The sequence below is a fragment of the Streptomyces sp. NPDC028331 genome (assembly GCF_055565775.1).
The window spans coordinates 53975-109822 of sequence record NZ_JBVHTR010000002.1 but is presented as its reverse complement, the minus strand read 5'-3'; the positions used below and the strand labels follow the sequence as shown (position 1 = coordinate 109822).

General features: G+C 73.0%; 52 protein-coding genes (1 of these 52 running past the window's edge). 25 read left to right on the top strand and 27 right to left on the bottom strand.

Going from position 1 to position 55848, the window contains the following annotated elements:
* From ACZ4SW_RS02645 to ACZ4SW_RS02635, 3 genes are all read right to left on the bottom strand, one after another.
* Positions 1–427 carry the 5' portion of an SDR family NAD(P)-dependent oxidoreductase gene (locus ACZ4SW_RS02645; RefSeq protein WP_468236946.1) on the bottom strand. 350 nt of this gene lie to the left of the window's left edge, so 427 of the gene's 777 nt are visible here — the first part of the coding sequence; its start codon is at positions 425–427; its stop codon lies beyond the left edge, outside the window.
* Positions 428–439: 12 nt separating this feature from the next.
* Positions 440–1345 (bottom strand): TIGR03619 family F420-dependent LLM class oxidoreductase, encoded by a 906-nt coding sequence (locus ACZ4SW_RS02640; protein ID WP_468236944.1) that lies wholly within the window; start codon positions 1343–1345, stop codon positions 440–442.
* A gap of 125 nt (positions 1346–1470) precedes the next feature.
* Positions 1471–2715 (bottom strand): amidohydrolase family protein, encoded by a 1245-nt coding sequence (locus ACZ4SW_RS02635; RefSeq protein WP_468236941.1) that lies wholly within the window; start codon positions 2713–2715, stop codon positions 1471–1473.
* A 213-nt stretch (positions 2716–2928) separates the two neighbouring features.
* On the opposite strand from ACZ4SW_RS02635, the gene afsR reads away from it, so the two are divergent.
* Positions 2929–5871, top strand: coding sequence for an SARP-family global regulator AfsR (gene afsR / locus ACZ4SW_RS02630; RefSeq protein WP_468236939.1), 2943 nt, complete (start codon positions 2929–2931; stop codon positions 5869–5871).
* Positions 5872–6064: 193 nt separating this feature from the next.
* Complete coding sequence (locus ACZ4SW_RS02625) at positions 6065–6244, top strand: hypothetical protein (RefSeq protein ID WP_468236937.1); 180 nt, start codon at positions 6065–6067, stop codon at positions 6242–6244.
* Between the two features lie 110 nt (positions 6245–6354).
* On the opposite strand, the gene ACZ4SW_RS02620 is transcribed toward ACZ4SW_RS02625, so the two are convergent.
* On the bottom strand, positions 6355–7398 hold the full coding sequence (locus ACZ4SW_RS02620) for a questin oxidase family protein (RefSeq protein WP_468236934.1): 1044 nt from the start codon (positions 7396–7398) through the stop codon (positions 6355–6357).
* 100 nt (positions 7399–7498) lie between these two features.
* Complete coding sequence (locus ACZ4SW_RS02615) at positions 7499–9103, bottom strand: FadD3 family acyl-CoA ligase (protein ID WP_468236932.1); 1605 nt, start codon at positions 9101–9103, stop codon at positions 7499–7501.
* A gap of 106 nt (positions 9104–9209) precedes the next feature.
* On the opposite strand from ACZ4SW_RS02615, the gene ACZ4SW_RS02610 reads away from it, so the two are divergent.
* Genes ACZ4SW_RS02610 through ACZ4SW_RS02600 form a run of 3 tightly spaced genes read left to right on the top strand, consistent with a single transcriptional unit; the run spans position 9210 to position 11586 of the window.
* Positions 9210–10358, top strand: a complete 1149-nt coding sequence (locus ACZ4SW_RS02610; RefSeq protein WP_468236930.1) for a lipid-transfer protein — start codon at positions 9210–9212, stop codon at positions 10356–10358.
* An 11-nt stretch (positions 10359–10369) separates the two neighbouring features.
* On the top strand, positions 10370–10810 hold the full coding sequence (locus ACZ4SW_RS02605) for a Zn-ribbon domain-containing OB-fold protein (RefSeq protein WP_468236927.1): 441 nt from the start codon (positions 10370–10372) through the stop codon (positions 10808–10810).
* On the top strand, positions 10807–11586 hold the full coding sequence (locus ACZ4SW_RS02600) for an enoyl-CoA hydratase/isomerase family protein (protein WP_468236925.1): 780 nt from the start codon (positions 10807–10809) through the stop codon (positions 11584–11586). Before ACZ4SW_RS02605 ends, ACZ4SW_RS02600 begins: the two co-directional genes overlap by 4 nt.
* Before the next feature lie 169 nt (positions 11587–11755).
* On the opposite strand, the gene afsK is transcribed toward ACZ4SW_RS02600, so the two are convergent.
* Entirely contained in the window at positions 11756–14119 is a 2364-nt protein-coding gene (afsK, locus tag ACZ4SW_RS02595) for a protein serine/threonine kinase AfsK (protein ID WP_468236923.1), read from the bottom strand.
* Between the two features lie 225 nt (positions 14120–14344).
* Positions 14345–15082 carry an AfsK-binding protein KbpA gene (gene kbpA, locus ACZ4SW_RS02590; RefSeq protein ID WP_468236921.1) on the bottom strand — a complete coding sequence of 246 codons (738 nt, stop codon included), beginning with the start codon at positions 15080–15082 and terminating at the stop codon, positions 14345–14347.
* A 156-nt stretch (positions 15083–15238) separates the two neighbouring features.
* Here kbpA and ACZ4SW_RS02585 point away from each other — a divergent pair, with 156 nt between their 5' ends.
* The gene (locus tag ACZ4SW_RS02585) at positions 15239–15874 is read left to right on the top strand and encodes a TetR family transcriptional regulator (RefSeq protein ID WP_468237587.1); all 636 of its coding nucleotides are present in this window, start codon (positions 15239–15241) and stop codon (positions 15872–15874) included.
* Between the two features lie 129 nt (positions 15875–16003).
* Here ACZ4SW_RS02585 and ACZ4SW_RS02580 read toward each other — a convergent pair whose 3' ends face one another.
* Both ACZ4SW_RS02580 and ACZ4SW_RS02575 read right to left on the bottom strand, forming a co-directional pair.
* Entirely contained in the window at positions 16004–16477 is a 474-nt protein-coding gene (locus tag ACZ4SW_RS02580) for a nitroreductase/quinone reductase family protein (RefSeq protein ID WP_468236919.1), read from the bottom strand.
* The gene (locus ACZ4SW_RS02575; RefSeq protein WP_468236917.1) at positions 16474–17733 is read right to left on the bottom strand and encodes an acyl-CoA dehydrogenase family protein; all 1260 of its coding nucleotides are present in this window, start codon (positions 17731–17733) and stop codon (positions 16474–16476) included. The genes ACZ4SW_RS02580 and ACZ4SW_RS02575 overlap by 4 nt, the downstream gene beginning before the upstream one ends.
* 101 nt (positions 17734–17834) lie before the next feature.
* Here ACZ4SW_RS02575 and ACZ4SW_RS02570 point away from each other — a divergent pair, with 101 nt between their 5' ends.
* Both ACZ4SW_RS02570 and ACZ4SW_RS02565 read left to right on the top strand, forming a co-directional pair.
* The gene (locus ACZ4SW_RS02570) at positions 17835–19010 is read left to right on the top strand and encodes a thiolase C-terminal domain-containing protein (RefSeq protein ID WP_468236915.1); all 1176 of its coding nucleotides are present in this window, start codon (positions 17835–17837) and stop codon (positions 19008–19010) included.
* Between the two features lie 31 nt (positions 19011–19041).
* Positions 19042–19707 carry a pyridoxine/pyridoxamine 5'-phosphate oxidase gene (locus ACZ4SW_RS02565; RefSeq protein WP_468236912.1) on the top strand — a complete coding sequence of 222 codons (666 nt, stop codon included), beginning with the start codon at positions 19042–19044 and terminating at the stop codon, positions 19705–19707.
* 7 nt (positions 19708–19714) lie between these two features.
* On the opposite strand, the gene ACZ4SW_RS02560 is transcribed toward ACZ4SW_RS02565, so the two are convergent.
* From ACZ4SW_RS02560 to ACZ4SW_RS02545, 4 genes are read right to left on the bottom strand one after another with little or no spacing between them, the layout of a single operon-like run.
* A complete protein-coding gene (locus tag ACZ4SW_RS02560) occupies positions 19715–20584 on the bottom strand; it encodes a GNAT family N-acetyltransferase (RefSeq protein ID WP_468236910.1) in 870 nt (289 codons plus the stop codon).
* 50 nt (positions 20585–20634) lie between these two features.
* Complete coding sequence (locus ACZ4SW_RS02555) at positions 20635–21234, bottom strand: GNAT family N-acetyltransferase (RefSeq protein ID WP_468236908.1); 600 nt, start codon at positions 21232–21234, stop codon at positions 20635–20637.
* A gap of 31 nt (positions 21235–21265) precedes the next feature.
* Positions 21266–21682, bottom strand: coding sequence for a Zn-ribbon domain-containing OB-fold protein (locus tag ACZ4SW_RS02550; protein WP_468236905.1), 417 nt, complete (start codon positions 21680–21682; stop codon positions 21266–21268).
* A complete protein-coding gene (locus tag ACZ4SW_RS02545; RefSeq protein WP_468236902.1) occupies positions 21679–22131 on the bottom strand; it encodes a DoxX family membrane protein in 453 nt (150 codons plus the stop codon). Before ACZ4SW_RS02545 ends, ACZ4SW_RS02550 begins: the two co-directional genes overlap by 4 nt.
* A 212-nt stretch (positions 22132–22343) precedes the next feature.
* On the opposite strand from ACZ4SW_RS02545, the gene ACZ4SW_RS02540 reads away from it, so the two are divergent.
* From ACZ4SW_RS02540 to ACZ4SW_RS02525, 4 genes are all read left to right on the top strand, one after another.
* Positions 22344–23543, top strand: coding sequence for a flavin-containing monooxygenase (locus tag ACZ4SW_RS02540; RefSeq protein ID WP_468236898.1), 1200 nt, complete (start codon positions 22344–22346; stop codon positions 23541–23543).
* Between the two features lie 271 nt (positions 23544–23814).
* A complete protein-coding gene (locus tag ACZ4SW_RS02535; protein ID WP_468236895.1) occupies positions 23815–26040 on the top strand; it encodes an acetate--CoA ligase family protein in 2226 nt (741 codons plus the stop codon).
* A 190-nt stretch (positions 26041–26230) separates the two neighbouring features.
* Complete coding sequence (locus ACZ4SW_RS02530) at positions 26231–27040, top strand: enoyl-CoA hydratase/isomerase family protein (RefSeq protein ID WP_468236892.1); 810 nt, start codon at positions 26231–26233, stop codon at positions 27038–27040.
* A gap of 62 nt (positions 27041–27102) precedes the next feature.
* The gene (locus ACZ4SW_RS02525) at positions 27103–27735 is read left to right on the top strand and encodes a flavin reductase family protein (protein WP_468237585.1); all 633 of its coding nucleotides are present in this window, start codon (positions 27103–27105) and stop codon (positions 27733–27735) included.
* Between the two features lie 126 nt (positions 27736–27861).
* On the opposite strand, the gene ACZ4SW_RS02520 is transcribed toward ACZ4SW_RS02525, so the two are convergent.
* On the bottom strand, positions 27862–29178 hold the full coding sequence (locus ACZ4SW_RS02520; RefSeq protein WP_468236888.1) for an MFS transporter: 1317 nt from the start codon (positions 29176–29178) through the stop codon (positions 27862–27864).
* 71 nt (positions 29179–29249) lie between these two features.
* On the opposite strand from ACZ4SW_RS02520, the gene ACZ4SW_RS02515 reads away from it, so the two are divergent.
* Positions 29250–30260, top strand: coding sequence for a GlxA family transcriptional regulator (locus tag ACZ4SW_RS02515; RefSeq protein WP_468236886.1), 1011 nt, complete (start codon positions 29250–29252; stop codon positions 30258–30260).
* Positions 30261–30310: 50 nt separating this feature from the next.
* Positions 30311–31183, top strand: coding sequence for a hypothetical protein (locus tag ACZ4SW_RS02510; RefSeq protein ID WP_468236883.1), 873 nt, complete (start codon positions 30311–30313; stop codon positions 31181–31183).
* Between the two features lie 58 nt (positions 31184–31241).
* Here ACZ4SW_RS02510 and ACZ4SW_RS02505 read toward each other — a convergent pair whose 3' ends face one another.
* Positions 31242–32540, bottom strand: a complete 1299-nt coding sequence (locus ACZ4SW_RS02505; protein ID WP_468236880.1) for a NucA/NucB deoxyribonuclease domain-containing protein — start codon at positions 32538–32540, stop codon at positions 31242–31244.
* Between the two features lie 334 nt (positions 32541–32874).
* On the bottom strand, positions 32875–33156 hold the full coding sequence (locus tag ACZ4SW_RS02500; protein WP_468236878.1) for a hypothetical protein: 282 nt from the start codon (positions 33154–33156) through the stop codon (positions 32875–32877).
* 337 nt (positions 33157–33493) lie between these two features.
* On the opposite strand from ACZ4SW_RS02500, the gene ACZ4SW_RS02495 reads away from it, so the two are divergent.
* The 6 genes from ACZ4SW_RS02495 (at position 33494) to ACZ4SW_RS02470 (ending at position 38588) form a co-directional block, all read left to right on the top strand.
* Positions 33494–34057, top strand: coding sequence for an RNA polymerase sigma factor (locus ACZ4SW_RS02495; protein ID WP_468236875.1), 564 nt, complete (start codon positions 33494–33496; stop codon positions 34055–34057).
* Between the two features lie 92 nt (positions 34058–34149).
* Positions 34150–35073: a zf-HC2 domain-containing protein gene (locus ACZ4SW_RS02490; protein WP_468236872.1), complete on the top strand. Its 924-nt coding sequence runs from the start codon at positions 34150–34152 to the stop codon at positions 35071–35073.
* The gene (locus tag ACZ4SW_RS02485; RefSeq protein ID WP_468236869.1) at positions 35074–35946 is read left to right on the top strand and encodes an ABC transporter ATP-binding protein; all 873 of its coding nucleotides are present in this window, start codon (positions 35074–35076) and stop codon (positions 35944–35946) included. It begins immediately after the preceding gene.
* Positions 35947–35957: 11 nt separating this feature from the next.
* Positions 35958–37661, top strand: a complete 1704-nt coding sequence (locus tag ACZ4SW_RS02480) for a hypothetical protein (protein WP_468236866.1) — start codon at positions 35958–35960, stop codon at positions 37659–37661.
* Positions 37646–38374 carry a hypothetical protein gene (locus ACZ4SW_RS02475; protein WP_468236863.1) on the top strand — a complete coding sequence of 243 codons (729 nt, stop codon included), beginning with the start codon at positions 37646–37648 and terminating at the stop codon, positions 38372–38374. The genes ACZ4SW_RS02480 and ACZ4SW_RS02475 overlap by 16 nt, the downstream gene beginning before the upstream one ends.
* Positions 38355–38588, top strand: a complete 234-nt coding sequence (locus ACZ4SW_RS02470) for a hypothetical protein (protein WP_468236860.1) — start codon at positions 38355–38357, stop codon at positions 38586–38588. Before ACZ4SW_RS02475 ends, ACZ4SW_RS02470 begins: the two co-directional genes overlap by 20 nt.
* 10 nt (positions 38589–38598) lie before the next feature.
* Here the strand turns inward: ACZ4SW_RS02470 and ACZ4SW_RS02465 are convergent, their stop codons facing one another.
* The 3 genes from ACZ4SW_RS02465 to ACZ4SW_RS02455 form a co-directional block, all read right to left on the bottom strand.
* Entirely contained in the window at positions 38599–39693 is a 1095-nt protein-coding gene (locus ACZ4SW_RS02465; RefSeq protein ID WP_468236858.1) for a Zn-dependent alcohol dehydrogenase, read from the bottom strand.
* Positions 39694–39703: 10 nt separating this feature from the next.
* Positions 39704–40858 carry an acyl-CoA dehydrogenase family protein gene (locus tag ACZ4SW_RS02460; RefSeq protein WP_468236855.1) on the bottom strand — a complete coding sequence of 385 codons (1155 nt, stop codon included), beginning with the start codon at positions 40856–40858 and terminating at the stop codon, positions 39704–39706.
* A 215-nt stretch (positions 40859–41073) separates the two neighbouring features.
* Positions 41074–41973 (bottom strand): SDR family NAD(P)-dependent oxidoreductase, encoded by a 900-nt coding sequence (locus ACZ4SW_RS02455; protein WP_468237582.1) that lies wholly within the window; start codon positions 41971–41973, stop codon positions 41074–41076.
* 109 nt (positions 41974–42082) lie between these two features.
* Here ACZ4SW_RS02455 and ACZ4SW_RS02450 point away from each other — a divergent pair, with 109 nt between their 5' ends.
* Positions 42083–43009: a cyclase family protein gene (locus ACZ4SW_RS02450; protein WP_468236853.1), complete on the top strand. Its 927-nt coding sequence runs from the start codon at positions 42083–42085 to the stop codon at positions 43007–43009.
* 488 nt (positions 43010–43497) lie between these two features.
* On the opposite strand, the gene ACZ4SW_RS02445 is transcribed toward ACZ4SW_RS02450, so the two are convergent.
* From ACZ4SW_RS02445 to ACZ4SW_RS02430, 4 genes are all read right to left on the bottom strand, one after another.
* Complete coding sequence (locus ACZ4SW_RS02445; protein ID WP_468236850.1) at positions 43498–44007, bottom strand: ATP-binding protein; 510 nt, start codon at positions 44005–44007, stop codon at positions 43498–43500.
* Between the two features lie 478 nt (positions 44008–44485).
* A complete protein-coding gene (locus ACZ4SW_RS02440; protein ID WP_468236847.1) occupies positions 44486–45397 on the bottom strand; it encodes an acyl-CoA dehydrogenase family protein in 912 nt (303 codons plus the stop codon).
* A gap of 7 nt (positions 45398–45404) precedes the next feature.
* Positions 45405–46538 (bottom strand): acyl-CoA dehydrogenase family protein, encoded by a 1134-nt coding sequence (locus ACZ4SW_RS02435; protein WP_468236845.1) that lies wholly within the window; start codon positions 46536–46538, stop codon positions 45405–45407.
* Positions 46538–47770: an amidohydrolase family protein gene (locus ACZ4SW_RS02430; RefSeq protein ID WP_468236842.1), complete on the bottom strand. Its 1233-nt coding sequence runs from the start codon at positions 47768–47770 to the stop codon at positions 46538–46540. The genes ACZ4SW_RS02435 and ACZ4SW_RS02430 overlap by 1 nt, the downstream gene beginning before the upstream one ends.
* Before the next feature lie 103 nt (positions 47771–47873).
* On the opposite strand from ACZ4SW_RS02430, the gene ACZ4SW_RS02425 reads away from it, so the two are divergent.
* Entirely contained in the window at positions 47874–49403 is a 1530-nt protein-coding gene (locus tag ACZ4SW_RS02425; protein WP_468236839.1) for a class I adenylate-forming enzyme family protein, read from the top strand.
* On the opposite strand, the gene ACZ4SW_RS02420 is transcribed toward ACZ4SW_RS02425, so the two are convergent.
* Together ACZ4SW_RS02420 and ACZ4SW_RS02415 are read right to left on the bottom strand one after the other, a co-directional pair.
* Positions 49387–49899 carry an EF-hand domain-containing protein gene (locus ACZ4SW_RS02420; RefSeq protein WP_468236837.1) on the bottom strand — a complete coding sequence of 171 codons (513 nt, stop codon included), beginning with the start codon at positions 49897–49899 and terminating at the stop codon, positions 49387–49389. The genes ACZ4SW_RS02425 and ACZ4SW_RS02420 overlap by 17 nt on opposite strands.
* Before the next feature lie 292 nt (positions 49900–50191).
* On the bottom strand, positions 50192–50566 hold the full coding sequence (locus ACZ4SW_RS02415) for an STAS domain-containing protein (RefSeq protein WP_468236834.1): 375 nt from the start codon (positions 50564–50566) through the stop codon (positions 50192–50194).
* Positions 50567–50933: 367 nt separating this feature from the next.
* On the opposite strand from ACZ4SW_RS02415, the gene ACZ4SW_RS02410 reads away from it, so the two are divergent.
* Together ACZ4SW_RS02410 and ACZ4SW_RS02405 are read left to right on the top strand one after the other, a co-directional pair.
* Entirely contained in the window at positions 50934–51515 is a 582-nt protein-coding gene (locus ACZ4SW_RS02410; protein ID WP_468236832.1) for a sigma-70 family RNA polymerase sigma factor, read from the top strand.
* Positions 51512–52789 (top strand): zf-HC2 domain-containing protein, encoded by a 1278-nt coding sequence (locus ACZ4SW_RS02405; protein WP_468236829.1) that lies wholly within the window; start codon positions 51512–51514, stop codon positions 52787–52789. The genes ACZ4SW_RS02410 and ACZ4SW_RS02405 overlap by 4 nt, the downstream gene beginning before the upstream one ends.
* Positions 52790–52804: 15 nt before the next feature.
* Here ACZ4SW_RS02405 and purU read toward each other — a convergent pair whose 3' ends face one another.
* Positions 52805–53686: a formyltetrahydrofolate deformylase gene (gene purU / locus ACZ4SW_RS02400; protein WP_468236826.1), complete on the bottom strand. Its 882-nt coding sequence runs from the start codon at positions 53684–53686 to the stop codon at positions 52805–52807.
* A 75-nt stretch (positions 53687–53761) separates the two neighbouring features.
* A complete protein-coding gene (locus tag ACZ4SW_RS02395) occupies positions 53762–54262 on the bottom strand; it encodes an SCO4402 family protein (protein WP_468236824.1) in 501 nt (166 codons plus the stop codon).
* A 117-nt stretch (positions 54263–54379) separates the two neighbouring features.
* Here ACZ4SW_RS02395 and ACZ4SW_RS02390 point away from each other — a divergent pair, with 117 nt between their 5' ends.
* Positions 54380–55714 carry an ABC transporter substrate-binding protein gene (locus tag ACZ4SW_RS02390; protein WP_468236821.1) on the top strand — a complete coding sequence of 445 codons (1335 nt, stop codon included), beginning with the start codon at positions 54380–54382 and terminating at the stop codon, positions 55712–55714.
* The last annotated feature ends 134 nt before the right edge of the window (positions 55715–55848 follow it).

Sequence of the window (55848 nt, the reverse complement as noted above, 5' to 3'; positions counted from 1 at the left end):
CGGTCAGCGCGGTGTACGAGGCCGTGTTGACGATGGTGCCGCCGCCGGCCGCCGCGATCTCGGGCGCGAGCGTCCTGATGCCGAGGAAGCAGCCGACCTGGTTGACCCGGACGACGCCCATGAACTCGTCCAGGGGCGTGTCGGCAAGCGCGTTGAACCGCAGGATGCCCGCGTTGTTGACCAGCCCGTCGACATGCCCGTACGCCTTCTTCGCGGCGGCCACGGCGGCGGACCAGTCCGCCTCACGGCCCACGTCGAGGTGCACGTACGACTGCCCCAGCTCCTTGGCGAGCGCCTCCCCCTGGTCGTCGAGCACGTCCGCGAGGACCACCCGGGCGCCCTCCGCCGCGAACAGCCGCGCCTCCTGCTCGCCCTGCCCGCGCGCCGCCCCGGTGACGATGACGACGCGGCCGTCCAGCTTGCCCATGGGGTCTGCTCCTCAGTCCAGGCGGGGCGCGACCTCGGCCCCGAACGCTGCGATCTGGTCGGTGAGTTCGGCGCGGCTCCGGCTGCGGAAGCGCACCTGGATCTGGTCCACGCCCATCGCGCGGTACGCCCGCAGGGACTCGGCGACCGCTTCCGGCGGGCCGGCGACCGTGCGCGGCCCGACGTCCCAGCGCGGCTCGCCGACGTAGAGGGGCTCGGTGATGGCGCCGACGGTGAAGGGGCCGTCGAGTCCCCGCTCCTCCCGGAGCCGGCGCAGGCGGGTGATCTGCGCGGGCAGCCGTTCGCGCGGATCGCCCTGCGGCAGCCAGCCGTCGCCCTTCAGCGCGGCCCGGCGCACGGCGGCGGGCGAGGAACCGCCCACCCAGAGGGGGACGCGCGGCTGGGCGGGCCGGGGCCGCTGCCCGAGCCCCTCGAAGTCGTACGCCTTCCCGTGGTGCACCGGGAACGCCTCGGGCCCGAGGGCGGCGCGCAGCGCGTCGACCGCCTCGTCGAGCAGGGGGCCGCGCCGCCCGAAGTCCACCCCCAGCGCCTCGAACTCCTCCCGCACATGCCCGGCCCCCACCCCGAGGACGAGCCGCCCGCCGCAGAGGTGGTCGAGGGTGGCGTACTGCTTGGCGGTGACGAGCGGATGCCGCAGCCCGACGATCGCGACATGGCTGAGCAGCCGTACGCGCTCGGTCACACCGGCCAGGTACCCGAGGGTGGCCACCGGGTCGTACCAGACCGTGCCCATGGCGGGGGCGAGCCGGCGCGGGATGGCGACGTGGTCGCAGCAGGCGAGGTAGTCGAACCCGGCGGCGTCGGCGGTCCGGGCGACGGCGACGAGGTCGCCCGGACCGGCCTCGGCCTCCCAGGGCTCGGCGTAGAGGGTGGACTGGGACTGGACGGGGAGCTGCATGCCGTAGCGGAGGCGCCCGGGTGGGAGGGGCCCGGACCGGAGCGACCGGGACGGGAGGGGTCCGGACCGGAGCGACCGGGACGGGAGGGGCTCGGACGGGGGCGACCCGGACCCGGGGGGCCCGCTCAACGTCCGCCGCCCGGCCACAGGCCGTCCTCCGTCAGCCCCAGCAGCTCGATGGCGTTGCGCCGGACGATCCGCTCGACGACGTCCGGCTCCAGGTGGCCCATCTGGGCCTCGCCGACCTCGCGCGACTTGGGCCAGGTGGAGTCGGAGTGCGGGTAGTCGGTCTCGTACAGGACGTTCCCGACCCCGATGGCGTCCAGGTTCCGCAGACCGAAGGCGTCGTCGAAGAAGCAGCCGTAGACGTGTTCGGCGAACAGCTCGGACGGCGGGCGGTGCACCTTGTCGGCGACGCCGCCCCAGCCGCGGTTCTCCTCCCAGACGACGTCGGCGCGCTCGAGGATGTACGGGATCCAGCCGATCTGCCCCTCGGCGTACATGATCCTGAGGTTGGGGAAGCGCTCCAGCTTCCCGCTCAGCAGCCAGTCGACCATCGAGAAGCAGCAGTTGGCGAAGGTGATCGTGGAACCCACGGCGGGCGGGGCGTCGGCGGACGTGGACGGCATCTGGCTGCTGGAGCCGATGTGCATCGCCACGACGGTGCCGGTCTCGTCGCAGGCGGCGAGGAACGGGTCCCAGTCGTCGGTGTGGACGGACGGCAGGCCGAGGCGGGGCGGGATCTCGGAGAACGCGACGGCGCGAACGCCGCGACCGGCGTTGCGGCGAACCTCGGCGGCGGCGAGTTCGGCGTCCCACAGGGGGATGAGGGTGAGGGGTATCAGGCGTCCGTGGGCCTGCGGCCCGCACCACTCCTCCACCATCCAGTCGTTGTAGGCCCGGACGCACAGCAGCCCGAGCTCGTGGTCCTTGGCCTCGGTGAAGGTCTGCCCGCAAAAGCGCGGGAAGGTGGGGAAGCAGAGGGCGGACTGCACGTGGTTGACGTCCATGTCGGCGAGGCGCTCGGGAACGTCGTACGAGCCCGGGCGCATCTGCTCGTAGGTGATGACCTCGAGCCTGACCTCGTCCCTGCTGTAGCCGACGGCGGTGTCGAGGCGGGTGAGGGGCCGGCGCAGGTCCTCGTACACCCACCAGTCGCCGAGCGGGCCGTCGTCGCCCGGGGCGCCCATGACCGGGCGGAACCTGCCGCCGAGGAACGTCATTTCCTTCAGGGGAGCGCGGACGATCCGCGGGCCGGTGTCCCGGTACTTCGCCGGGAGACGGTCCTGCCAGACGTGCGAGGGCTCCACGGTGTGGTCGTCGACGGAGATGATCTCCGGGAAGGCGCTGTCGGTCGCTGAGGTCTCCATGCCCGCCAACGTAGCGCTGATCTGACGGTCCGTCAGCTATCTGGTCGCTCACCGCGGGCGGGCGCTCCGGAGATGCGGAGAGCGTGTGGGGACCTTGTGACGCACCGCACCGCGGCCTGTGATCGCCGTCTCCCACGGCTGACGCATCCGCCATGAACAAGGCAAACTGGCCTCTTGGTTGTGGACGGTTCGGCAGGGGGCCAGGGGGCAGCGATGGACGGTGTGCCGCGAGTACCTGAGCAGCGGGGTCCCGAGGATTCGGCGACGCTGCGCTTCGGCGTGCTCGGCCCGGTGCGCGCCTGGCGGGGGAAGGAGCCGCTGGTCACGGGCTCGCCACAGCAGCGAGCCCTGTTGGCCGCGTTGCTGATGCGCGAGGGCCGTACGGCGACGGCCTCCGAACTGATCGACGCGCTGTGGGGCGACGACCCGCCCCCGCGCGCGCTGGCGGCGGTCCGCACGTACGCCTCCCGCCTGCGCAAGGTCCTCACACCGGGTGTCCTGGTCAGCGAGTCGGGCGGCTACGCGGTGCGGCTGGGCGAACCCCACTCCCTGGACCTGGCCGCGGCCCAGGAGCTGGCCGCGCAGGCCGAGAAGGCGAAGAACTCCGGGGACCTGTGCCACGCCCGGCACGTCCTGAACGAGGCGCTGGCGCTGTGGGACGGGGAGCCGCTGGCCGGGGTGCCCGGCCCGTACGCGGAGGCACAGCGGGCCCGCCTGGAGGAATGGCGCCTGCAACTCCTGGAGTCCCGCCTCGACATGGACCTGGAGCAGGGCTGCCACGCCGAGGCGGTCTCCGAGCTCACGGCCCTGACGGCCGCGCACCCCCTGCGCGAACGCCTGCGGGAGCTGCTGATGCTGGCGCTGTACCGCTCCGGCCGGCAGGCGGAGGCCCTGGCGGTCTACGCGGACACGCGCCGCCTGCTGGCCGACGAACTCGGGGTGGACCCCCGCCCGGGCCTGAAGGAACTCCAGCAGCGCATCCTCCAGGCGGACCCGACCCTGGCCGAACCCTCGGCACCGGCGCCCGAACCCACCGCCGCCCCGGTACGCCCGGCGCAGCTCCCGGCCACCGTCCCGGACTTCACGGGCCGGGCCGCCTTCGTCGCCGAACTGAGCGAGGTGCTGGCGTCGGCGGAGGGCCGGGTGATGGCGGTGTCGGCGCTGGCGGGCATCGGAGGCGTCGGCAAGACGACACTGGCGGTCCACGTGGCCCACCAGGCCCGGTCGTCCTTCCCGGACGGCCAGCTCTACGTCGACCTCCAGGGCGCGGGCCCGAGGGCTGCGGAACCGGAGACGGTCCTCGGCTCCTTCCTGCGCGCGCTCGGCACGGCGGACTCGGCGATCCCGGACTCGCTGGAGGAGCGGGCCGCGCTGTACCGCTCGGTGCTGGACGGCCGCCGGGTGCTGGTCCTGCTGGACAACGCGAAGGACGCGGCGCAGGTACGCCCGCTGCTGCCGGGCACGGAGGGCTGTGCCGCCCTGGTCACGTCACGGGTCCGCATGGTCGACCTGGCCGGGGCCCACCTGGTGGACCTGGACGTGATGTCGCCCGACGAGGCGCTGGCGCTGTTCACGAAGATCGTCGGCGAGGAGCGGGTCGCCTCGGAACGGGAGGCGGCGCTGGACGTGGTCGCGGCGTGCGGCTTCCTGCCGCTGGCGATCCGCATCGCCGCGTCCCGCCTGGCGGCGCGCCGCACCTGGACGGTCTCGGTCCTGGCGGCGAAGCTGGCGGACGAACGCCGCCGCCTGGACGAACTCCAGGCCGGCGACCTGGCCGTGAAGGCCACCTTCGAACTGGGCTACGGCCAACTGGAGCCGGCCCAGGCCCGCGCGTTCCGCCTCCTGGGCCTGGCGGACGGCCCGGACATCTCCCTGGCGGCCGCCGCCGCGGTCCTGAACCTCCCCCTGGAGGAGACGGAGGACCTGCTGGAGTCCCTGGTCGACACGTCCCTGCTGGAATCGGCGGCCCCCGGCCGCTACCGCTACCACGACCTGGTCCGCCTCTACGCGCGTGCCTGCGCGGAACGGGACGAACACCCACCGAGCGAGCGGGACGCGGCGATGTCGCGGTTGCTGGACTTCTATCTGGCCACGGCGGCGGGGGTGTACGCGCTCGAACGGCCGGGAGACCGGCTGGTGGACCACCTGGAGAGGCCGAGGTACCCGGGGCTGACCTTCACCGACCGGCTCCGGGCGCAGGACTGGCTGTACGCCGAGGCGGTGTCACTGCTGGCCTGCGTGCGACAGGCCACGGGCGCAGGATTCCTCCGGCGAGCGGTCGACGTGCTCTGGGCCGCGGTGGACCTGGCCGAGTCCGGCACCAACTCCAAGACGTACGAGAATGTCGCTTCCGCGCTCCGCGAGGCGGCGCGGGAGGCGGAGGACCGGCGGGCGGAGGCGCGAGCGCTGATCACCCTGGCCTACGCCCACAGCGTGACCGGCCGCTTCGACCTGGCCGACCAGGAGGCCGCTCAGGCCCGCGAGCTGACCAGTGCCTCCTCCGATCCGCTGGCCAGTTGCTGGTCCTCCAACATCCTCGGCGTGATCGCGCTCTATCAGAGCCGCCACGACGACGGCGAGTCGCACCTCCTCCACGCGATCGAGAGTTTCCGCGCCTGCGACGACCGCCCGGGAGAGGCGAGTGCCCTGTGCAACCTCTCCCGCATCCACCTGGCCACCGGTCGGACCGACAGCGCGGTGTCCCTGGCCCGTCAGGGCACCGGGATGTACGACGCGATGAGCCACGCCCTCAAGGGCGCCAACGGCCGCTACGCGCTCGGCCTCGCGCTCACGCAGCAGGGCAGCCTGGCCGAGGCCGCCACCGAACTGCAGGCGGCACTCACGGTGTTCCGGGAAAGCCGCCAGCGCCTGTGGGAGGGCATGTCCCTGTTCCGCCTGGCCGAGGTCGACCTCGCCGCCCGCCGCCCCGCGCAGGCCGCGTCGAACGCAGAATCGGCTCTCACCGTGCTGCGTGGCATAGGCGGCGACTGGCGCCGGGCCAATGTCCTCGTCGTCCTCGGCCACGCACTGAGCGGCATCGGACAGCCCGGGCGGGCAGAGGTCTGCTGGCGCGATGCCCTCAAGGCCTTCGAGTCCCTGGGCGCTCCCGAGGCCGAGACGGTCCGAAGCCTGCTCAAGCCGCTCGCGGCTGCGTGAGGCGGACGTTCATCGTTCGTTTATCGCCTCCCGGCACTCTCGTCTTGTCGTTCCGTCGCGTCGGGGGGCAGGCGGGGGGACCGGACCGTTGCACTACCGTGGGCGGTCACAGCGCCCGTCCGGCGGCCCTCGGGGGAGTCGCCGGGCGGGCAGTCACTTCAGGGCATCCGAACTGTCAGGGGAGGCAGTGATCATGAGCGACGAGAACACCACCGACAACATCCACGCCACGGACACCAAGGGCGGGACGACCGTCGGACCGGACAACATCCACGCGACGAGCGAGCCGCTCACCACCGCCAACCCGCTCAAGACGGACGAGACCGCCGAGGCCGGCACCGACAACATCCACGCCACGGACGAGCCCGTCTGACCAGACTTTCCTCGCACGGGGATCGGCCGCGACGGCGCGGAGGGGGAGCCGTCGCGGCCGAAGCATGTCCGGGGCAGGCTTCGGCCGGCTTCGTGGCGCCCGCCCGGCCGTCACACCTCCTCGATCAGCTCCGCCGCCCGGAGCACTGCCGTCAACGCGTCCGGTTCTCCCGTGCGTTGGTGGACCTCCAGGCAGGTGTCGGCGAGTTTGACGACGTGTTCGTCGCCGTGGTGGACGGCCAGGGCGAACACCTCCTCCTGCGACTCGGGGGCCGTGGGGAGGGTGTGGCGGGGTGCGGGTGCGGCAGGGGTGTAGGCCGCGGTCACGGCGGCGCTCGCGGCCCAGGCCGCGTGCAGGCTCGGCGCCCACTGGGTGCGGGGCAGTGCGGGCAGGGTGCGCAGGACGGCCATGGGGGCGGTCGCGGCGTGGACCAGCATGACGGGCGAGCCGTGGGCGTTCGCGAGGTAGCGCAGGACGGCGGCCGTGGTCAGGTCGGCCAGCCGGTCCCGGGCCTGGTCGGCGTCGGGGGCGGGGTGCAGTGCGGCCAGCGCGGTGGGCCAGGCGGGCAGGTCGGTGAGCTGGTCGAGCCGGTGGTTGATGCCCGCGCTCTGGTCGGGTACGCGCGGAACGGAGGCGAGGGCCGACGCGGGATCGGCGGTTCCGGACGGGCTCGTGAACGAAACCGGCTGCCAGCGCGCCGCCCAGTAGCCGAGGGCCTGTCCCAGCTCGGCCAGGCGCGGCCCGTCCTCGCGGTCCAGCAGGGCGTGGACCGCGTGACCGGTGCGGATCACGCCGTGGGTGGCGCCGGCCGCGATGCCCGGGAGCAGCCGTGGCCACCACGTCTCCAGCACCGTGCGCCAGGGCCGTTCCGTCACCTCGTGCGCGAAGAACGCCAGCCAGTCGCCGAGGCGGTGAGGGTCCCCCAGCGCCGTACGCCACTCGTCGGCGGTGAGGGGCGAGATGCCGCGCGGCAGGTCGTCCAGCCGGCGCATGTAGCCGTCCAGCCAGCGGTGGACCTGGCGTGCGTGACCGCGCCTGACCATGGATTCCGCCGCCATGGGGCCGTGGTTGCTCAACCAGCCCTCGAACTCCGGTCCCGTCCGGTGCAGTCGTTCGTACGCCTCGTCGAGTATGCCGTTGCCGTCGATGGTCATGGGACCCGACGGTAAGGCCGCGTCGAGGCGGGCTCATCGGCCGCGGGATCGAGACGCGCCCCTGCATCGGGCCTAGGACCGACCTCACAGGGCGATACACCTAGCGCACCCGTCCCCGCAGCTCCCCCTTCACCACCTTCCCGCTCGCGTTCCGCGGGAGCTCCGCCACGAACTCCACCTGCCTCGGCACCTTGTAGTTCGCCATCTCGCGGCGGGACCAGGCGATCAGGTCGTCGGCCGTCAGCACCGCCCCCGGGCGCCGGACCACGTACGCCTTCCCCACCTCGCCCAGCCGCGCGTCCGGCACGCCGATCACCGCGGCCTCCGCCACATCCGGGTGCCGGGCCAGCAGTTGCTCTATCTCCGCCGGGTACGCGTTGAAGCCGCCCACGATGAACATGTCCTTGACGCGGTCCGTGATGCGGAGGTTGCCCGCCGGGTCCAGGACGCCCACATCCCCCGTGCGCAGCCAGCCGTCCGCCGTGACGGCCTCCGCCGTGGCCGTCTCGTCCTCGAAGTAGCCCTGCATGACGTTGAAGCCCCGGACCAGGATCTCCCCGGGGAGTCCCGGGCCGAGCGGTTCGCCCTTCGCGTCCACCACCCGTACCTCCACTCCCGGGATCGGGCGGCCCGATGTCGTCGCGATCACCTCCGGGGCGTCGCTCCTGCGGCACATCGTGACGAAACCGCTCGCTTCCGACAGGCCGTACGCGGTCAGGACCGTCTCGACGCCGAGTTCGTCCCGTAGCCGTTCCACCAGGCGCAGCGGCACCACCGCCGCGCCCGTCACCACCAGGCGCAGAGCGGAGAGGTCGTAGGCGGCCCGTGACGGGTGGTCCAGCAACGCCTGGTGCAGGGTGGGCGGGCCCGGCAGGACCGTCACCCGCTCCGCCGCCGTGTTCGCCAGTGCCGTGTCCACGGTGAACACCGGCTGCGGGATCATGGTCGCGCCGCGCATCAGGCAGGCCAGGACGCCGGCCTTGTAGCCGAAGGTGTGGAAGAAGGGGTTGACGATCAGGTAGCGGTCGCCCTGCCGCAGGCCCGTCAGGTCCGCCCAGGTCTCGTACGCCCTCAGCGTCTGCGCGTGTGTGATCACCGCGCCCTTGGGGCGGCCCGTCGTGCCCGACGTGAAGACGATGTCCGAGGGGCGGTCGCCCGTCACGGCCGACGACCTCCGCCGCACCTCCGGCTTTCCCACGCCCTCCCCGCTCGCCAGGAAGTCCTTCCAGGTGCGGAAGTCCGTCGGGGCGTCGTCCGCGAGGACCACCACCTGGTCCAGGTGCGCCAGGCCGGGGAGGGGGCCGTCGCCCGGCCCCTGCCCTGCCGCGCGCCGCAGCGACGCCACGTACGAGGTGCCCAGGAACGTGCCCGTCACGAACAGCAGCTTCGCCCGGCTGCGCTCCAGGACGTACGCCGCCTCCGAGCCCTTGAAGCGGGTGTTGAGCGGCACCAGCACCGCGCCCGCCGACACCGCGCCCAGGGACGACACGATCCAGTCGAGGGTGTTCGGCGCCCAGATCGCCACGCGGTCGCCCACGCCGACGCCGTTCGCGACGCAGGCCGCCGCCGCGCGTTCGACGCGGGCGCCCAGTTCGGCGTACGAGATCCGGGTACGGCCCTCGACGACCGCTTCCGTGTCGCCGTAGCGACGGGCCGCGCTGCGCACCAGCTCCGGAATGCTGCCCCACTCCACGTCACCGCGCACGGCGTCCTCCCCACACATGGTCCGGCCCCACACATAGCTGACTGCCCGTCAGATTAGCTGTAGCCTGACGGGCTGTCAGCCGCCGTACGGCCACGGAGGTGCACCCATGGCAGGGCTCAAGGACGCGACCGCCATCGTCGGCATCGGGCAGACCGCCTTCGCCAAGCGGCTCCCGGAGTCCGAGAAGGCCCTGGCCTGCCGTGCCGTCCTCGCCGCCCTGGACGACGCCGGGATCGCGCCGGGCGAGGTGGACGCGCTCGCCTCCTACACCATGGAGGAGACCGACGAGGTCGAGGTCGCCAAGGCCCTCGGGCTCGGCGACCTGACGTTCTTCGGCAAGGTCGGGTACGGGGGCGGCGGCTCCTGCGCCACCGTCGCCCATCTCGCCGCCGCCGTCGCCACCGGGCAGGCCACCGTCGGCGTCGCCTGGCGGTCCCGCAAGCGCGGCAGCGGGCCCCGGCCGTGGAAGAACACGGCCGTGCAGCTTCCCACTCCCGCCCAGTGGACCCGGCCCTTCGGGCTCGTTCGGCCCGTCGACGAGATCGGGATGCTCGCGCGCCGGTACATGCACGAGTACGGCGCGACCAGGGACCACCTGTTCAACGTCGCCCTCGCCTGCCGGAACAGAGCCAACCAGAACCCCGCCGCGATCATGTACGAGCGGCCCCTGACCAGGGAGATGTACATGACTTCCCGGTGGGTCAGCGAACCCCTCTGCCTGTTCGACAACTGCCTGGAGACGGACGGGGCGCTGGCGTGCGTCGTCGTCTCCGGCGAGCGCGCCCGCGACTGCCGGCAGCGGCCCGTGTACGTCCACGCCGCGGCCCAGGGGCTGCCCGCCCAGCACCACGGCATGGTCAACTACTGGAACGACGACCCGCTCACCGGCCCCGCCTGGACCGCCGCCCGGCACCTGTGGAAACACGCCGACTTCACCCCCGACGACGTCGACGTGGCCCAGATCTACGACGCGTTCACGCCCCTGGTCCTGCTCTCCCTGGAGGGCTACGGCTTCTGCGGCCGGGGAGAGGGCGGGGCGTTCACCGAGGGCGGCGCGCTGGAGACCGGCGGGCGGCTGCCCGTCAACACCGGGGGCGGCGGCCTCTCCGAGGCGTACGTCCACGGGTTCAACCTGATCAACGAGGGGGTGAAGCAGTTGCGCGGGACCAGCACCGCCCAGGTCCCGGGCGCCGCCACCTGCCTCGTCACCGCGGGCGAGGGGGTCCCGACCTCCGCCCTCCTGCTCAGGAACTGAAGGGCCCTGCCATGTCCCCCGAGACTCTTCCCGCCCTCCTCTCCCCCGTCCCCGACGACGACGGCGCCCCCTTCTGGGAGTACGCCGCGCGGGGCGAACTGCGCGTGCAGACCTGCGCCGACTGCGGGGAGCCCCGCTTCCCGCCGCGGCCCTGCTGCCCGCACTGCCGGTCCTTCGCGAGCGAGTGGCGGCGGACGAGCGGGAGGGGACGGATCTGGTCGTACGTCGTTCCGCATCCGCCGCTGCTCGAGGCGTACGCGGCGCGGGCCGGGTACAACGTGATCGTGGTGGAGCTCGCCGAGGTGCCGCGCATCCGGCTCGTCGGCAACCTCGTCGCCGGGCCCGGCGCGCCCCTGAACTCCGTGCCGCCCGAGCGGATCCGGATCGGCGCCAGGGTGCAGGCCGTCTTCGACGGGGACGGGATGCCCCGGTGGGTCCTGGAGCGGCCGTGAGCGAAGGGGTGCGGATCAGCGCGGACGAGGACACCGGGGTCGCGGTCGTCACCCTGGACCGGCCCGGGAGGCTCAACGCCATCGACCTGGCCATGGCCGGCCGGTTGGCCGCCTGCTGGCGGGCGTTGCGGTACGACGACTCCGTGCGGGCCGTCGTCCTCACCGGCGCCGGGGAGCGGGCCTTCAGCACCGGGCTCGACCGGGACGCGGACGTGCCGCAGCCGAACTCGCCGTACATGCTGGACGATCCGCTGCTGCGGATCGGGCCGAAGGCGAACGACCTGTGGAAGCCGGTGATCGCCGCGGTGCGGGGCATGGCCTGCGGCGGGGCGTTCTACCTGCTGGGCGAGAGCGAGTTCGTCGTCGCGGACGAGACGGCGTCGTTCTTCGACCCGCACACCGCCTACGGGATGGTCAGCGCGTACGAGGCGGTGTACATGGCGCACCGGATGCCGTACGGCGAGGCCGCGCGGATGGCGCTGATGGGCACCGCCGAGCGGGTCTCCGCCCGGCGCGCGTACGAGATCGGACTGGTGTCCGAACTCACGGCGCCCGGCGGCGCGTTGGAGGCCGCGGTGCGCTGTGCCGCCGTCGTCGCCTCCTACCCGCCGCAGGGCGTGCAGGGCACGGTACGGGCGCTGTGGGCGGCGAAGGAGGCGGCCCGGGCGCAGGCCTTCGCGCAGGCACCGGCGCTGATCGCGCTCGGGAACCTGCCGGTGGAACGGCAGACGGAGCTGTTCGCGGGTCGGCGCTCAGGGGAGTTCCGGGTACGGTGAGCCGCCGTTCCGCCGGGGAGGGCGTGCGGGGGCGGTCCCGTCGGGGCTGCCGGGCCCGCCGCCACCGTATGGCACGTCACGGGCACAGGGCGTAGCGTCAGGACTGGACGGCCGCCGTCCCGACCCCTTCCGTCCGGCGCGGTACGACGGCCGTCTCCGCCCGCGCACCTCAGGACGTGCGCGCCGTTCCGGTGCCCTTCTCCGCGTCCAGGGCGTACACGCAGCGGTCCTTGCTGCACGCGTACACCACGCCGTCCTTCACCACCGGGGCGCCGGTGATCTCGCCGCCGGTGGCCAGCTTCCAGCGCAGACGGCCGTCGTCGGCCTTCAGCGTGTACAGCAGGTGGTCCGTGGCTCCGAAGTGGATGCGCCCCTCGGCGACCGCCGGGGAGCCCACGATGTCGCCGCCCGCCTGGAAGCGCCACTTCGGGGTTCCGGTGACCGCGTCCAGGGTGTAGAGGCCCTTGCCGCTGCCCACGTGGACGTGCCCGGCGGCCACCAGCACCGGGTCGAGGGCCGCGCGGGACTCGGTGGCGATGCGCCAGCGGTCGCGGCCGTCCGCCGCGTCGAGCGCGTACACGGTCCCGAGGTAGTCCGCGAGGTAGATGCCGCCGCCCGTCACCGCCGGGCCCGGTGCGAAGGCGGGCGGGCTCAGGAAGACCGCCGGCGCCTCGAAGTGCCAGCGCAGCCTGCCGCTCGCCACCTCCAGGGCCAGGACCCGGGCACCCGCGCAGACGTACACATGGCCGTCGGTCGCGTGGGTGAGGCGTACGGGGACCCCGCCGCAGGAGGCCGCGTCACCGATGGGGTACGACCAGCGCTCCTCGCCGGTGTGCGCGTCCAGGGCGCGCAGCCGGGCGTCCTGCCACACGAACACCGTGCCGTCGTGGAGCGCGGGACCCGCCTCCGGGGTCTCGAACTCGGTCTGCGCGCCGGTGGTCTCCCACAGCTTCCGGCCGCCGGACGCCTCCCACGCCTGGACGCCGCCGCCTCGGGTGGCGGTGACGACGGTGCCGCGGTCGGCCTTGAGGGAGTACACCCAGCCGTCCATCTGCAGCCGCCACAGATCGGTGCCCTCGCGGGCGTCCAGGGCGAACAGGGTGGGCCCGTCGGAGGCGTGGACACGGCCGTCCGCGACCGCCATCGACCAGGCGACGTCCCGGGTCTTGAAGCGGCGGCGGCCGGTGGCCACGTCCAGGGCGTGCACCTCGTAGGAGGTGACGTAGACCAGGTCGTCGGCGACCGCGGGGGTGCCCCACACGTCGTTCGACATGCGGAAGCGCCACGGACGCCAGCCGGAGGCGGGCTCCGGGGGCGCGGGCGGGGCGGGGACCGCGGGCGCCGCTCCGGCGGCGCCGCCCGCCCCGGCGGCCGGCCGGGACCAGGACGCGGCGAGCGCGGCCTCCGGTCCCGGCACCTTCAGCGCGGCGGCCCGGGCGTCGGCGACCCGCGGCCCGGGTCCGATCGGCACGGAGGCGCCCGCGAGCCGCACCGGCCCGCCGTCGGGCGCGCCGACCGGCATCGGCACCGGGTCGTGGGACGGCGGAGGGGGCACCGGGTCGTGGGAGGGCGGGGGCGGCACCGCGGGGCGTGCCCCGCCGCCGCTGCGGCCGCCGGAGGAGGGCTTGGTCGCCGGGCGTCCGCCCCGGCGGGCCTCGATCAGGGTGACCGCCTTCTCGGGCAGCCACGCCGACGCCGTGCCGCTGTCGTCGGAGCCGGAGCCGAACAGGTGCGGGGCGAGTTGCGCCTGCAGGTCGGCGGGGTTGGGGCGGGCGGTGGGGTCCATCTGCATGCAGGACTCGATGAGCGGGCGCAGCTCGTCCGGCAGGCCGGACAGGTCCGGGCCCTCGCGCAGCAGCATGAAGACGGTCTCGACGGGGTTGGCGCCGTGGAAGGGCGGGTGCCCGGTGGCCGCGAAGACGAGCATCGAGCCCAGCGAGAACACATCGCTGGCGCCGGTGACGCTGCGCGAGTCCTTGGCCTGTTCGGGGGACATGTAGGCGGGCGTGCCGACGGCCACATTGGTCATGGTCAGGCGGGTGTTCGACACGCCGGAGGCGATACCGAAGTCGATCACCCGGGGGCCGTCCTCGACGACGAGGACGTTCGACGGCTTCAGGTCCCGGTGGACCAGGCCCGCCCCGTGGATGGACTGCAGCGCCTCGGCCACGCCCGCCGCGAGCCAGCGCACCGCCTGGGCCGGCAGCGGCCCGCACTCGGTCACTATCTCCTCGAGGGAGGGCGCGGGCACATAGGCGGTGGCGAGCCAGGGCACGGCCGCGCGCGGGTCGGCATCGACCACGGCGGCGGTGTAGAAGCCGGAGACCGCGCGGGCGGCCTCCACCTCACGGGTGAAGCGCACCCGGAAGAGCTGGTCCTCGGCGAGTTCCGTGCGCACCGTCTTGATCGCCACGCGCCGGCCGGACGCCGAGCGCGCGAGATAGACCAGCCCCATGCCGCCGGCACCCAGCCGTCCCAGTACCTCGAACGGCCCGATCCGCCGCGGATCGTGCTGCGTAAGCTGATCCACCACTTGCCTGCCACCTCCCCGTACGGGTCGCGTCATCCGCTTGTGCACGCGACCCCGTGCAGCGTCTCACCACCGCACCGCCATGGCGGCACGCACCCCGATTCTTCCTGTCCGGGCGTGCGGAAGCTAACCCGAGGGCGGAACGGGGTGTCTCAGGACAAAAGCATGGCGTACCGAGGAACGGGAAGCGGGCGCCCGCATGGTGGAACGGGGGCCGCGTGGGAGCCGTCAGCGCTGGAGAAGCGCGAAACTCGCCCCCTGGTTGTCGCTGACCACCGCCACCCGTCCGTACGAGGTGTCGAACGCCGGTACCTGTACGCGCCCGCCCAGCCGGGCCACCGCGCCCAGTGCCGCAGCGCCGTCCCGGACGCCGAAGTGGACGAGGAAGTGCGGGGGCATCTCGGCGGGGAAGACGTCCTCGAGCGGGGCCCGCCCGAAGTCGGGGACGGCTCCGGGGCCGAACAGGGCGTCGTGGAAGAGACCCGTGTAGAAGGTGTTCGCGGCGGCGGTGTCCCGCGTGTACAGCTCGGCCCAGGTGAAGGAGCCGGGCTCGTGCCGCCTGCCGAAGCCCGCGTGCGACCCGGCCTGCCAGAGCCCGAACACGGCGCCCTCGGGGTCGGCGGCCAGCGCCACGGTGCCGCGGTCGTCCACGGGGGCGGGCAGGGCGACCACCTGGCCGCCGGCCGCCTGGATCCGCCGGGTGAGCGCGGTGGCGTCGGGGGTGGCGAAGTAGACCGTCCACACGGTGGGCATCCGCCCGTTCACCTTGCGGGTCAGCGCGGCCACCGGTTCGCCGCCGAGGTGCGCCCACGCGGCGGAGCCGGGCGCCTCCTCGAAGGTCCACCCGAAGAGCTCACCGTAGAACCGCTTGCCCGCCTCGACGTCGGGCACCTGCGCGTCGATCCAGCACGGGACGCCCTCGGGGAAGAGGCTGCCGCGCGAAGACGATGGCGGATTTTCGGCCATGCTGCCAAGCTAACGTGCACGACCCGTGGAGCGCTCGCGGGCGTACTCCTTTCCCACCGCCCCGGAAGCGGGTGCAGGCCCCCTGTACTCCCCATTTGCAGTCGGCCGAATCGCGCTTCGATCACCCCTCGGTAAGCTGACGGCATGACAGGACAAGTGCGTACCGTCGACGGCCGCGTGGCCGGTCGACGCGGGCAGGCGACGCGGCAGAAGCTGCTCGACTGCCTCAGCGAGATGCTCAGCTCCTCGCCCTACCGCGACGTCAAAGTCATTGATGTCGCCCGGAAGGCGGGGACGTCACCGGCGACCTTCTACCAGTACTTCCCCGACGTCGAGGGCGCCGTCCTCGAGATCGCGGAGCAAATGGCCGCGGACGGCGCCGGGTTGACCCGGCTGCTCGAAGGCCGCTCCTGGGCCGGGAAGGCCGGCTGGCAGACCGCGCAGGAACTCGTGGACGGGTTTCTCGAGTTCTGGCGCAAACACGACGCCATCCTGCGGGTCGTGGATCTCGGTGCGGCCGAGGGCGACAAGCGCTTCTACAAGATCCGCATGAAGATCCTCAACTCCGTGAACAACTCCCTGGCGGACGCGATCGCCGAGCTCCAGTCCAAGGGGCGGGTCGACAAGGACGTGAGCCCGGCGGCCCTGGCGGGCGCGCTCGTGGCGATGCTCGCGGCCGTGTCCTCCCACCAGAAGGGCTTCTCCTCCTGGGGCGTGAAGCAGGCCGAACTGAAGCCGAACCTGGCGCTCTTGGTGTACCTGGGCGTCACCGGCAGGAAGCCGACGAAGTAGCCCCCCGGGGGCGGCACACGCCGCGTCGGCGCCAAGTCCTGTCATGCGGGCGGTGGTTCACCCGAGTGGGCCGCCGCCTGCCGCGCCGTCCGGCACGCCGCGCCGCGATCCCCGCACCGGGGGGTGCGGTCACCGCGGTACGACCCGGAACAGCCGGATCTCCCGCTCCACCCGCTGCTGATACGTGGCGTACGGCGGCCAGAAGGCCAGCGCCGCCTTCCAGGCGGCCTCCCGCTCCGGCCCCTGGAGCAGACGGGCGGTGACCGGGATGTCCTCGCCCCTGAAGCTGATCTCCGCGTCGGGGTGGACGAGGAGGTTGTGGGTCCAGGCCGGATGGCCGGGCCGCCCGAAGTTGGAGCCGATCAGCAGCCAGCTCCCGCCCTCCTCCGGCATGCACGCGAGCGGCGTACGGCGCGGAAGGCCGCTCCTCGCACCGGTGGACGTGAGGATCACGCCCGGCAGCATCTGCGCGCTGAGCAGCACCTTTCCGCGGGTCAGCCGGTGCACCGCCCGGTCCAGGGCCGGCACCACGTGCGGCGCGACCTTCGCGAAGGCCCGTGTGGAGGACACCTTCTGCACGATCCGTACGCCCAGGGCCGTCACACGGCCACCTCCCTCTGCCCGAAGAGCCCCGCCGCGTCCGCCGCGTGCGCCCGCAGCCGGTGCACGGGCCCGAACAGCAGCTCGTCGCCGGTGGCCCGTTTGAAGTACAGATGCGCCGCGTGCTCCCAGGTGAAACCGATGCCGCCGTGCAACTGGATGCCCTCGGCCGCGGCGGTCCGCAGCGCCCGAAGGGCCTCGGCGAGCGCGAGCCCCCCGACGGGCCCGCCCGTCTCCCGCCGCCGCCCCTCCAAGGAGCCTCCCCCCGTGCTCGACGCCCGGGGGCACCCCCATCGCGCCGCACCCGCCGGTTCCCGCGCGCCCGCCCACGCCGCGTAGTACGCCGCCGAGCGCGCCGCGCGCACCCGCACGTACACGTCGGCCAGCCGGTGCTGCACGGCCTGGAAGGACCCGATGGGCCGGCCGAACTGCTCCCGCTGCCGGACGTACTCGACGGTCCGCTCCAGCGCCCGGTCGGCGGCGCCCACGGCCTCGCAGGCGAGCACGGCGGCGGCACGGTCCCCGACCGAGGCGAGCGCCCCCGCCACATCGGCACCGTCCTCGCCGAGCAACTCGGCCTCCACGTCGCGGAGTCGGATCCGGGCGCAGGGCCGCGTGGCGTCGAGGGCGGTCTGCCGCGTACGGACGGCACCGTCCCGGACCAGGAACAGCAGCGTCCGCGACCGCGCGTACCCGCCTGCGTGCGCGGCCACGACCAGCAGCCCGGCGCTGTGCCCGTCGAGGACCTGCGCCGCCTCCCCGTACAGCCGCCAGGTGCCGGCCGCCCGCCGCGCCTGGACGCCGCCGGCGCGTCCGCCGCCCGCCCAGTCGCCCCGGTTGTCCCCGACGAGGGCCAGGGCGGTGGCGAGGGCGGTGGCCGGGACGGCGAGCGCGGCGGTCAGCTCCCCGGCGGCGATCCGGGGCAGCAGTCCGGCGCGCTGGGCGTCGGTGCCCAGGGCGAGCAGCAGGGGTGCGGCGAGGACGGCGGTGGCGAGCAGCGGGGAGGGGGCGAGGGTGCGGCCCATCTCCTCGCAGGCGAGGGCGAGTTCGGTGGTGCCGCAGCCCGCGCCGCCGTACGCCTCCGGGAGCGCCAGCCCGGCCAGACCGAGCTGTCCGCCGAGGGTGGTCCACAGGGCGGGGTCGTACCCGGCGGGGGTCCGGGCGGCGGCGCGCACGTCCTCGGGAGCGCACCGTCCCGACAGCGCCTCGCGCACCGTACGGCGGATCGCGTCCTGTTCGGTGGTGAAGCGGGTGTCCATGCGCGGCCGTCCCTTCCTCATCTGATGGACCGTCATGTTAGGCGAGCGGTCTTCACGCGCACAGGCTCCGCACCGGGCAGATCTGATGTACCGTCAGATTCATGACTCTCACGGCCGGCCGGCGCGCCGCGGTCGTCGGCGTGGCGCTGTCCGACTGCGGGCGCGCCGACGACGCGACCCCGTACGCCCTCCACGCCCAGGCCGCCCGCCGCGCCCTCGCCGACGCGGGCCTGGACCGCGCGGTGATCGACGGGTTCGCCTCCGCCGGGCTCGGCACGCTGGCGCCCGTGGAGGTCGCCGAGTACCTGGGCCTGCGGCCCACCTGGGTCGATTCCACCTCCGTGGGCGGCTCCACCTGGGAGGTCATGGCGGCGCACGCGGCGGACGCGATCGCCGCGGGCCACGCCCGGGCGGTGCTGCTGGTCTACGGTTCCACGGCCCGCGCGGACGTGAGGGCGGGCCGCCGTACGGGCACCCTGTCCTTCGGCGCCCGCGGCCCCCTGCAGTTCGAGGTGCCGTACGGCCACACGCTGATCGCCAAGTACGCGATGGCGGCCCGCCGCCACATGCACGAGTACGGCACCACGATCGAGCAGTTGGCCGAGGTGGCGGTGCAGGCCCGGGCGAACGCGGGGGCCAATCCGGAGGCCGTGTTCCGGGACCCGATCACGGTCGGGGACGTCCTGGCGGGACCGATGATCGCGGACCCCTTCACCAAGCTGCACTGCTGCATACGCTCCGACGGCGGGGCGGCGGTCCTGCTGGCCGCCGAGGAGCTGGTGCGGGACTGCCGGACACGGCCGGTGTGGGTGCTGGGCGCCGGGGAGCACGTCTCGCACACGACGATGTCCGAGTGGCCCGACTTCACGGTGTCCCCGGCGGCGGTGAGCGGCCGCCTGGCCTTCGAACGGGCGGGGGTGCCCCCGGAGGAGATCGACTTCGCGGAGATCTACGACGCCTTCACCTACATGACCCTGGTGACGCTGGAGGACCTGGGTTTCTGCCGGAAGGGCGAGGGCGGGGCCTTCGTGGAGAAGGGGCGGCTGCTGGTCGAGGGCGGGGACCTGCCGGTGAACACGGACGGGGGCGGGCTGTCCGCCCAGCACCCGGGAATGCGGGGGCTGTTCCTGCTGGTGGAGGCGGTGCGGCAGCTTCGGGGCGAGGCCGGGGCACGGCAGGTCCGCAGGAGGGGCGGGCGGCTGCCGGAGCTGGCGGTGGCATCGGGGACGGGCGGCTGGTTCTGCTCGTCGGGGACGGTGGTGCTGGGGCGGGGCTGACGGAGCCGTCGGCCGGGCGATACTCGGGGGCATGTCGACCGATCTTCATGAGCTGCTCAGGACCCTGCGGGTGTGGGACCCGGCCACCACCGAGCTGCCCGCGTTCGACCCGGCGGCGGCGCCCGCGGAACCGCTGGGGCTGTTCACCGAGTGGTTCGCGCAGGCGGTGGCGGCAGGGCAGCCCGAGCCGCACACGATGTCGCTGGCGACGGCGGACGCGGACGGAACCCCGGACGTCCGCATCGTGATGCTGCACGGCGCGGACCCGGACGGCTGGTCGTTCGCGACGCACGCGGGCAGCCGCAAGGGCCGGCAGCTCGCGGCCCGGCCGTACGCCGCCCTCGGCTTCTACTGGCCCGTGCAGGGCCGTCAGATCCGGCTGCGCGGCCCGGTCACCGCCGCACCCTCGCGGGAGGGGCAGGCGGATCTGCACGCCCGCTCGACCGGCGCGCTGGCGGCGGCGCTCACCGGCCGCCAGAGTGACGTGCTGGCTTCCGTGGAGGAGCTGGCGCGGGCGTCGGAACGGGCCTGGGAGCAGGCGCGGCAGGAACCGGACGCCCCGGTGCCGTCCTGGACGCTGTACCGCCTCCGGCCCGAGGAGGTGGAGTTCTTCCAGGGGGACGAACGGCGCCGGCACGTACGGCTCCGCTACCGCCGCACGGAGGGCGGCTGGACGACGGAACTGCTGTGGCCGTGAGCGGACCTCACGCGTCCCCGAACTCGTGCACGGCGAAATCCGTCACCGGCCGGTAGCCGAGGCGCTGGTAGAGGCCGTTGCTGGTGGGGTTGGCGAGGTCGGTGAACAGCAGCACCTCCTTGGCGCCCGCGTCGAGCGCGGCCCCGCTGACCGCGGACGTGGCGGCCCCGGCGTAGCCCCGGCCGCGCAGGGGGGCGGGGGTGTAGACGGTGGCGACGCGGACCTGCCCGGCGATCTCGGGGGTGGTGCTCGCCATGGCGACGGGCGTGCCGTCGGGGAGTTCCCAGAGCGTGACGGCGCCCTGGGCGAGTCTTCCCTCGGCCCAGCGGTCCGGATCCTGCACGGCCTCCCCGACGTCCGCACAGAACCCGGCGTACCACCGCGCGACCAGCTCGTGGTCGTCCGCCACGGCGACGCGGGCGCGGCCGGGCGGTGCGGGCTCGGGCGGGGTGAGGGTGCCGAGGCGGTAGAGCCGTTGGCGCATCCGGAGGTGGGCCGGGGCCCCGGTGCGGCGCTCCCAGGCGGCGGCGAACGCGGTGACCGCCTCCGCCGGTCCCATGACGGACGGCACCGCTCGCCCGTCCTCGGCCAGCCGTGCCGCGAGCGCGTCGGCGGCCTCGGCGGTGAGGGCGGTGACGTTGAGCGCGTACGGGGGTGTCCGCAGCACGGTGGCCCGTACGGTGCCGTCGCCGTCCACGAACCGGCCGTAGTACGGCGCCTCGTCGCCGTAGACGGCCGGCCCTTCCGCCCGGAGCCGGTCGGTGACCGTCAGTTGGACGGTGTGCAGCGCGGGGTCGGACCACAGGAACGCCCCCGCCTGGTCGAGGAACTCCTCGAGGTCATCGGTGAACTGCCAGTCGTACGTGTCTGAGGCCATACGCCACGATCTCGTGAACCGCCGTACCGCGCACGCGGTTCAGGACACCGTCAGAGCGCCGTCGGCTCCGGATCCGTCGCGATCCGCGCGTGCAGGTGCACGTCCCGGAAGGCGTCCTGCCGGCCCGCCTCGAACATCGCGCCCCGCAGCGTCCCCTCGTACCGGAAGCCGCAGCGCTCGCCGACCCGGCAGGAGATCTCGTGCCCCAGGGCATGGCCCAGCTCCAGCCGGTGCAGCCCCAGGTCGGTGAGGGCCCAGCGGGCGGCGAGCGCGAGGGCGCGGGTGGCGACCCGGTGGCCGCGGGCCTCGGGCAGGATCCAGTAGCCGACGCGGGCGACCCGGATCACGTGGTTGATGTCGTTGACACTGATGTTCCCCAGCGTCGTACCGCTCGCCGCGTCCACGATCCGGAACGGCACGTCGAGCCCCTCCTCGGCGCGTTCGACCTTGGCCCGCAGGGACTCCTCGGCGCTCTCCCGGTCCCGTACGAACCTGAGCGGGGTGTTCCACCGCTGGAACTCGGGGTCGGTCTGCCCCCGGAGCCAGGCGTCCACCTGGTCGTCCGCCTCGGGGTCCCATGCGCTCAACCGCAGGCCGTGACCGTGCACTTCGGGGAAGGGCTGGAGGGATCGCTCGCGTATGTCGGTCATCGGGTCATTCAACCAAGTCGCGCGCCCGGGCTCACCGCTCTCGGGGCCGGAACACGGGGACGCCCTCCCGGAACGCCGCCTCCAGCTCCATCCCCACCCGCAACGCGCCGCCCCGGTCGCAGTCCACGACCTCGGTCATCATCCGCGGCCCTTCCGCGAGGTCGACCACGGCGGCGACGTAGGGGGTGCGCTCGTCGAAGGGCGGCAGGTCGGTGCGGTGGACGACGGACCAGGTGTAGAGCGTGGCCCGGCCGCTCGCCGGCTCCCAGGTCACCTCGTCGCTCCAGCAGAACGGGCAGAACTCGCGCGGGTAGTGGTGCGCGCGTCCGCAGGCGCCGCAGCGGCGGACCAGCAGCCTGCCCTGTGCCGCCGCGTCCCAGAAGGGGCGGGTGAAGGCGTCGGTCTCGGGGAGGTCGAACCGCGGCAGGCCGCCCTCCGTCCCGCTCACCGGAACAGCCCCAGGGCGCCGTCCACCGACCACGTCTGCCACGCCATGCCGAACAGCCCCACCAGCGAGATCAGCGCCATCATCGAGTTCTGCCCCTGCTCGGCCCAGTCGTGGATCATGAGGACGAAGTAGAGGACGTTGAGCAGCAGCCCGCCGGCCAGGGCGACCGGCGTGAGGAAGCCGGCGATCAGCCCGAGCCCGAGGGCGAGTTCCGCGTAGGCCACGACGTAGGCCATCGTCTTCGGCCGGGGCGCGACCACCGCGTCGAAGCCGCTGCGCACCGCCGCCCACCGGTGCCTGGCGGCGATGTCCGCGGCCCAGGCGATCCCGGACCCCCGCTCGAACCACGCCTTCTTGTCCTTGTGCCGCCAGCTCTCCAGCCACCACACCCCGAGCCCGATCCGCAGCACGGCGAGCCACTCGGCGCCGGTGAGCCAGATGGTGTGCATGCAAGCCTCGCTTCCCGCCGACCGAGACCCCGCCCCGGATTTTCTGACGGTACGTCAGTTCAGCGCACGCGCCGAAGTCGCGCAAGAGCCCTCACAAGCGGGCCGCCCGCATCACCGATCCCACCCACTCCCCATACAGTCGTGATCGATTCGCAACCGATTCCGGTCTTGACCGAGACCCATCAACGGATCGTGTGATTACGCTCCCGCTCATGGCCGACTCGACTGCTGCTTCGTCGCGCACCGCGGTTCCCGCCCAGGAGGACAGACCGGTGTACGTCGTCGGCGGCGGCCCCGGCGGGCTCGCCGCCGCGTACGCGTTGCGGGCCCAGGGCGTACGCGCCGTCGTACTGGAGAAGTCCGACCGGGTCGGGGCGTCCTGGCGGCGCCACTACGACCGGCTGCACCTGCACACCACACGGCGCCTGTCCGCCCTGCCCGGGCTGCCGATGCCGCGGTCCTTCGGGCGGTGGGTGTCGCGCGACGACGTGGTGCGCTACCTGGAGAAGTACGCCGAGCACCACGAACTCGAGATCGTCACCGGCGTCGAGGTCTCCCGCATCGATCCCGCCCCCGACGGCACCGGCTGGCTGCTGCACGCCACCGGCGGCCGTGAGCTCACCGGCAGCGCGGTCGTCGTCGCCACCGGCTACAACCACACCCCGCGCGTGCCCGACTGGCCCGGCCGCGACGCCTTCACCGGCGAACTGCTGCACGCCGGCGAGTACCGCAACGCCCAGCCGTACGCAGGCCGTGACGTCCTCGTCGTCGGCGTCGGCAACACCGGCGCCGAGATCGCCGTCGACCTGGTGGAGGGCGGCGCCTCGCGGGTGCGGCTCTCGGTACGGACGGCGCCCCACATCCTGCGGCGCTCGACCGCCGGGTGGGCCACCCAGTACACGGGCGTGCTCGTACGGCGGCTGCCGGTGGGGCTCGTCGACCGGCTGGCGGGGCCGGTGGCGAAGCTGAGCGTGCCCGACCTGTCGGCGTACGGGCTGCCCCGGCCCGACACCGGGCTGTACAGCAGGGTCAAGGACGGCTCGATCCCCGTGCAGGACGTCGGCCTCATCGACGCCGTGCGCAAGCGGCGGGTCGAGGTGGTGGCGGCCGTCGAGGGCTTCGAGGGCGGCAAGGTCGCCCTGGCCGACGGCAGCCGGATCGAGCCGGAGGCCGTGATCGCCGCGACCGGGTACGTCCGCGCCCTGGAAGGCCTCGTCGGCCACCTCGGCGTGCTCGACGCCCGGGGCAGGCCGGTCGTCCACGGCGCCCGCACCCCGGGGAGCGCCCCCGGCCTGTACTTCACCGGCTTCACCAATCCGATCAGCGGCATGCTCCGCGAACTGGCCATCGACGCACAGAAGATCGCGAAGGCCGCCGCCCGCCATGTGGAGCGGGCACGCGCCGCACGCTGAGGCCGTCCTGGAATTGGTTCGGCCGGGCCGCCGAGGGGACGGCGGTGCCGCGGACGCACTCGGTCGTGGCGATAACGACCCGCGCCCACCCGCGGCCCCGCGCCCACCCGGACTTCCGCGACCAACCGCGGCCCCGCGACCACCCGAGCTTCCGTGACCATCCGCACGTCCACCCGTCGTTCCCTGCGTCTCCTCTCTTCCTGACTTCACATCGCTTCAGTAATCTGACAGAGCGTCAGTTGATGGCCGTCACACAGGAGCGGGCGGAGCGATGCTTGGATCAACCCATGGCACCCTGACCACCGACTCCCGCCGGGCCCATGTCGTCGCCTGCGGGGAACGGACCTCGCCCATGGTGCGGGGCCGGGCCGCCGACACCGGTGACCTCGATGTCAGCGGGCGGCCACTGCATGCCGACGTGCCCGACCTGGACCGGTTCTTCCGGCCCGGGTCCGTCGCCGTCGTCGGGGCGTCCGACGCCGAGGGGCGTCCCAACACCGGCATCACCCGCCAGTTGCTCGCCTGGGCCGAGCGGGTCGGCGCCCGGCTGTACCCCGTGCACCCCACCCGCCGGACCGTCTTCGGACTGTCCTGCTCTCCTTCCGTCGCGGACCTGCCCGAACAGGTCGACCTCGCCGTGCTCCTCGTCTCCGACCCGCTCCCCGTGATCGAGGAACTGGGGGCGGCCAAGGTGAGGTTCGCGGTCGCCTTCGCCTCCGGGTTCGCCGAGACCGGTGCGGAGGGGGCCGCCGCCCAGACGGTGCTCGCCGCCGCCGCCCAGCGGGCCGGGGTGCGGCTGCTCGGGCCCAACACGAACCTCAACGCCTTCGAGCGGTTCAGGGACGACCTCGACGGGCCGGCCATCGCGCTCATCACCCAGTCCGGGCACCAGGGGCGGCCCGTCTTCGCCCTGCAGGAACTCGGCGTACGGCTCTCCCACTGGGCTCCCACCGGCAACGAGGCCGACCTGGAGACCGCCGACTTCCTCTCCTACTTCGCCGAGCGGCCCGAGGTCGGCGCCATCGCCTGCTATATCGAGGGGCTGAAGGACGGCCGCGCCTTCCTGCTCGCCGCCGACCGGGCCGCCCGGCGCGGCGTGCCCGTCGTCGCGGTCAAGGTGGGCCGCACCGAGGCCGGTGCCCGCACCGCCGCCTCACACACCGGCAAGCTGACCGGCGCGGACGACGTGATCGACGCGGCGATGCGGCAGTACGGGGTGATCCGCGTCGACGGGCTCGACGAACTCCAGGACACCGCCACCCTGTTGGCCCGGGCCCGCGCCCCGCGCGCCGACGGTGTCGTCGTCTATTCGATCTCGGGCGGCACGGGCGCGCACGTCGCGGACCTGGCGGCCGGGGCGGGGCTGCGTCTGCCGGTCCTGTCCGAGGCCAAACAGGCGGAGCTGCACCAGTGGATCCCCGAGTACCTGAGCGTCGCCAACCCGGTCGACAACGGCGGTCACCCGGTGGGCGACCAGCGCGGCCGGAAGATCATCGACGCGATCCTCGACGACCCGGAGGTGGGCGTGCTCATCTGCCCGATCACCGGGCCCTTCCCTCCGCTCAGCGACAGGCTGGTGCGGGATCTGGTGGAGGCGGCGGAGCACACGGACAAGCTGGTGTGCGTGGTGTGGGGGTCGCCGGTCGGCACCGAGGCCGCGTACCGCGAGACGCTGCTCGGCTCCTCGCGGGTGGTCACCTTCCGCACGGTCGCGAACTGCGTCTCGGCCGTCCGCGCCCACCTGGACCACCATCGCTTCGTGCGCGGCTACCGCTCCCCCTTCGACGAGGCACCCCGCACCCCCTCGCCCTCCTTCCGCAAGGCGCAGGCGCTGATGCAGCCCGGGCAGCAGCTCAGCGAGCACGCGGCGAAGCAACTGCTGCGGGCGTACGGCATCCGCGTACCGCGCGAACAACTGGTGACCAGCGCGGCGGCGGCCGTACGCGCGGCCGGGCTCGTGGGCTACCCGGTGGTGATGAAGGCGTCCGGCGCCCAGATCGCCCACAAGACCGAGCTGGGGCTGGTGAAGATCGGGCTGACCTCCGCCAGCCAGGTCCGCGACGCCTACCGCGAGCTGACCGACATCGCGCGCTACGAGGGGATCAAGCTCGACGGTGTCCTCGTGTGCCAGATGGTCGAGCGGGGTGTCGAGATGGTCGTCGGCGTCTCGCACGACCGGCTCTTCGGGCCGACGGTCACCGTGGGGCTCGGCGGTGTGCTGGTCGAGGTGCTGCGGGACGCGGCCGTGCGCGTGCCGCCCTTCGGTGAGGAGCAGGCGCGGGCCATGCTGTGCGAACTGCGCGGGCGGGCCCTGCTCGACGGGGTGCGCGGGCGCCCCCCGGCCGACCTCGACGCGCTCGTCGAAGTGGTGCTCCGCGTCCAGCGCATGGCGCTCGAACTCGGGGATCAGCTCGCGGAGCTGGACATCAATCCGCTGATGGTGCTGCCCAGGGGGCAGGGAGCCGTGGCACTGGACGCGCTGGCGGTGTGCCGCTGAGGCCCTGTTCAGGCCGATCGGCCGGATCAGCCCGACCTGCCGGACAAACCGGACCGGCTGGATCGGCCCGATCTGCCGGACAAACCGGATCGGCCTGATCGGCCCGATCCGCCGGACAAACCGGTTCGGCCGGACCGGCCGGACCAGCGGGACCGGCCGGATGAGCCGACTCACGAAACGGAACAACACGATGTCCTCCCCCGAAGATCCCGTCGAGTCATTGGTACTGCACACCACTGACAACCGCGTCTCGTGGCTCACCCTCAACCGCCCCGACTTCCTCAACGCCATCACCCCTGACCTGCGCGAACTCCTCATCCGGAAACTTCTGGACGCCTCCGCCGACCCGGATGTGCGAGCGGTGGTCCTCACGGGTGCGGGACGCGGCTTCTGCGCGGGCGCGGACCTGCGCGGTGGGGCGGCGGGCGGGGAGCGGATCGCCGGGGACGTCGCACGGACCGTCCGCGGGGGCGCCCAGCGGCTGATCGCCGCCGTCCTCGACTGCGAGAAGCCCGTGATCGCCGCCGTGAACGGCACCGCGGCGGGCCTCGGCGCACACCTCGCCCTCGCCTGCGACCTGGTCGTCGCCGCGGAGCCGGCCACGTTCATCGAGGTGTTCGTGCGCCGCGGCCTGGTACCGGACGGCGGCGGCGCCTATCTGCTGCCCCGGCTGGTCGGCCCGCAGCGCGCCAAGGAGCTGATGTTCTTCGGCGACGCCCTGCCCGCCACGGACGCCGAACGCCTGGGCCTGGTCAACCGCGTCGTACCGGCGGACGCCCTGGAGAAGACCGCCCGCGCGTGGGCCGAACGTCTGGCCGCCGGACCCACCCGGGCCCTGGCCCTCACCAAGCACCTGGTCAACGCGTCCCTGGACGCCGACCGCGCCACCGCCTTCACGGCCGAGGCCACGGCCCAGGAGATCAACATGACGACGGCGGACGCCCGTGAGGGCGTGGCGAGCTTCGTGGAGCGGCGTAAGCCCCGCTACCGCGGCCGTTGAGCGCCGCCGGGCGCCGTTGGGCCTTCACTTCTGACGTTCCGTCAGTTTCAATGGGCGACGTGATGGGACACGCAGGGATGGCGGCCACCGCCGTCCGTTACCTCAGGTCCATAGGGGCGAGCACGGTCGAGGGCTCGGCTGGGGCGAGCGCGGTCGAGGGGCCCGTCGAAGCGTTGCCGCGGCCCGAGTTGCGGGCGGTGCGCGAGGACGAGCGGGCGCCCGTCGACCCGGCCGCATTCCGGCGTGTTCTCGGGAACTTCGCCACCGGGGTCACCGTGGTCACCGCGCCCGCGGCGGACGGTGAGCCGAGCCCCGCCGGGTTCGCCTGTCAGTCGTTCTCGTCCCTCTCACTGGAACCGCCGCTGGTCGTGTTCATGGTCGGCCGGGCCTCCGGCACATGGCCGCGGATCGCCCGCGCGGGCGTCTTCTGTGTGAACGTGCTCGCCGCCCACCAGGCCGGGCTGTGCCGCGGCTTCGCGGTGAGCGGCGGAAACAAGTTCGCCGGGGTCCGGCACGAACCGGCGCCCTTCTCCGGCGCCCCGCGCCTCGTGGGCGCCACGGCGTGGATCGACTGCGCGATCCACGCCGTGCACACCGGTGGCGACCATCTCATCGTGGTGGGGCGGGTGGAGGCCCTGGGCACCGGCGACGGGGACGACACTCCGCTGCTGTTCCACAAAGGGCGGTTCCTGTAGCCGATCGGCCCGATCGGTCGGCGGAGGCAGACACGAACCGGCCGGGTCAGGCCCGAACCAGCCGAGTCGACCCCGAACCCGCCAGGTCAGGCCCGAACCAGCCGAGTCGACCCCGAACCGGCCGGGTCAGGCCGGCGCCGGGGCCGGGGCCGGGGTTCCCGCCGGGCGGCGGCGGATCACCAGGGCCATCAGGGCCGCCGCCGCGCACAGCGCCCCCGACGCGTACCAGACCACGTCGTACGAGCCGAACGCGTCCCGTGCCACGCCGCCGAGGAACGCGACCAGGGCCGCGCCGACCTGGTGGGAGGCGAGGACCCAGCCGAAGACGATGGCGCTGTCCTCGCCGTACTGCTCCCGGCACAGGGCCAGGGTGGGCGGGACCGTGGCGACCCAGTCCAGGCCGTAGAACACGATGAAGAAGATCATCGGCGGATGCACGGACGGGGCCAGCAGCATGGGCAGGAACAGCAGCGACAGGCCGCGCAGGGCGTAGTAGACGGCGAGCAGGCGGCGCGGCTCGTAGCGGTCCGTGAACCAGCCCGAGGCGATCGTGCCCATCACGTCGAAGACGCCGATGACCGCGAGCAGCGAGGCAGCCGCCGTGATCGGCATGCCGTGGTCGTGGGCCGCCGGGACGAAGTGCGTCTGGATCAGGCCGTTGGTGGAGGCGCCGCAGATGGCGAAGGTGCCGGCCAGCAGCCAGAAGGGTCCCGTGCGCACCGCCGAGAACAGCACGGTGACGGCGCGGCGGGCGGCGCCCCGCGCGGGCGGCGGCTTCGGGACGAACTCCGCGGCGCCGTACGGCCTCAGGCCCACCTCCGCCGGGTGGTCCCGCAGGAGCAGCCAGACGAAGGGGACGACCGCGAGGGCGGCGAGGGCCACCGTCACGGCGGCCGGGCGCCAGCCGTGGTGCTCCACCATCCAGGACAGCACCGGCAGGAAGATCAGCTGCCCGGAGGCCGAGGCCGCGGTGAGGATGCCGCTCACCAGGCCGCGCCGCGCGGTGAACCAGCGGTTCGTGACCGTCGCCGCGAAGGCCAGTGCCATGGAGCCCGAGCCCATGCCCACCAGCAGACCCCAGCAGAGCAGGAGTTGCCACGGCGCCGTCATCCACACGGTCGCGCCCGAGCCGAGTGCGATCACCACGAGCGCCACGGCGACCACCCTGCGGATGCCGAAGCGGTCCATCAGGGCGGCGGCGAACGGCGCGGTCAGGCCGTACAGCGCGAGGTTGATGGACACCGCCACGCCGATCGTGCCGCGCGACCAGTGGAACTCCTGGTGCAGCGGGTCGATCAGCAGACCTGGCAGTGAACGGAAGGCGGCGGCGCCGATGATCGTCACGAAGGTGACGGCGGCGACGAACCACGCACGGTGGATGCGGGTCGTCCTGGTCGGTCGCGGTTCCTCGACAGTGGGTGCGGTGGCGGTTGTCTGCGTCACGTCATAGAGCGTCGGGCAGGCACTTCTTCCGATCGAGTGGCCCGAAGGACAGCATTCGCTAGGATCGGGCCATGACCCGTGACTCGGCGTTCCGTCCGCACCGCGTCGTCGTCCTCGCCCTCGACGGGCTGCTCCCCTTCGAACTGGGGATCCCGCACCGCATCTTCGGGCTGTCCAGGGACGCCGAGCGCCGGCGTCTGTACGACGTCGTCACCTGCTCCGTCCGGCCACCGGGCCCGGTCGAGACGAACGCGGACTTCGCGATCCACGTCGAGAACGGCCCGGAGGCCCTGGCCACCGCCGACACCGTGATCGTCCCGGCGTCGTACGAACTGGGTCCGGTCTTCGACGAGGGCGTGCTGACCGACGAACTGGCCGCCGCGCTCGCCCACATCCGGCCGGGCACCCGGCTCGCGTCCATCTGCACCGGTGTCTACGTCCTCGCCGCCGCCGGGCTTCTCGACGGGCGCCCCGCCACCACGCACTGGGCCGATGCCGAGCACTTCCAGCGGCTCTTCCCACGGATCAAGGTCGATCCGGACGTGCTGTTCATCGACGACGGCGACCTCCTGACCTCGGCGGGGGTCGCGGCCGGGATCGACCTGTGCCTCCACATGGTGCGCCGCGACCACGGCAGCGCCGTCGCCAACGAGGTGGCCCGCCGCACGGTCGTCCCGCCGCACCGCGACGGCGGCCAGGCGCAGTACATCAAGCGCCCGGTTCCCGAGCAGCAGATGTCGACCACGACCGCCGCCCGCGCCTGGGCGCTCGGCCGCCTCCACGAACCGATCCGGCTCCGCGACATGGCGGAACAGGAGGCCATGTCCGTACGGAGCTTCACGCGCCGCTTCCGCGAGGAGGTCGGCATGAGCCCGGGCCAGTGGCTCACCCAGCAGCGCGTGGAACGGGCCCGTCATCTGCTGGAGTCCACCGACCTGTCGATGGACCAGGTGGCGCACGACGCCGGTTTCGGCACCGCCCAGTCGATGCGGCAGCACCTGCAGGCGGCGCTCGGGGTCACTCCCACCGCCTACCGGCGGACCTTCCGCACGGGTGCCGCCGATCCGGCCACCGTCTCCTAACGGCCCGTAATGAGGCTCGAGTTGGCCCTGGGAGGTATAGCCTCCGGCACATGAGTTCATCGGTGATCGGCGCCATGGAGCACACCCTGCCCGGCCAGTCGGGTGGGTTCTGGATCGTCGATGAGTCGGCCGTTCCGGTGGGCGGGGACGAGTCCGGCGCCGTCGCCACCGGAGCGACGACGTGCTACCGCGCGGTCCTGTGGCCCGGCACGCCGTCGGTGCGGGCCGGTGTGGAGGCCTGGTCGGGGCCGCCCCGAGAAGGTGTGCGCCCGTACGGGGATCCGTTCCACTGCCCCTCGGGCGCGGTGACCCTGTACGCGGGAGGCGAGCGGGTGGGCGATGTGCTGCCGCTCGACGGTCCCGGGGTGTACTGGTGCCTCACGTCGAACGGCATGCAACTGTCGGGCGGTGAGCCCGCGACCTATCAGCCGGTCGAGGAAGACCCCTACCTGGTGCAGTTGTGGCGCGTGCCGGGCCAACTGCCCGCCGGGACCGCCCTGTTCGCCGACGCCGAACCCGAACTGGTCGTCGAGGACGCGTTCAGGGTCTCGCACGGGGAGTTCTGGCTGTCGGTCCGCTCCCCGGGACTGCCCGCCCGGCCACCGGTTCCGGAGGGGGACGAGCTGCGCGCGGCGGACGGCGTGATCGCGGTTCCGACCATGGTGCAGGAGACGCGCATCGCGGTGACCGTGTCCTGGTGGGACGCGGAACCTCCCGCGGGGCGGGGGATCGCGCTGGGGTCCTGCACCGTCCGGGCGCAGGACGGGTCGTTGCGCTGCTGGTCGCCGGACGGACCCGGCGCCGCCCTGCCCGTGCCGGGTCCGGGGACCGTCGCCGCGCGTGTCTGGCGCCGGATCGAACCCGGCGACGCTTTCCGGTACGAGCGCTACGACGTACGGCTGTGGGCCCACCCCGGCCCGTAGGGTCCGAGCCCTCGGGCCGGAGCGGGAGCCTGTCGGGGACAGGAGGGGACGGCCGCCGTCAGGGAGTGATGGACACGTAGAACTTGTCGCGGTGCAGGATGCGGTCCGAGGCGTACCAGGCGGCCAGCGAGCCGCCGGCCGAGCGGTTCTGGCCGCGGTCGACGTACCTCACCGAGAAGTTGCCGTCGCCGACCCCGGCTCCTTCCCAGGTCGAACCGAAGGGGTACTCGTCGCAGTCCAGGTCGTCCGAGGGAGTGGGCCGGATGGGGGCGCAGGCGTTGTTCTTCGCGGTCTCGTTCTTCTGGCGCTGGGTGGCCGCCGCGGCGTCCCACTGCTCGTAGAGACGGCTCAGGGGCTTGCCACTGGCGAGCGATCCGGGGATCGACTTGCCGGCCTTCGTGGGCCAGGTCGAGGCCGGGTTGGTCTGGGCGTCGTAGATGTGGTCGGCGACGGCCTTGTGGCTGGTGGAGGAGCGGCTGTAACTCATCACCGGCACGACCCGGTCGAAGATGGCGCCGTTGAACTGGTCCAGGTAGCTGGCCGAGTCCATGCGCATGCCCGAGGAGATCGTTTCCATGGTCCCGCCGGTGTTGCGCAGGTAGGAGGCGATGCTGCAGCGGGAGACGTAGTCGCGGCCGTAGCCGTCGGCGCGCTGGCTGGAGATGTCGTGGGTGGCGGTCTTTCCGGCCTGCCAGGCGGACAGCAGGGTCGGGTTGGACGGGTTCGCGTGCACGTCACAGGCCTTGTTGGAGCCGTCCGGGCCGCTGTAGCCGGACGCACCCCAGTCGATGCGGAGCAGTCCGTCGGTGGTCTCACCGGTGCGCTTGATGTTGTCCAGCGAGGTCGTGAAGAACGCGCCCCGGTCGTTGGCGTAGATGTTCCCGACGGTGATCTGGCGCCAGGTCACGTGGCCGACGACGCGGGTGCCCTTGAGGACGTCGTAACCGCCGGTCGAGACATGGCAGAGCTCGAAGTGGTTGATGATTCGGGTGCCCCCGGAGGGAAGCAGCCCGGCGCACTGGGCCGGCGAGACGACGGCGGCCGTCACGCCGCGCTGCTGCGGACCGGCGGCGGGCTTGTCGGCGTCGACCGTGTAGGTGGCGCCGGTGCGCAGGGCCATGGCGTCGCCGTGCTCCGTCTCCACGGGCGGTGCGGACGCAGTGGGCGGTGCGGAGAGCAGGTTCCGCGGCACGACCGTGCCGATGGGGGTCAACGGATGGTCCGCGTCTATGGTGCGGGGCGCGGTGGCGACGAGGGTCCGGGCGGACTCGCCGACGGACTGGGCGGTCGCCGCGGGCGTCGCGGCCGCGCCGATGAGCAGTGCGACTGCGGCGGCGGTGAGATAGGTGCGCGACAAAACTACTCCTTGCTCACTGGCTTGACTCTTTCTGCCTGCCGGAATCCCGTTTCTGCGAGCCGCTCCGCGCGCCCTTCGGTTCTGTGGGCGCGATCGAGTTCCGCAGGGGGCCGTCGAGCGCTGCGGACACGGGCGGCGAGGTGATTTCCGAATTCGGGCGTGCGTCGGCCCGTACTCCGTTCACCGGCCCTTTTTCAGGCAGGGTGACCACCCGAACAGGGGCGGCATTTCCCGGAATCAAGGAATCCGGTAGAATGGCGAGCACACCGGGTATCGACCGCAGCTCCAATGCGGTCGATACCCGGTGGCGCTCAGTTCGGCGTCCGACGCCGGTTCAGCAGAGGGCCAGCCCGGCGAAGACGCGCGGGGCGATGGCGACCTTCATGCTCTGCTGGTCACCCGGGTCCATGGTCTGACACGGGCCGTCCAGGCCGTAGTCCCAGAGGATCTTCACCCGGTACGTCCGGGAGCAGTTGTTCTTGGCGTACGCGGTCTGGGTCACGATCCCGGACGTGACCCAGCCCTTGACGCAGGTGGGCGGCGCGGCTTTGATGCCGATCTCCGCCGCCGAGGCGGGAGACGCCGCCGCGACGCTCGAGAGCGCGAGCGTCGCCACACCGAGGGCGGAGGCTCTCTTTAAAGTCTGTGAAATATTCAAGGTAAGACCACCCCTTCCAGGAAATCCCCTTCGAACAGTTCGATGGGACGCTGCGATTCTTCGTGATCGGTGCCACCGGATCAAGTGCCGGTTGTGAACGGGAATTTTTCGCCCCACGGCGTCCATGTACCGTCAGATTGCTGCATCAGCCACGAGTTACCGTAAGTTACCTGGTTGTAGGCGATATGGAATTGCGACTTCCGAAATCGCCGTCCGCCTGCTGTGAGTTGCCTGTGGGCTAGATCACAGTCCGGGTGTGAACCGGGTGGGGCCGTCGATTCGACCAGGGGGTGTGATGGCCGAACGAAGGGGTGCGCACAGCGATGCCGAGCTCCTGGATGCCGTGGCCGAGGGGGATCGGGACGCGTTCGAGGAGCTGTTCCGCAGGTTCGCGCCCTGGCTCAGGGGGCGGCTGCGGCAGCGGTGCGCCGACCACGTCCTCGTGGACGAGGTCGTCCAGGACGTCTTCGTGGAGGTCTGGCGGCGCCGTGAACGCCGCGGGGGCGGACGCGCCGATCAAGTCGACAACGTGAGCGGGTGGTTATGGCGAGTGGGCCGGCGTCGGCTGATCGACGCGCAGCGGGCGCAGGAGCGCCGGGGGCGCCTCCTGAGCCGCCTGGCGGGTCTTCCGCGACGGCACGCCGTGTCCGCGGAAGAGGAGCTCCTGGCGGAGCTGGGCGACGGCGCGCTGGCCGCGGTGGAGTTCCTGCCCGCCGATCTCAGGGCCGTGGTCCGGGCCACGGCGCTGGAAGGACTGACGGTCCGGGAGACCGCCGAGCGCCTGAGCATCCCGGCCGGAACGGTCAAGTCCCGGGCATCCCGGGCCAGAAAGCTGCTCAGGGAACGCCTGCTGCCCTGACGGCACACCAGAAGCAGGGAAGCAGAGGCCAGGAACAGGAAGACGAGCGCGGTGACGACGGCGACTGACGCCATGGGCTGGAGGAGGAGCCGATGAGTGGGGCACAACCGGCCGGCTGGGCCGACGACCCGGCAGGCGACTCGACGCACCTGAGCCCCGGTCTGCTCCGGGAGTACGCGACCCGACCGCTCCCCGGGGAGGCCCGGGGTGCCGTCGAGGCTCATCTGGACCGGTGTGCCGCCTGCCGTGAGCGGCTGTCCCCGCTCGTGGTGGACGAGGCGGAGCTGTCCTCCCTGTGGCAGCGCGTCGACCGCGCCACCGACGAGCCCACGAGGAGCCTGCTGGAACGGTGCGCGCTGCGCGTGGGAGTCCCGGAGGACGCCGCCCGGCTGTGCGCGGCGATGCCGGCGCTGCGCTGGTCCTGGTGGGGCGGGGCGGCCCTGTTGCTCCTGCTCACCGTGGCCGCCGCGCGCTGGAGCGAGTCGGCCTCGGCGCCCCTGCTGTTCTTCGCTCTGGTACCCGCGCTGTCGGCTGTCGGTGTCGTCGCGGTCACCGGTCAGCGTTTCGACCCGGCGTACGTGTGGCTGGCGGTCTCCCCGCTGGGCGGCTTCCGCGTCGTCCTGCTGCGCGCGGCCGCGGTGCAGGTACTGAGCCTGCTGCTGAGCGCGGCGGGCGCCGCGGGCCTGCCGCTGCCGTTCCCCTACACGCTCGGCTGGCTCGTCCCGTCGCTGATGCTCACGGCGGTCTGTCTCGCCCTGTCGAGCCGTATGGACGCCCTGCCGGCCATCGCGACGACGCTCGCGGCCTGGGCCCTCTGCCTCGTGGCCACCTACCGATCCGACCTGCCCGCGGCGACCCGCATGCTCCTCCCGGGCGCGCAACTGGCCATGGCGGCCGTGGCGTTGGTGGCCGTCGGCGCTCTCGTCGTGCTGCGCGACGGATTCGACAGGTTCGACAAGCAAGGCCGGGCGGCCGCCCACGGCGGGCCGACGGCGGGAACGAGGGGAGTCGCGTAGATGCGATCCGAAACCGGACACGTCACATTGACCGGCATCAGCGTGCGCTACGGGCGCCACACGGCGCTGAAGGAAGTGTCCCTGTCCCTGGGGCGGGGAGTGACGGGTCTGCTGGGACCCAACGGAGCGGGCAAGACCACCTTGCTGCGCACCCTGGCCACGGCGAGCGTGCCCGACTCGGGCACGCTGTCGCTCCTGGGCCTCGATCCCCTGACCACGGCCGGCCGGCAGGCCCTGCGCCGGCGGCTCGGTTACCTGCCGCAGAACCCGGGGCTGCCCTCCCACTTCACCGCGTTCGACTTCATCGACTACGTGGGAATCCTGAAGGAGATCAGCGACCGGGAGGCCCGGCGCACGGAGGTCCGCAGGGTCCTGGACGAGGTCGGTCTGACCGCGGACCGCGGCAAGCGGATCCGGAAGCTGTCGGGCGGCATGCGGCAGCGTGTCGGCCTCGCCGCCGCCATCGTCGGCGACCCGGAACTGATCATCCTGGACGAACCGACCGTCGGACTCGACCCCGAACAGCGGCTGCGCTTCCGTGAGCTCATCGCCGAACTGGGCGAGGGCAGGACGGTCCTGCTCTCGACCCATCAGACGGAGGACGTGGCGGCCCTCTGCCACAAGGTCGTCGTACTCGACCACGGCACCGTGAAGTTCCAGGGCACCCCGGCCGAACTGGCCCTGCTGGCACAGGGCCGGGTCTGGAGCAGCGGCGAACGCGCGCCCGGCGCCCTCGCGGCCTGGCGCACCGGCGTCGGCACGTTCCGCAACATCGGGGTTCCGCCGGCCGGCGCGTCGCTGGTCGAACCGACCATCGAGGACGGCTACCTCCTGCTCCTCGACGGCGACCGGACACCGGCGGGCGCGGCATGAGCGGGCCCGGCATGAGCGGGCCCGGCACACAGGGACACCACGCCGACGGGCCCGGCACGCAGGGGCATCGTGCGGGCGGCCACGGCACGGAGGGCGACCGGAGCGCCGTGACGGCCCTGGACCCGCACCCCGTCCCCCCCGTCGGCCCCCTCCCTCCGCCGCGCCAGAACGCGTCACGGGCCCAGTGGGCCCTGGCACGCTTCGAGTCCGCGCGCGTACTGCTGCACCCGGCCTTCCTGGCCGCGGTGTTCCTCTACGCCGCCCTCTGGGCGTACGCGGCATGGAGCGACGGGCCGCACGGCCGGTACCCGGTGCTCCAGGACGAGGACCGCTACACCCAACTGCCGCTGCTCCTGCCGGCGGCGGGCGCTCTCATCGCGACGAACCTCGTGGCCACCCGCATGCACCGGCACGGCGCGGAACGGCTCTGCGAGGTCCTCACCCTGCCCCTGTGGCGGCGCACGCTCGCCCACCTTGTCACCGCCCTGCCGCCGGCCGCGGTGGCGGCGGTGCTCGCCGCGGCCCGCATCGCCTCCTATGCATCGGCCCCCACCGCCGTCGGCAGTCCGTCGCCGGCCGAACTGGCCACCGGACCGCTGGTGGTGCTGCTCGCCGGCTGCGCCGGCGTCACCCTCGCCCGCTACACCCCGTCGGCCACGGCGGGCCCGTTCGCCGCACTGCTCCTCGGAGCCCTGGTGCTGGGCAGCGCGCTGGGCGTACGCGGCATGAAGTGGGTGGGTCCGGTCGGTGTGGAGAGCGAGTTCGCGGCCCCGCTGCCCACCGGCCTGATGCACCGCCCCACCCTGGAGCACCTCGTCTACCTGGCCGCCCTGACCGGCGTACTGGTCCTGCTCGCCCTGGTCCGGGCCGGGGCACGCGCGCTGCCTGCGCGGACGGCGCTCGTCCTGCTGGCCGTGGTCGCCGTCGCGGCCGGCGCCCTGCAGTACCGGCCGGTCCCCGACGCGCTGGCGGCCCGCAGGGCCGACGCGGAGCGACACCCGGGGGACCACCAGCGCTGCCGGGCGGCCGACCAGGTCACGTTCTGCGCGTTCCCCGAGTTCCTGGGCCGTACGAAGGACTGGCAGCGGGTGACCGACGGCATCCTCCGCGCAGTGCCGGCCGACCGTCGGACCGGTCCGTACGCGGTGCGGCAGCGGCTGTTCTTCGGCGGCGACCGCGACGGTGTCGCCGGCATGCCGCCGCTCCAGGCGTGGGCGCAGGACGACGCCCGGCACCACACACCCGGCGCCGTCACCGTCGGCACCCAGTGGGGTACGGACGACATCGGCGGCGGCGCCATGCTCTCCTTCGCGGCGCGGTTCGCCGACCGCGTGGTCGCCGGCCCCCGCCAGGAAGGCGCACCGGTCCCGGGCATGCTGTGCCGGGCCCGCGCCGTGACGGTCCTGTGGCTGGCGGCGCAGGCGACCCCGGAGACGGCCGACGCCCTGCGCTCGCTGAACCGGCGCAGCGTCGGCGGTATCACCCTCACCACGCTGGACTCGTCGGAATCCATCTCCGTGAACGGCCCGGAGGTGCGGGTCGTCCTCGATCTGCTCGACCTGCCCGCGGCCGGGGTCGGCGACCGCCTGAAGGCGTCCTGGCCCGTTCTGGCCGACGACCGCACGAGCACCGTGCGGGCGGCGCGGCTGCTGGGCGCTTCGGCACCGCGGGACGCCGAAGAGGGATCGGAGGGCACGTCATGCGCGGCCCACTGACCCTGCACACCGCCCTCGGGCCGCACCTGCTGCGGCTCATGCCACGGGTGCCCATGGCCCTGGGCGGCGGTCCGGCCCTGGTGGTCGCCGTACTGCCCCTCGCCCTCTCCACCCGCCTGGAAGCGGGCGACGCGGCCCTGTTGCTGCGTGTGGCGGCCGTGCTGTGCACACTCCCCGTCGCGTTCGCCCTGGACGACCCGGCGGCCGGCCTCACGGCGACACTGCCGCTCCCCCTGGCGGTACGGCGGCTCCAGCGGCTCGCGCTGGTCTGTACACCGCTCGCCGTGGTGTGGACGGCGTGCGCGTTCATGCTCCGGGCCGCGATGCACCCGGAGGACCGCGTCGCGCTGCCTGTTGCGGGGCTGTCGCTGGAGGCGGCCGCGCTGGGAGCGGCAACCGTCCTGCTGTCCGTGCTCGGCCTCCGCCTCTCCGGCGGGGAGCGCGGCAGCGCCCTGGCCGCGCCGGGCAGCGTGCTGCTGCTCCTCGTGCTGGTCCTGAGCCCCGCCCGCACGGAGCTGTTCGCCGTGCCGTACGGCGAGTCCTGGGACACGTCCCGATGGGCGTGGGCCACGGTCCTGGCCGTCGCGGCCGGGATGACGGCCGTGCTGCTGCGAGGACAACGCCTCACCCGGCACCGCTCCTTCGGTGCACACACCTCATCCGGTTCGATCCCGTCCACGTCTGGAGACCCTCATGAAGCGCTCCGTCCGTAACGCCCTGCTCGCCTGTGCCGCGCCGCTGATCGTCCTCGCGGTCGGCCTCGCCACGGTCTCGGGTTCGCAGACCACGACCGACGCGTCCGGCCGCACCACCACGACTACCACCGGCCTCACGGACGTCCCGGCCCTGATCGTCTACGGAGCCGCACTGGCCACGCTGGCGGCGTCCGTGCTCGTCCTGAACCGGAGCCGCCGGCGGGGCGAATAGGCCGCCCCGGTCAGAACGTCAGCACGGCCCTCGCCACCCGCCCAGCCTGCGCGTCCGCCGCGGCCTTCCCGTAGTCCTCCACCGGGTACGTCGCCGTCACCAACTCGTCCAGCAGCAGGCGGCCTTCGCGGTACATCCCGGCGTAGCGCGCGATGTCCCGCTGGGGGCGGGAGGAGCCGTAGCGGCAGCCCAGGACGGACTTGTCCAGGTACATCGACGAGACCAGGAACGACGCCTCGGCCGTCGCCGGCGGTACGCCGAGGAGCACCGCCTGGCCGTGGCGGTCCAGGGCGTCGATGGCCGCGCGGATCAGCTCCACCCGGCCCACGCACTCGAACGCGTGGTCGGCGCCGGTGGGGAGGGCGTCCTTCACGCCGTCCGTCGAGGTCAGGAAGTCGGTCGCGCCGAACCGGCGGGCCACTTCCTCCTTCGCCGGGTTGGCGTCCACCGCGACGATCCGCGACGCGCCCGCGATCCGCGCGCCCTGGATGACGTTGAGGCCGATGCCGCCCGTGCCGATGACGAGGACCGTGTCGCCCTGGTCCACCCGGGCGCGGTTCAGCACGGCGCCCACGCCGGTGAGGACTCCGCAGCCGATCAGGGCCGCCGACGACAGCGGGATGTCCCTGGGGATGCGGACCGCCTGGACGGCCTTGACGACCGTGCGCTCCGCGAAGGCGGAGGTGGACGCGAACTGGTACACCGGCCGGCCGGCCCGCGTGAACGGGCGGCCGGGGCGGCCGATCGCCTGCCGGCACATCGTCGGCCGGCCCCGGTCGCAGTCCGCGCACGTCCCGCAGTTCGCCAGGGTCGACAGCGCCACGTGGTCGCCGGGCGCGACATGGGTGACGCCCGCGCCGACCGCTTCCACCACTCCGGCGCCCTCATGCCCGAGCACCACGGGGACCGGGAACGGTATGGTCCCGTCCACCACGGAGAGGTCGCTGTGGCACAGGCCCGCCGCCGAGATCGCCACCTGGACCTCGCCGGGGCCCGGTTCCCGTACCTCCAGGTCGTCCACGACGCACGTCCGCGCGCCGTCGTGGACCACACCCCGTACCGTGCGCGGCCCGCCCGGCACCACGTCCGACCTCACGCCTGGCATCGCGACTCCCTCAGCCCTCGGTTCCCCTGGGTTCCCTCGGCAGGCCGAGCACGCGCTCGGCGATGATCGTGCGCTGGATCTCGTCCGAGCCGCCGTAGATGGTGTCGGCCCGGCTGAACAGGAACAGGTGCTGGAGCGGATCCAGCTCGTACGGCGCCGTGGGCGACCAGTCGGCCGGACCTGCCGCGGCCGACGCGCCCCTGACCCGCATCGCGAGTTCGCCCAGGCGCTGGTGCCAACGGGCCCACAGCAGTTTGGCCACGCTGGGGGCGGCCGGGTCCGTCGTGTCGCCGAGGGTGCACAGGGCGTTCCAGCGCATCGTGCGCAGTTCGGCCCACTGGGCGACCAGGCGGTCGCGCAGGACGGGGTCGCTCGCCGCGCCGGTGGCCACGGCCGTGCGGACCACGTCGGCGAGTTCGTTCGCGAAGCCGATCTGCTGGGCCAGGGTGGAGACGCCGCGTTCGAAGCCGAGCAGGCTCATCGCCACGCGCCAGCCGTTGCCCTCGCCGCCGACGACGTGTTCGGCGCGGGCCGTCGCGCCGTCGAAGAAGACCTCGTTGAACTCGCCGGCTCCGGTGAGCTGGCGGATGGGGCGGACCTCGATACGGCCGGGCTGGTCCATCGGGACGAGGAGGAAGGTCAGGCCGTGGTGGCGGCGGGAGGCGGGGTCGGTGCGGGCGAGGACGAAGCACCAGTCCGCCTCGTGGGCGAGGGAGGTCCAGATCTTCTGCCCGGTGACGCGGTAGGAGGCGGGGGTGTCGCGCACGGCGGTGGTGCGCACGCCCGCCAGGTCGGAGCCGGCGCCGGGTTCGCTGTAGCCCTGGCACCACAGTTCCTCGCCCCGGGCTATGGGCGCGAGGAAGCGGGACTTCTGCTCCCGGGTGCCGTGGGCGAGCAGGGTGGGGGCGAGGAGGTTCTCCCCTATGTGGCCGGAACGGGGTGGTGCCTGGGAGCGGGCGTACTCCTCGGCCCAGACGACCTGTTGGGCGAGCGTGGCTCGGCGGTTGCCGTAGCCGTCCTCGGCCCAGGACAGACCGATCCAGCCGGCCTGCCCGAGGGTGCGCTCCCAGGACCGGCGGGTGTGGGGGGTGCCGAGGTGGGCTTCCAGCCAGGCGCGGGCCTGCGTACGGAACACCTCGTCCTGCGGGTCGGGCTCGAAGTCCATGGTTCCGCCTTGGGTTGTGGCCGGTGATACGTCACTGGACCGGAGGGGCTGGGGTGCGCCCCCGTCAGGGGCGCGAGGCCGTGCCGTCATGCGGCTCCGCCGCGAAGGGGCCCCCTGTTCGAGCGAAGCCGGGAACTTGGCGGAGCGACCAGCCACGAACCAGCCGCAGCCGCCGACGAACCCGCGGTGCCGAGCTCGATCGCGCACCGCCGAGCTCAGCGGTGGCGCCGCGCCGCCCTCTCCATCGCCTCCACCTGCCCCAGCAACGGCATCGGATCCACCCCCACCGTTCCGGGCAGGAAGTCCGCGATCCGCTCCGGGGTCCACGCGCCCTCCGCGTACGCCGCCCGCAGTTCCCTCGGCTGTGCCCAGACCGCCAGTTTCGGCCCCGCGATCGTGTACACCTGCCCCGTGACGCCCTCCTCCTTCGCGCGGTCGGACAGGAGGTAGACCACCAGCGCCGCCACGTCCTCGGGGTCGCCGATCTCCTTGAGTTCCATGGGGACGTTCGCCGACATGCGGGTCCGGGCCACCGGTGCCACCGCGTTCGCCGTCACCCCGTACTTGTGCAGGCCGAGCGCCGCGCTGCGGACCAGGGAGATGATTCCGCCCTTCGCCGCGCTGTAGTTGGCCTGCGCCACCGAGCCCTGGTGGTTGCCGCTGGTGAAGCCGATCAGCGTGCCCGCGCGCTGCTTCCGCATCACCGCCGACGCGGCGCGGAACACCGTGAAGGTGCCCTTGAGGTGCGTGGCGACCACCGGGTCCCACTCCTGCTCGGTCATGTTGAACAGCATCCGTTCGCGCAGGATGCCCGCCACGCACACCACCCCGTCCAGGCGGCCGTACGCCGTGAGCGCCTGGTCGACGACCCGCTGCCCGCCCGCCATCGTGGAGATGTCGTCGGCGACCGCGACGGCCTCCCCGCCCGCCCCCTCGATCTCCTTGACCACGGCGTCGGCGACCTCGCTGGTGGGGGAGGCGCCGTCGATGGAGACCCCGTGGTCGTTGACGACGACCCGTGCCCCCTCCGCCGCCGCGGCCAGCGCCACCGCCCGCCCGATGCCCCGGCCCCCGCCCGTCACGGCGACGACCTTGCCCGCCAGGAAGTTCGCCATGCTCACCCCTGCCCTTCCTCTTCCAGAGCTTCTGACGGATCGTTAGATTCGTCGGCAGTCGGATTCTACGGCTCGTCAGATACGGCAGGACAAGCCCCCGGGAGGACCGATGTCGCTGCCCGCCGAGTTCCACGAGATCGCGAAGCGCGTGAACAACTGGGGGCGTTGGGGCCAGGACGACGAGATCGGGACGCTGAACCTCGTCACCGACCGGGTGGTCCGCGAGGCCGCCGCCTGTGTGCGCAGCGGGCGCCGGGTTCCGCTCGCCCTCCCGCTCCGGCAGGACGGAGTGCAGACCGGCGTCATCCCGGGGCGGGTCAATCCGCTGCACGTGATGGTGCAGATCAACCAGGAGATCTTCGGGCCGGGCACGGTCGCGTGCAGCGACGACGCCGTGACCATGGGGCTCCAGGCGGCCACCCACTGGGACGCGCTTGCGCACGCGTCGCACTCCGGCAGGCTCTACAACGGCCGCCCGGCCGGCACGGTCACACCGCACGGCGGCGCCGCGTTCAGCGGGATCGACAAGCCGCGGCACATCGTCTCCCGCGGGGTGCTCCTCGACCTCCCCCGCGCGCTCGGCCGGGAGCGGCTCGAGGGTTCGTACGCGGTCACACCGGAGGATCTGGACGCCGCCGAGGAGTTCGCCGGGACGCGCGTGCGGGCGGGCGACATCGTCCTCGTGCGGACCGGGCAGATCCGCACCTACCTCTCCGGCGACAGGCAGGCCTACGGGTATCCGTCGCCGGGGCTGTCCGTGCGGACCCCGGAGTGGTTCCACGCGCGCGATGTGGCGGCCGTGGCGAACGACACCCTCACCTTCGAGGTCTTTCCCCCCGAGATCGAGGACCTGTGGCTGCCCGTGCACGCCCTCCATCTGGTGGAGATGGGGATGCCGCAGGGGCAGAACTGGAATCTCGAGGAGTTGTCCACAGCCTGTGGAGAAGAGGGGCGCTACGCCTTCCTGCTGTCCGCGACACCCGAACCGTTCGTCGGCGGCACGGGCGGCCCCGTGGCACCGGTGGCCGTCCTCTGAGAGCCGGAGACGGGCCGGATGCGGCCGGCGGCGCGCCCCCCGGCTCTCGACGGCGCTCGAGCGCGAGGCCCCCACCTCGCCCCGAACGCGACACGACGCGCCACCGGCCCTTTCGGCGTGTCCGCCTGCCCTCCGGACGGCCCCTCAGGACCGTCCGGCCCCGCAAGGAGCCGGTGCCGAAGCACGATCCGCACTCGTCGAGGGCTCCCGTCACGCGAGTCCTCGGCGTCCCCTCACGGCGGATCGCCGAACACAAGCGTGATCAAACGGACACGTGCCGTCAACAGCAGCTCGGCAATTCATCACGTACGCCCTTAATATGACGGCGCGCGCGGAAGCACACCCGGGCGCACTCGACCACGATCCACTCCAGTCGGCCGGGTCCGGGCGACCGTCGTGCCGCTCCTGCCCAGGCGCATGCACCGGCACCCGGTACGGACACCGGATCCGGTTCGGCCACACCCCGCCCTACGGCTCGGTCACACCCGTCACAGCACGCCGTACGCGAACCGGGGCACCGCCTCCACCCCGCAGGCCGCCACCTCCGTGCCGCACACCGCCGTGCCGTCCGCGACCGAGGGCGTGCAGCGGTCCACCTCGCACCAGATGCGCTTGCCCGCGCCCTCGGCGTCCCAGCCCCAGCGGTCGGCGAGCCCGTCGACCAGCTCCAGGCCGCGGCCGCCGGTCTCCTCACCCCCCGCGTGCCGGGGCTGCGGCGGGCGGGCGCTGGCGTCGGCGACCTCCAGACGGACGGTCCCGGCGGGGGTGCCGGAGGGGTCGTCGCACGCGCCGGTCAGCAGCAGGCGCAGCACGGCGGGGCAACCGGTGTGCACCACGGCGTTGGTGACCAGTTCCGAGACGAGCAGGATCAGCGTCTCGGCCAGCGGTTCGTCCGCCGCTATGCCCGACCCGGCGAGACGCGAGCGCGTCCACCGCCGGGCCCGACCCACTTCAGCGGGGTCGGGCCGGATCTCCAGCTGCACTTGAAGCACCTGCACCGCTCACACCATCCGAACCGGCGGACACATCGCCTCGGGCCGCACAAGGGCCACGATCGTGGTCATCGTCTGCATGGCAGGAACCAGGATCACGGACCGTGATTCCCTTGCATGACAGCATGGTTGACGTACAGTCACCCCAACAAGCGCTTCGGGCATATTCCAGCGCGAAGGAGTACGCGTACGCCATACTGTGCGACGCTTGCCACGGTGAGTCGAACAGGCAGGCACGACGGTCCGCCCTGCCGCACGAACGGCACGCATCGCCGGATCCGGCACCGCCTCAGGGGCCGCACCGTGGTGGATCGGGCTCAGAACCGCTCGCATCCCACACAAGGTACCGGAGCCCTCCCGCGACTCCACCCCGTGACAAGTCACGCGTAGGACACAACCCGGTATCAACGCTCAGTGATTCCGGATTGCCACAATCCGCGACATCCGGACCCGGCCACAGCGAAGAAGCCCTGCTCATGGCCCCCTAGGCCGACCCTCGGAGCAGGTCCGTCGCGAGCACTTCCTCACTATGTGTGCTCGAACCCATACGCTGGGTCCGTACCCATGCACGCTTCAGATGCAGATGGACCTCCGCCTCCCAGGTGAAGCCCATGCCGCCGTGCACCTGCAGGCAGTCGCGGGCGCAGCGGACGGCCGCCTCGTCGGCGAGCAGGCGGGCCGCGGCGATGTCGAGGGGGTCGGCGGTGACGGCGGCGGCGTACACGGCGGCGCGCGCCGTCTCCACCCGCACCAGACTCTCGGCGCACAGGTGTTTGACCGCCTGGAAGGCCCCGATCGGCTGTCCGAACTGCTCCCGGGTCCGCGCGTGCTCCACCGCCAGCTCGCAGGTCCGTGCCGCGCCGCCGAGCTGTTCGGCGGCGGTGAGGAGGACGGCGACGGGGCCCGGTTCGCCGCGTTCGGCGACGGGCTCGGGCCCGCTGCCGTCGGCGGCCCGGGCGACCCGGTGCACGGGCGTCAGCGGGTCCACCGACGCCAGCGGCACGGCGCCGGTCGCCTCGCCGCGGACGACGTCCGCCTCCCCCAGCCACTCCACGAGGCCGCCGTACACCGCCGTGACCAGAGTCTCCCCGCTCGCCGCGCCCGGCACCACGCCGGCCGCGAGGTGGGTGGCCACCAGCGGGCCGGGCAGCAGCGCGCGGCCGGCCTCCTCGAAGGCCAGGACCGCCTCGGGCAGGCCGAGGCCGACCCCGCCGTCCGCCTCCGGCAGCCGCAGCGCGAAGAAGCCCGCCTCGCCCAGCTCCCGCCACAGCCCGCGGTCGAGCACACCGGGCCGGTCCACGGCGGCCCGCAGCGCGTCCCGGCCGAAGCGGCCCCCGAGCAGGTCGCGCACGCCCGCCTGCAAGGCCCGCTGGTCGGCGGTCGGTTGGAAGCGCACGGCCGTGTCACCGTCCCTTCGGCAGCCCGAGAACGCGTTCGGCCACGATGTTCCGCTGGATCTGCGAGGTGCCGGCCGCGATCGTGTAGGAGAGGGACGACAGCCGGTCCAGGACCCACGGGCGGCCGAGATCCAGGGACTCGGGTCCCAGCACCTCGGCCGCGGTGTCGTACAGCTCCTGACGCGCGTGCGAGTACCTCAGTTTGAAGACCGAGCCGCCCACGCCCGGCACCCCGCCCGTGCTCTCCGCCTCGCTCACGTTCCACTGCGTGAGCCGCCACAGGGCACGGAACTCGGCGTTCAGCCGGCCCAGCCGCCGCCGCAGCGCGGGGTCGCCCCAGCGGCCGTTGCCCCGCGCCTCCCGGGCGAGTTCGCCGAGCACGCGGCGGCACGCCACCACCTCCCCCACGAACGCCGTGCCGCGTTCGAAGGAGAGCGTCACCATGGTCACGCGCCAGCCGTCGTTCTCGGCGCCGACCCGGTTGGCGACCGGCACCCGCACCTCGTCGAGGAACACCTGCGCGAACTCCGCGGACCCGGCGAGCGTCCGCAGCGGCCGCACGGTGACGCCCGGCGCGTCCATGGGCATGGCGAGCCAGGTGATGCCCCGGTGCTTCGGCGCGTCGGGGTCGGTCCGCACCAGCAGTTCGCACCAGTCGGCGACCTCGGCGTGCGAGGTCCAGATCTTGGATCCGCTCACCACGTAGTCGCCGCCGTCCCTGCGCGCGCGGGTGCGCAGCGCGGCGAGGTCGGAGCCGGCGTCCGGTTCGCTGAACCCCTGGCACCACGCCTCCTCGCCGCGCAGGATCGGCGGCAGCCAGCGCGCCCGCTGCTCGGGCGTGCCCTCGGCGGCGATGGTCGGCCCGGCGTGCAGCAGCCCGACGAAGCCCGCCCCCACATAGGGCGCGCCCGCCCGCTCGGTCTCCTCCAGGAAGATCAGCCGCAGCGTCGGCGAGGCGTCCCAGTGCACGTCCGCGTACCCGGCGTCGTACAGCATCCGCTGCCAGCCCAGGTCGTACGCCCGGCGCGCGGGCCAGTCGTCCGGGGACGGCTTCGGCGGCAGCGTCGGCAGCACCTTGCCGAGCCACTCCCGCAGCCGCGCCCGGAACTCCTCCTCCTCGGGCGTGTACGACAGATCCACTAGCGGTCCAGGTCCGGGTCCAGGTCCGTGTCCCGGTCCAGGTCCAGGTCCAGGCCGAGCATGCGGATCGCGTTGCCCCGCATCAGCTTGTGGATCGTCTCGTCGTCCAGGCCCTTCACATGGTCGAGGGCGACCTCCTTGGTGTGCGGGAAGGTCGAGTCGACGTGCGGGTAGTCGGTCTCGAAGGTGGCGTTGTCCCGGCCGACCACGTCGAGGGACGCGACGCCGTGCTTGTCGCGGAAGAAGCAGCAGAAGATCTGCCGGTAGTAGTACGTCGACGGCGGCTCGGGGATCAGGTCCCTGACCCCGCCCCAGGCACGGTGCTCCTCCCAGACGTCGTCGGCGCGCTCCAGGGCGTACGGGATCCAGCCCATCTGGCCCTCGGAGTAGGCGAGTGTGAGCCGCGGGAACCGCACCAGCACCCCGCTGAAGAGGTAGTCCATCATCGAGGCCATGGCGTTGTTGAAGCTGAGCGACGCCTGGACGGCCGGCGGGGCGTCCGGGGAGGCGGCGGGCATCTGCGAGCTGCTGCCGATGTGCATGTTGACGACCGTCCCGGTCTCCTGGCAGACGGCGAAGAACGGGTCCCAGTAGCCGGAGTGGATGGACGGCAGCCCGAGGTGGGTGGGGATCTCCGAGAAGGTCACGGCCCGTACCCCGCGCGCGGCGTTGCGCCGGATCTCGGCGACGGCCAGTTCGACGTCCCACAGCGGGACCAGGCACAGCGGGATGAGCCGGCCGCCGCTGTCCCCGCACCACTCCTGGACCATCCAGTCGTTGTAGGCGCGGACACAGGCGAGGGCGACCTCCTTGTCGTGCGCCTCGGCGAAGGTCTGCCCGCAGAAGCGGGGGAAGGTCGGGAAGCAGAGGCTCGCCTCGACGTGGTTGAGGTCCATGTCCTTCAGCCGCTCGGCCGGGTCCCAGCAGCCGGGGCGCATCTGCTCGCGGGTGATCCCCTCCAGGGTCATCTCGTCCCGGTCGAAGCCGACGGCGGCGATGTTCCGCTTGTACGGGAACTTCAGGTCCTCGTAGATCCACCAGTCCGTCGGCGGCCCCTCCGGGTCCATGGTGATCTGGTACTTCCCGCCGACGTAGGCCAGTTCCCCGATCCCGGCGGTCAGCGGCTGCGGGCCCCGCTCGCGGTACTTCGCCGGCAGCCAGGTCTGAAAGAGGTGGGCGGGCTCGATCACGTGGTCGTCGACGCTGACGATGCGGGGCAGTTCGGTCGCCATGGGGTCCCCTCCGCCGAACGGTGCTCGTTCCGGGCACTGCTCATCTGATGGTCCGTCAGATAGCATGACACCTGACGACTCGTCAGCCAAGCAGGGGGCACCCGTGAACGAGACCCCGCACTCCCTGAGCTCCGCCCGCACGCTGTGGGACCTGGTGGCCGGCCGCGCCGGACTCAGCCCCGACCGCCCGGTCCTGCTCCAGGAGGACCGGGTCCTCACCTTCGGCGAACTGCGCACGCGGGCCGAGCGCGTCGCGGCCGGCCTGTACGGCATGGGCGTGCGCCCCGGCACGGTCGTCGCCTGGCAGTTGCCCACCCGGATCGAGACCGCCCTGCTGTCCTTCGCCCTGGCCCGCCTCGGCGCCGTGCAGTCCCCGGTCATCCCCTTCTACCGGGACCGGGAGGTCGGCTTCGCCCTCAGGGAGTCGAAGGCGGAGTTCTTCGCCGTACCGGGGGTCTGGCGCGGCCACGACCACACGGAGATGGCCCGGCGGCTCGGCGCGAAGGGCGTCTTCGAGGCGTACGACGACCTCCCCGAGGGAGACCCGGCCGTGCTGCCCCCGCCGCCCGCCGAGGGGACCTCCGTGCGCTGGATCTACTGGACCTCGGGGACGACCTCGGCACCCAAGGGCGTCCTGCACACCGACCGTTCGCTGATCGCGGGCGGGTCGTGCCTCGCGCACGCGCTGCGGCTCACCGAGGACGACGTGGGCTCGATGGCGTTCCCGTACGCCCACATCGCGGGGCCCGACTACACGGTGATGCTGCTGCTGTACGGCTTCCCGGCGGTGATGTTCGAGCAGTTCGCGCTGCCGGACGCGCTGGAGGAGTACCGCCGGCACGGGGTGACGGTGGCCGGCGGGTCGACGGCCTTCTACTCGATGTTCCTGACCGAGCAGCGCAAGCAGCCCGGGGTGCCGGTCATCCCCAGCCTGCGGCTGCTGGCGGGGGGCGGCGCGCCCAAGCCGCCGGAGATCTACCACGCCGTCAGGCGGGAGATGGGCGTGCAGCTCACCCACGGGTACGGCATGACCGAGGTCCCGATGATCACCATGGGGGACCCGGAGGACACCCCCGAGAACCTGGCGACGACGGAGGGGCGGCCGCCCGAGGGGATGGAGATACGCGTCGTCGACGGGGAGGTACGGCTGCGGGGAGAGGCCGTGTGCCAGGGGTATCTGGATCCGGCGCAGACGGCGGAGGCGTTCGACGAGGACGGGTTCCTGCGCACCGGGGACCTGGGGCGTCTCACCGACAGCGGTCACCTGGTGCTGACCGGGCGCCGCAAGGACGTCATCATCCGCAAGGGCGAGAACATCTCCGCCAAGGAGATCGAGGACCTGCTGCACACCCACCCCGCGGTGCAGGACGTCGCGGTGATCGGGCTGCCGGACGAGGCGCGCGGGGAGCGGGTGTGCGCGGTGGTCGAACAGCCGCCGGACGCCGAGAAGCTGACGCTCTCCGCCGTCGCCTCGTACCTGCGGGCGGCGGGACTGTCCGTGCACAAGCTGCCGGAGCAGCTCGAGGTGGTGGAGGCCCTTCCGCGGGGGGAGACCCTGCGGAAGGTGCTCAAGTACGAACTGCGGGAGCGCTACTCGGGCTCCGAGGCCTCCGGGGCTACTCCGGGACCGTGAAGTAGCGGGCGAACGCGGAGACGATCTCGCTCTCGCCGACCTTGCCGTCCCCGTCCGTGTCGAGTGCCGTCGCCACCGCCCGGGCGGTCTCCTCCGGTACGCCGAGGGCCTTCAGGGCGCGGGCGGTCTCGGCGATCGTGGCGGCGCCGTCGCGGTCGCCGTCCGCCACGGCGAGCGCCGCGTGCAGGAAGGGACGGGCGATCTCCGCGAACCGCTCGGGGTTGTCCCGCAGCCGCTTCACCGCGCCGCCCACGAACTCCTCGCGGGTGATGCGCTGGTCGCCGTCCCGGTCCGCTATCCCGGCCATGCCCTGCCAGAACGCCTCACTCCCGGCGTACAGGGCCTGCCCCTGGTCGGACCGGGCCGCGGTGCCGAACTCGGTGAGGACCGCCTTGGCCGCCGCGCTGAAGTCCGCGCGGTCGATGTAGCCGTTGCCGTCCTGGTCGAAGCCGGCGAACCGGGCGGCGATCCTGCGCTCGTACTCGGTGCTGACCATGGTGTTTCGGGCCGCCTTACATCACATCGGGGGTGTATCCGGCACGGAGCGTACGACGCGGGAGGCTTGCGGAGAGACGGAAAACGACGGTTGTACCAAGACCGCAGGAATTCCGGGACAACAGTGTGGCTGTCCTGCAACGTTCCGCCGCCGTGGTGTGCCCGCGCTCACACCGCGCGGTGCCGTGCCGTCCCGTGCGGTCAGGTCGGGCGGTGGCGTGGGGTCCCGTCGGGCGGCGGCGTGCGCTCGGGCCGGGCAGTGGCGTGCGGTCAGGCCGGGCCGTGGCGTGCGGTCAGGCCGGGAGCGGACGCGAGGTGTCGTCGGTGGCCGAGCCGAGGTCCGGGTGCACGTCGAAGAGGCGGCGGACGCCGAGGGCGGCGAGGACCCGGTTGACGTGCGTGCCGTCGGGTGCGCCGTGCCCGGGCAGCACGATGCGGAGCCGGCCCCGGCAGGAGCGGAGCAGTCTTCGGGCGGCGACCAGCACACCGACGCCGCTGGAGTCGCAGAACACCACCTGGGAGAGGTCGAGCACCAGGCGGTGCCGGCCGTCCGCCACCGCGTCGTGCACCCGCTGCCGCAGCACCGGTGACGTCACCAGGTCCAGTTCGCCCGCCACTTGCAGCACGGTCCACCCGCCGCACTCTTCACCGGTCACTGTGAGCGTCACCGCACGCCTCCCGCCTGCCCGCGCCGTCCATGAAAACGGAAGCGGTCCCTACGCTTCCTTTCGGCGCGGCTGCCCGAACCCCCTCCCATGAAACACCGAACTGCCGATCGAAATTGGGTAGGAGATGAGCCATTTCAATCGACAACGGTCTCGTTCGTTCAAGTCTGTTCTGTGGCCGACCGGGTAGGCGCCCCTGCGCCCCGCACGGCACCACGGAACCGCCCTCTACCATCTGCGGCTCGCCGAGGGGCGCACATTGCCACAAAGGGGCGTGCGTCGTCCGATGTGCCGACTACATTCGAAGGCGTGGGGGGCACAGGCTGAACCGGAACGGAGCGCAGGGCGCGTCCGGGGACGAGGGGGCCGCATGGCGAAGAAGGACGCACCGCCCCGGTGGGACCGCAGGATGCAGCAGCGGCTCGCCCGGGGTGAGGCCGCCGCGCTCGGCGAGTGCTACGACCGGTTCGCGTCGCTGGTGCACGGCCTCGCCCACCGGGTCCTCGGGGACGAGGAGGCCGCCGACGGCATCACACGCGAGGTGTTCGTCCACGTCTGGGAGAACCCCGAGGCCTACGACCCCAAGCAGGGGCCGCTGCGGACCTGGGTCGCCGCGCTGACCCGTCGGCTCGCCGTCGAGAGGCTGCGCGCCACCGAGACCGCCGCGCTGGCACGGGACGGCCGGGGCACGGCCGAGGACCTGGAGCGCAGGGTGCGCCAGGCCTCGGTCGCGGCCCGCGCGGACTACATCGTCACCTCCATGCCGGTGCCGCTGCGCGCCGCCCTGGAGCGCGCCTACTTCCAGCGCCGGGACTACCGCCAGACCGCCGCCGACCTCGGCATCACCCAGGACGAGGCCCGCCGCCGGCTCCGCCTCGGCCTCCAGCTCCTCGCCACCGCCCACGAGACGCGGCCCTCGGGCACACCGCCGGAAACGGAGGGTGCGTGGTGAGCGGGGCGGAGCGCTCCCGGGGGCGCGAGGAGTTCGACGGCCACGGCCCCCAGGAGCGGTACGACGGGCGGGGCGCACCCGGCGGCGCCGGCGAGCGCCAGATGGCCGAAGTGGCCCGGGGGCCGCTGGCCGCCGGCGCGGCGCCCGAGGCCGGGGCCGCCCCGCTCGGGCACCGGGTGCTGAAGTCGCTGCTCGGCGCCTGGGCGCTGTCCGCCTGCTCCCCGGAGGAGACCGCCGCGGTGGAGGCGCACCTCGGTGGCTGCGATGCGTGCGCGGAGGAGGCGCGGCGGCTGCGGAGGGCCGTCGGGCTGTTGCAGCGGCCCGAGAGTCTCGATCTCGACCCCGCTCTGCGCACCCGGGTCCTGGCGAGCTGCCTCGGCCGGCGCCCGCCGCGCATCCCGGTGCCGGAGTGGGCGGCCCCCTACGACGCGGAGGCCGCGCGCCTGGACGCCCTGCTGCAGGACATCGGCGACGCCGAGTGGCACGCCCCGGTCAGGCTGCGGTGGTTCGACGGGAGGGGATCGGCCAGCCGCCGTACGACCGTGGCGGGGGTGATCGCCCATCTGCTCTGCGTCGACGGACTGGTCGCGGTGGCGCTCGGACTGGACGACCCCCTCGGGGACACCGCCGGGGACGACGGCAGTCCCGAGGGGCGCACGGAGGCGTACTGGGGCGCCTCCCACTTCCCGCCGACCCGCTCCATCCGCGTCCCGTGGCGCGACCAGGCCCACCAGCTCGTCAGGACGGTGTCCCTGACCGACGACACCCGCGGCGCGGTCCCGGTGTCGTACGGCGTCTTCGGGCTGTCGCTGCACGACGCGATGCTGGACCGGGCCTTCGAGTGCTGGGTCCACGCGGAGGACATCGCGAACGCCGTCGACTATCCCTACGACCCGCCGGCGCCGCGCCACCTGCACCAGATGTTCGACCTGGCGGTGCGCATGCTGCCGCTCGTGCTGGCCGCCCGGCGGCGCGCCGGGCTCGTCGCGCCTCCCCGCGGCGGCCGGCACCTCGTCCCGGCGGGCGAGCCCGGGCGCAGCCTGCGCCTGGAGATCGAGGGCCTGGGCGGCGGCGAGTGGCTGATCCCGCTGGACTCCCCCGGTGCGGTGGCCTCCGCCGAGCAGGAGGTGGCGCACGTGGCGCTCGACGGGGTGGAGTTCTGCCGCCTGGCCGCCGGACATGTGCCGCCGCAGGAGACGGCGGCGGGTCAGGTCGGCGACCGGGAGGCGATCAGGGACGTGCTCTTCGCGGCGGCGTCCCTGAGCCGGATGTAGCGGAGCCTGAGGCCCCTACGCGAAGACCACCGTGCGGCGGCCGTTCAGCAGGATGCGCCGCTCCGCGTGCCACTTCACCGCGCGGGCCAGCGCCTGGCACTCCACGTCCCGCCCGATCGCCACGAGCTGGTCCGGGGTGACGTCGTGGCCGACCCGCTCGACCTCCTGCTCGATGATCGGGCCCTCGTCGAGGTCGGCCGTCACGTAGTGCGCGGTCGCGCCGATCAGCTTCACACCGCGCGCATGGGCCTGGTGGTAGGGCTTGGCGCCCTTGAAGCTCGGCAGGAAGGAGTGGTGGATGTTGATGATCCTGCCGCTGAGCTGCTTGCACAGGTCGTCCGAGAGCACCTGCATGTAGCGGGCCAGGACCACCAGCTCGACGTCCAGCTCGCGCACCAGCTCCAGCAGCCGCGCCTCGGCCTCCGGCTTGGTGTCCTTCGTCACCGGGATGTGGTGGAAGGGAATGTTGTACGAGCCCACCAGCTCGGCGAAGTCCGTGTGGTTGGAGACCACGGCCGCGATCTCGACGGGCAGCGCGCCGATCCGGGCGCGGAAGAGCAGGTCGTTCAGGCAGTGGCCGAACCTGCTGACCATGAGGACGACACGCATCTTCTCGTCGGCCCGGTGGATCTGCCAGTCCATCTGGAAGGAGTCGCCGATCGCCGCGAAGCTCGCGCGCAGCTTGTCCACGGTCACCGGGGCCTCGGCGGAGAAGTGGACCCGCATGAAGAACAGTCCCGAGTCCTGGTCGCCGAACTGCTGGCTGTCGACGATGTTGCAGCCGGTCATGAACAGGTAGCTCGACACGGCGTGCACGATTCCCTGCTTGTCCGGGCAGGAGAGGGTGAGGACGTACTGGTCGGCCGGGGCCGGGACGCGGGTGGACTGCTCGTTCATGCCCGCCAGGGTCTCATGTCCGCGGGCCCGCGTGGACCGCCGTCCCGCCACCCGGACGGCCCGGGGCGGCGGGGACTACGCGCTCCTGGTCAGGATCCGCAGCACCTCGAGCGTGCGCGGCGGTGCGTCCGGGTCCTCCCCGTCGGCCACCGAGAGCCGTACGTGGGCGTCCCGTGCCGCGCGCACCGCCTCCGGCCACGCCTGGTGGTTGAGGTAGGCGTCCACCGGCGCGTCCGGCCCCACCTGGTGCATGATCCGCAGCACGCGCAGTACGGCGGTGTCGACCAGGGCCGCCTCCTGGGAGTCCCGGAAGATCGTGCCGACGTACTTCTCGGCCGACCAGTTGTCCAGCCAGGTGTCCTCGACCAGGCGGTACACGGCGTCGGTGACGTCGCCGTACCCTTCGACCCCGGCGAGCCATACGTCCCGCTGGAACACGGGATCGGAGAGCATGTGCAGCGCGGAGCGCACATTGCTGCGCCAGCGCCACCACGGCATGTCATTGAGTGGCATGCGGCCCATGGTGGATGAGCGACGACCGCGACGGGAAGAGTTCTCCGAACCTTGCACGGTCATCGATCGTACGTTCCCTGTGAAATAGGGATCACCGGCCCCCGCAATTCACTCCTGTGTCACCTGTCGTTGACCAGCGGTCACACGAGGGTTAGTGGTGTGAGGGAATCGTGCGTGTCCATGACCGGCAGGCGACGCACCAGCCCCTCCTCCACCCGCCCCCGCGTTCCGGACCCCGTCCGTAAGAGAGCGACTCCCCGCGTCAGGACCGTCCTGCTGTCCGCGGGCGCACTGGTGGCCTGTGCGTCGATAGCGGTCGCCTGCGGGGTCGTCCCCGGTACCACGGGGGGTTCCGGGGACGATCACGTGACCGTCATGACCTGGGCACCCGACGACACGTCGGCGACCAACAAGCCGGGCATGCCGGCGATGGCGCAGGCCTACGCGCGCTGGGTCAACGCCCACGGCGGCCTGGGCGGCCGCAAGCTCGAGGTCCTGACCTGCAACGACCACAACGACTACGTGGACGCCGCGAAATGCGCCCGGCGCGCCGTGAAGGAGCACGCCGTCGCGGTCGTCGGCTCCTACAGCCAGTACGCCAGCTCCTTCCTCTCCCCGCTGGAGTCGGCGGGCATCCCCTACGTCGGCGGCTACGGCCTGACCGACGACGAGTTCAAGAGCGTGCTGTCCTACCCCGTCAACGGCGGCCAGCCCGCGCTGCTGGCCGGCCTCGGCGAGGAGCTGGGCAAGACCTGCGGCGACATCGCCCTGGTGCGCCCCGACACCGTCGCCGGCGACGAGCTGCCCCTGCTGCTGGACGCCGGGCTGAAGGCGGCGCACCACGCCCCGGCCAGCGACGTGCGCGCCGCCGAGGACGCCACCGCCCTCGACGACCAGGCACGGCAGGCGCTGCGGGCGGCGACGGCGGACCCCGGGAAGAAGGGGTGCGTGGTGCCGGCGCTCGACGAGCGCACCGGGACCTTCATGGACTCCTTCCGCCGCCTCAGCGCCGGCTTCCCGCCGGTGCGCACCGCGTCCGTGCTCGGCAGCGTCGACCAGTCGGTGGTCGACGCCTCCGGCGGCGGCTCGGGCCCCTACGAGGACGCGTACGTCACCGGCTGGTACCCGGAGGCGTCGGACCCGCGCTGGAACCCGATGAAGGAAGTGATCAGGGAGCAGGCCTTCGACGACAACCGGATCGATCCGGCGGACGCGGGCGTGCAGACCACGTGGATCGCGTACACGGTCCTGAAGCAGGTCGTCGAGTCGCTCGGCAACGGCGAGGTGTCCGCCCGGACGATCCGCGCGGCCCTCGACAACGGCGTGAAGGTCGACACCGGCGGTCTCACCCCGCCCCTGCGCTGGCGCTTCCAGGACCTGACCGCGGTCGTCGACTTCCCCCGCCTGGTCAACTCCGAGGTCACCTTCCAGGCCGTGCGCGACGGGCGGCTGGTGGCCGCGCGCAAGGGCTTCGTGAACGTGTCGAAGACGCTGGAGAGCACGGACAGCGAGTAGCGAGGAGGGCGCGGCCGCACGCACCCTCCCGGCCGGCAGGGGTGGGGGGGGGGGGGGGGGGGGGGGGGGGGGGGGGGGGGGGTGGGGGGGGGGGGGGGGGGGGGGTGGTTGCCTGTAGCGCGTGTGTTCTCCTG

What these genes read in the sequence shown, in the direction of transcription:
- ACZ4SW_RS02640 (WP_468236944.1), bottom strand. Translation starts at nt 1,345, where the DNA reads ATGCAGCTCCCCGTCCAGTCCCAGTCCACCCTCTACGCCGAGCCCTGG.
- ACZ4SW_RS02635 (WP_468236941.1), bottom strand. Translation starts at nt 2,715, where the DNA reads ATGGAGACCTCAGCGACCGACAGCGCCTTCCCGGAGATCATCTCCGTC.
- afsR (WP_468236939.1), top strand. Translation starts at nt 2,929, where the DNA reads ATGGACGGTGTGCCGCGAGTACCTGAGCAGCGGGGTCCCGAGGATTCG.
- ACZ4SW_RS02625 (WP_468236937.1), top strand. Translation starts at nt 6,065, where the DNA reads ATGAGCGACGAGAACACCACCGACAACATCCACGCCACGGACACCAAG.
- ACZ4SW_RS02620 (WP_468236934.1), bottom strand. Translation starts at nt 7,398, where the DNA reads ATGACCATCGACGGCAACGGCATACTCGACGAGGCGTACGAACGACTG.
- ACZ4SW_RS02610 (WP_468236930.1), top strand. Translation starts at nt 9,210, where the DNA reads ATGGCAGGGCTCAAGGACGCGACCGCCATCGTCGGCATCGGGCAGACC.
- ACZ4SW_RS02605 (WP_468236927.1), top strand. Translation starts at nt 10,370, where the DNA reads ATGTCCCCCGAGACTCTTCCCGCCCTCCTCTCCCCCGTCCCCGACGAC.
- kbpA (WP_468236921.1), bottom strand. Translation starts at nt 15,082, where the DNA reads ATGGCCGAAAATCCGCCATCGTCTTCGCGCGGCAGCCTCTTCCCCGAG.
- ACZ4SW_RS02575 (WP_468236917.1), bottom strand. Translation starts at nt 17,733, where the DNA reads ATGGACACCCGCTTCACCACCGAACAGGACGCGATCCGCCGTACGGTG.
- ACZ4SW_RS02570 (WP_468236915.1), top strand. Translation starts at nt 17,835, where the DNA reads ATGACTCTCACGGCCGGCCGGCGCGCCGCGGTCGTCGGCGTGGCGCTG.
- ACZ4SW_RS02565 (WP_468236912.1), top strand. Translation starts at nt 19,042, where the DNA reads ATGTCGACCGATCTTCATGAGCTGCTCAGGACCCTGCGGGTGTGGGAC.
- ACZ4SW_RS02560 (WP_468236910.1), bottom strand. Translation starts at nt 20,584, where the DNA reads ATGGCCTCAGACACGTACGACTGGCAGTTCACCGATGACCTCGAGGAG.
- ACZ4SW_RS02555 (WP_468236908.1), bottom strand. Translation starts at nt 21,234, where the DNA reads ATGACCGACATACGCGAGCGATCCCTCCAGCCCTTCCCCGAAGTGCAC.
- ACZ4SW_RS02545 (WP_468236902.1), bottom strand. Translation starts at nt 22,131, where the DNA reads ATGCACACCATCTGGCTCACCGGCGCCGAGTGGCTCGCCGTGCTGCGG.
- ACZ4SW_RS02540 (WP_468236898.1), top strand. Translation starts at nt 22,344, where the DNA reads ATGGCCGACTCGACTGCTGCTTCGTCGCGCACCGCGGTTCCCGCCCAG.
- ACZ4SW_RS02535 (WP_468236895.1), top strand. Translation starts at nt 23,815, where the DNA reads ATGCTTGGATCAACCCATGGCACCCTGACCACCGACTCCCGCCGGGCC.
- ACZ4SW_RS02530 (WP_468236892.1), top strand. Translation starts at nt 26,231, where the DNA reads ATGTCCTCCCCCGAAGATCCCGTCGAGTCATTGGTACTGCACACCACT.
- ACZ4SW_RS02525 (WP_468237585.1), top strand. Translation starts at nt 27,103, where the DNA reads ATGGGACACGCAGGGATGGCGGCCACCGCCGTCCGTTACCTCAGGTCC.
- ACZ4SW_RS02515 (WP_468236886.1), top strand. Translation starts at nt 29,250, where the DNA reads ATGACCCGTGACTCGGCGTTCCGTCCGCACCGCGTCGTCGTCCTCGCC.
- ACZ4SW_RS02510 (WP_468236883.1), top strand. Translation starts at nt 30,311, where the DNA reads ATGAGTTCATCGGTGATCGGCGCCATGGAGCACACCCTGCCCGGCCAG.
- ACZ4SW_RS02495 (WP_468236875.1), top strand. Translation starts at nt 33,494, where the DNA reads ATGGCCGAACGAAGGGGTGCGCACAGCGATGCCGAGCTCCTGGATGCC.
- ACZ4SW_RS02490 (WP_468236872.1), top strand. Translation starts at nt 34,150, where the DNA reads ATGAGTGGGGCACAACCGGCCGGCTGGGCCGACGACCCGGCAGGCGAC.
- ACZ4SW_RS02485 (WP_468236869.1), top strand. Translation starts at nt 35,074, where the DNA reads ATGCGATCCGAAACCGGACACGTCACATTGACCGGCATCAGCGTGCGC.
- ACZ4SW_RS02480 (WP_468236866.1), top strand. Translation starts at nt 35,958, where the DNA reads ATGAGCGGGCCCGGCACACAGGGACACCACGCCGACGGGCCCGGCACG.
- ACZ4SW_RS02475 (WP_468236863.1), top strand. Translation starts at nt 37,646, where the DNA reads ATGCGCGGCCCACTGACCCTGCACACCGCCCTCGGGCCGCACCTGCTG.
- ACZ4SW_RS02470 (WP_468236860.1), top strand. Translation starts at nt 38,355, where the DNA reads ATGAAGCGCTCCGTCCGTAACGCCCTGCTCGCCTGTGCCGCGCCGCTG.
- ACZ4SW_RS02465 (WP_468236858.1), bottom strand. Translation starts at nt 39,693, where the DNA reads ATGCCAGGCGTGAGGTCGGACGTGGTGCCGGGCGGGCCGCGCACGGTA.
- ACZ4SW_RS02460 (WP_468236855.1), bottom strand. Translation starts at nt 40,858, where the DNA reads ATGGACTTCGAGCCCGACCCGCAGGACGAGGTGTTCCGTACGCAGGCC.
- ACZ4SW_RS02455 (WP_468237582.1), bottom strand. Translation starts at nt 41,973, where the DNA reads ATGGCGAACTTCCTGGCGGGCAAGGTCGTCGCCGTGACGGGCGGGGGC.
- ACZ4SW_RS02450 (WP_468236853.1), top strand. Translation starts at nt 42,083, where the DNA reads ATGTCGCTGCCCGCCGAGTTCCACGAGATCGCGAAGCGCGTGAACAAC.
- ACZ4SW_RS02430 (WP_468236842.1), bottom strand. Translation starts at nt 47,770, where the DNA reads ATGGCGACCGAACTGCCCCGCATCGTCAGCGTCGACGACCACGTGATC.
- ACZ4SW_RS02420 (WP_468236837.1), bottom strand. Translation starts at nt 49,899, where the DNA reads ATGGTCAGCACCGAGTACGAGCGCAGGATCGCCGCCCGGTTCGCCGGC.
- ACZ4SW_RS02410 (WP_468236832.1), top strand. Translation starts at nt 50,934, where the DNA reads ATGGCGAAGAAGGACGCACCGCCCCGGTGGGACCGCAGGATGCAGCAG.
- purU (WP_468236826.1), bottom strand. Translation starts at nt 53,686, where the DNA reads ATGAACGAGCAGTCCACCCGCGTCCCGGCCCCGGCCGACCAGTACGTC.
- ACZ4SW_RS02395 (WP_468236824.1), bottom strand. Translation starts at nt 54,262, where the DNA reads ATGACCGTGCAAGGTTCGGAGAACTCTTCCCGTCGCGGTCGTCGCTCA.
- ACZ4SW_RS02390 (WP_468236821.1), top strand. Translation starts at nt 54,380, where the DNA reads ATGACCGGCAGGCGACGCACCAGCCCCTCCTCCACCCGCCCCCGCGTT.